General features: G+C 44.2%; 44 protein-coding genes, 1 pseudogene and 1 riboswitch (1 of these 46 cut by a window edge). Of the genes and pseudogenes, 23 read left to right on the top strand and 22 right to left on the bottom strand.

The features are described 5' to 3' along the window. Window positions 1–330: 330 nt before the first annotated feature. The gene (locus L2729_RS15900) at window positions 331–795 is read left to right on the top strand and encodes an RNA recognition motif domain-containing protein (RefSeq protein WP_248989145.1); all 465 of its coding nucleotides are present in this window, start codon (window positions 331–333) and stop codon (window positions 793–795) included. A 1-nt stretch (window position 796) separates the two neighbouring features. On the opposite strand, the gene murI is transcribed toward L2729_RS15900, so the two are convergent. Next, complete coding sequence (gene murI / locus L2729_RS15895) at window positions 797–1,603, bottom strand: glutamate racemase (protein WP_248989144.1); 807 nt, start codon at window positions 1,601–1,603, stop codon at window positions 797–799. A gap of 186 nt (window positions 1,604–1,789) precedes the next feature. Here murI and trmA point away from each other — a divergent pair, with 186 nt between their 5' ends. Then, window positions 1,790–2,887 (top strand): tRNA (uridine(54)-C5)-methyltransferase TrmA, encoded by a 1,098-nt coding sequence (gene trmA, locus L2729_RS15890; protein ID WP_248989143.1) that lies wholly within the window; start codon window positions 1,790–1,792, stop codon window positions 2,885–2,887. Between the two features lie 221 nt (window positions 2,888–3,108). On the opposite strand, the gene fabR is transcribed toward trmA, so the two are convergent. Continuing rightward, window positions 3,109–3,723 (bottom strand): HTH-type transcriptional repressor FabR, encoded by a 615-nt coding sequence (gene fabR, locus L2729_RS15885; protein ID WP_101091913.1) that lies wholly within the window; start codon window positions 3,721–3,723, stop codon window positions 3,109–3,111. 140 nt (window positions 3,724–3,863) lie between these two features. Here fabR and L2729_RS15880 point away from each other — a divergent pair, with 140 nt between their 5' ends. From L2729_RS15880 to mnmH, 3 genes are all read left to right on the top strand, one after another. Continuing rightward, the gene (locus L2729_RS15880) at window positions 3,864–4,970 is read left to right on the top strand and encodes an acyl-CoA desaturase (protein WP_248989142.1); all 1,107 of its coding nucleotides are present in this window, start codon (window positions 3,864–3,866) and stop codon (window positions 4,968–4,970) included. 164 nt (window positions 4,971–5,134) lie between these two features. Further along, window positions 5,135–6,172, top strand: a complete 1,038-nt coding sequence (selD, locus tag L2729_RS15875; RefSeq protein ID WP_248989141.1) for a selenide, water dikinase SelD — start codon at window positions 5,135–5,137, stop codon at window positions 6,170–6,172. Further along, window positions 6,172–7,269, top strand: a complete 1,098-nt coding sequence (gene mnmH, locus L2729_RS15870) for a tRNA 2-selenouridine(34) synthase MnmH (protein WP_248989140.1) — start codon at window positions 6,172–6,174, stop codon at window positions 7,267–7,269. Before selD ends, mnmH begins: the two co-directional genes overlap by 1 nt. A gap of 51 nt (window positions 7,270–7,320) precedes the next feature. Here the strand turns inward: mnmH and L2729_RS15865 are convergent, their stop codons facing one another. The 3 genes from L2729_RS15865 to nudE all read right to left on the bottom strand — a co-directional run bounded on the left by L2729_RS15865 (window position 7,321) and on the right by nudE (window position 10,497). Continuing rightward, a complete protein-coding gene (locus L2729_RS15865) occupies window positions 7,321–8,979 on the bottom strand; it encodes an MFS transporter (protein ID WP_248989139.1) in 1,659 nt (552 codons plus the stop codon). A 106-nt stretch (window positions 8,980–9,085) separates the two neighbouring features. Next, complete coding sequence (cysQ, locus tag L2729_RS15860; RefSeq protein ID WP_102039015.1) at window positions 9,086–9,901, bottom strand: 3'(2'),5'-bisphosphate nucleotidase CysQ; 816 nt, start codon at window positions 9,899–9,901, stop codon at window positions 9,086–9,088. Window positions 9,902–9,942: 41 nt separating this feature from the next. Continuing rightward, window positions 9,943–10,497 carry an ADP compounds hydrolase NudE gene (gene nudE / locus L2729_RS15855; RefSeq protein ID WP_248989138.1) on the bottom strand — a complete coding sequence of 185 codons (555 nt, stop codon included), beginning with the start codon at window positions 10,495–10,497 and terminating at the stop codon, window positions 9,943–9,945. A 98-nt stretch (window positions 10,498–10,595) separates the two neighbouring features. On the opposite strand from nudE, the gene yrfG reads away from it, so the two are divergent. Then, window positions 10,596–11,273: a GMP/IMP nucleotidase gene (yrfG, locus tag L2729_RS15850; RefSeq protein ID WP_248989137.1), complete on the top strand. Its 678-nt coding sequence runs from the start codon at window positions 10,596–10,598 to the stop codon at window positions 11,271–11,273. 64 nt (window positions 11,274–11,337) lie between these two features. Here the strand turns inward: yrfG and L2729_RS15845 are convergent, their stop codons facing one another. From L2729_RS15845 to gspC, 12 genes are all read right to left on the bottom strand, one after another. Beyond that, on the bottom strand, window positions 11,338–12,096 hold the full coding sequence (locus L2729_RS15845; RefSeq protein WP_248989136.1) for a type II secretion system protein N: 759 nt from the start codon (window positions 12,094–12,096) through the stop codon (window positions 11,338–11,340). A 9-nt stretch (window positions 12,097–12,105) separates the two neighbouring features. Continuing rightward, entirely contained in the window at window positions 12,106–12,582 is a 477-nt protein-coding gene (locus L2729_RS15840) for a type II secretion system protein M (protein ID WP_248989135.1), read from the bottom strand. A 1-nt stretch (window position 12,583) separates the two neighbouring features. After that, window positions 12,584–13,774 carry a type II secretion system protein GspL gene (gene gspL, locus L2729_RS15835; RefSeq protein ID WP_248989134.1) on the bottom strand — a complete coding sequence of 397 codons (1,191 nt, stop codon included), beginning with the start codon at window positions 13,772–13,774 and terminating at the stop codon, window positions 12,584–12,586. 44 nt (window positions 13,775–13,818) lie between these two features. Beyond that, window positions 13,819–14,799: a type II secretion system minor pseudopilin GspK gene (gene gspK, locus L2729_RS15830; RefSeq protein ID WP_248989133.1), complete on the bottom strand. Its 981-nt coding sequence runs from the start codon at window positions 14,797–14,799 to the stop codon at window positions 13,819–13,821. Between the two features lie 2 nt (window positions 14,800–14,801). After that, window positions 14,802–15,563: a type II secretion system minor pseudopilin GspJ gene (gene gspJ / locus L2729_RS15825; protein ID WP_248989132.1), complete on the bottom strand. Its 762-nt coding sequence runs from the start codon at window positions 15,561–15,563 to the stop codon at window positions 14,802–14,804. Further along, entirely contained in the window at window positions 15,544–15,915 is a 372-nt protein-coding gene (gene gspI, locus L2729_RS15820) for a type II secretion system minor pseudopilin GspI (protein ID WP_248989131.1), read from the bottom strand. Before gspI ends, gspJ begins: the two co-directional genes overlap by 20 nt. A 44-nt stretch (window positions 15,916–15,959) precedes the next feature. Then, a complete protein-coding gene (gene gspH, locus L2729_RS15815) occupies window positions 15,960–16,592 on the bottom strand; it encodes a type II secretion system minor pseudopilin GspH (RefSeq protein WP_248989130.1) in 633 nt (210 codons plus the stop codon). Next, window positions 16,555–16,989 (bottom strand): type II secretion system major pseudopilin GspG, encoded by a 435-nt coding sequence (gene gspG, locus L2729_RS15810; RefSeq protein WP_248989129.1) that lies wholly within the window; start codon window positions 16,987–16,989, stop codon window positions 16,555–16,557. Before gspG ends, gspH begins: the two co-directional genes overlap by 38 nt. Before the next feature lie 69 nt (window positions 16,990–17,058). Beyond that, window positions 17,059–18,282 (bottom strand): type II secretion system inner membrane protein GspF, encoded by a 1,224-nt coding sequence (gspF, locus tag L2729_RS15805; RefSeq protein WP_248989128.1) that lies wholly within the window; start codon window positions 18,280–18,282, stop codon window positions 17,059–17,061. 3 nt (window positions 18,283–18,285) lie between these two features. After that, window positions 18,286–19,857 carry a type II secretion system ATPase GspE gene (gspE, locus tag L2729_RS15800; RefSeq protein WP_248989127.1) on the bottom strand — a complete coding sequence of 524 codons (1,572 nt, stop codon included), beginning with the start codon at window positions 19,855–19,857 and terminating at the stop codon, window positions 18,286–18,288. Beyond that, complete coding sequence (gene gspD / locus L2729_RS15795) at window positions 19,850–22,042, bottom strand: type II secretion system secretin GspD (protein ID WP_248989126.1); 2,193 nt, start codon at window positions 22,040–22,042, stop codon at window positions 19,850–19,852. Before gspD ends, gspE begins: the two co-directional genes overlap by 8 nt. Window positions 22,043–22,126: 84 nt before the next feature. After that, complete coding sequence (gene gspC, locus L2729_RS15790) at window positions 22,127–23,044, bottom strand: type II secretion system protein GspC (RefSeq protein ID WP_248989125.1); 918 nt, start codon at window positions 23,042–23,044, stop codon at window positions 22,127–22,129. A gap of 270 nt (window positions 23,045–23,314) precedes the next feature. Here gspC and hslR point away from each other — a divergent pair, with 270 nt between their 5' ends. The 6 genes from hslR (at window position 23,315) to L2729_RS15760 (ending at window position 29,591) form a co-directional block, all read left to right on the top strand. Further along, on the top strand, window positions 23,315–23,713 hold the full coding sequence (gene hslR / locus L2729_RS15785) for a ribosome-associated heat shock protein Hsp15 (RefSeq protein WP_101091933.1): 399 nt from the start codon (window positions 23,315–23,317) through the stop codon (window positions 23,711–23,713). Window positions 23,714–23,728: 15 nt separating this feature from the next. Beyond that, window positions 23,729–24,589, top strand: a complete 861-nt coding sequence (hslO, locus tag L2729_RS15780; RefSeq protein ID WP_248989124.1) for an Hsp33 family molecular chaperone HslO — start codon at window positions 23,729–23,731, stop codon at window positions 24,587–24,589. 249 nt (window positions 24,590–24,838) lie between these two features. After that, entirely contained in the window at window positions 24,839–26,380 is a 1,542-nt protein-coding gene (locus L2729_RS15775) for a phosphoenolpyruvate carboxykinase (RefSeq protein WP_248989123.1), read from the top strand. Window positions 26,381–26,601: 221 nt separating this feature from the next. Then, a complete protein-coding gene (locus tag L2729_RS15770; RefSeq protein WP_248989122.1) occupies window positions 26,602–27,027 on the top strand; it encodes a hypothetical protein in 426 nt (141 codons plus the stop codon). Further along, window positions 27,024–27,233 (top strand): helix-turn-helix transcriptional regulator, encoded by a 210-nt coding sequence (locus tag L2729_RS15765; RefSeq protein ID WP_248989121.1) that lies wholly within the window; start codon window positions 27,024–27,026, stop codon window positions 27,231–27,233. Before L2729_RS15770 ends, L2729_RS15765 begins: the two co-directional genes overlap by 4 nt. A 495-nt stretch (window positions 27,234–27,728) precedes the next feature. Continuing rightward, complete coding sequence (locus L2729_RS15760; protein ID WP_248989120.1) at window positions 27,729–29,591, top strand: M14 family metallopeptidase; 1,863 nt, start codon at window positions 27,729–27,731, stop codon at window positions 29,589–29,591. A 111-nt stretch (window positions 29,592–29,702) separates the two neighbouring features. Here the strand turns inward: L2729_RS15760 and L2729_RS15755 are convergent, their stop codons facing one another. Further along, the gene (locus tag L2729_RS15755; RefSeq protein WP_248989119.1) at window positions 29,703–30,506 is read right to left on the bottom strand and encodes a class I SAM-dependent methyltransferase; all 804 of its coding nucleotides are present in this window, start codon (window positions 30,504–30,506) and stop codon (window positions 29,703–29,705) included. 248 nt (window positions 30,507–30,754) lie between these two features. On the opposite strand from L2729_RS15755, the gene L2729_RS15750 reads away from it, so the two are divergent. Both L2729_RS15750 and L2729_RS15745 read left to right on the top strand, forming a co-directional pair. After that, window positions 30,755–31,510 carry a DUF4097 domain-containing protein gene (locus tag L2729_RS15750; protein WP_248989118.1) on the top strand — a complete coding sequence of 252 codons (756 nt, stop codon included), beginning with the start codon at window positions 30,755–30,757 and terminating at the stop codon, window positions 31,508–31,510. Between the two features lie 1,989 nt (window positions 31,511–33,499). After that, complete coding sequence (locus L2729_RS15745) at window positions 33,500–33,934, top strand: hypothetical protein (protein WP_248989117.1); 435 nt, start codon at window positions 33,500–33,502, stop codon at window positions 33,932–33,934. Between the two features lie 50 nt (window positions 33,935–33,984). Here the strand turns inward: L2729_RS15745 and L2729_RS15740 are convergent. Then, window positions 33,985–34,233: pseudogene (locus tag L2729_RS15740) on the bottom strand (GIY-YIG nuclease family protein); the annotation flags it as partial. Window positions 34,234–34,244: 11 nt separating this feature from the next. After that, window positions 34,245–36,428: a S9 family peptidase gene (locus L2729_RS15735; protein WP_248989115.1), complete on the bottom strand. Its 2,184-nt coding sequence runs from the start codon at window positions 36,426–36,428 to the stop codon at window positions 34,245–34,247. A 139-nt stretch (window positions 36,429–36,567) separates the two neighbouring features. Beyond that, window positions 36,568–36,822: riboswitch (FMN riboswitch) on the top strand. 161 nt (window positions 36,823–36,983) lie between these two features. Between L2729_RS15735 and ribB the strand changes: the two genes are divergently transcribed. Both ribB and L2729_RS15725 read left to right on the top strand, forming a co-directional pair. Then, window positions 36,984–37,622: a 3,4-dihydroxy-2-butanone-4-phosphate synthase gene (ribB, locus tag L2729_RS15730; protein WP_248989114.1), complete on the top strand. Its 639-nt coding sequence runs from the start codon at window positions 36,984–36,986 to the stop codon at window positions 37,620–37,622. Between the two features lie 425 nt (window positions 37,623–38,047). Then, window positions 38,048–41,278, top strand: a complete 3,231-nt coding sequence (locus tag L2729_RS15725; RefSeq protein WP_248989113.1) for an EAL domain-containing protein — start codon at window positions 38,048–38,050, stop codon at window positions 41,276–41,278. Between the two features lie 73 nt (window positions 41,279–41,351). Here the strand turns inward: L2729_RS15725 and ftnA are convergent, their stop codons facing one another. Then, window positions 41,352–41,876 (bottom strand): non-heme ferritin, encoded by a 525-nt coding sequence (gene ftnA, locus L2729_RS15720; protein ID WP_248989112.1) that lies wholly within the window; start codon window positions 41,874–41,876, stop codon window positions 41,352–41,354. A 383-nt stretch (window positions 41,877–42,259) separates the two neighbouring features. On the opposite strand from ftnA, the gene moeA reads away from it, so the two are divergent. The 7 genes from moeA to L2729_RS15685 all read left to right on the top strand — a co-directional run bounded on the left by moeA (window position 42,260) and on the right by L2729_RS15685 (window position 52,182). After that, window positions 42,260–43,504: a molybdopterin molybdotransferase MoeA gene (gene moeA / locus L2729_RS15715; protein WP_248989111.1), complete on the top strand. Its 1,245-nt coding sequence runs from the start codon at window positions 42,260–42,262 to the stop codon at window positions 43,502–43,504. Window positions 43,505–43,517: 13 nt separating this feature from the next. Beyond that, window positions 43,518–44,297: a molybdopterin-synthase adenylyltransferase MoeB gene (gene moeB, locus L2729_RS15710; protein ID WP_101091945.1), complete on the top strand. Its 780-nt coding sequence runs from the start codon at window positions 43,518–43,520 to the stop codon at window positions 44,295–44,297. Between the two features lie 553 nt (window positions 44,298–44,850). Continuing rightward, window positions 44,851–46,098 carry an HlyD family secretion protein gene (locus tag L2729_RS15705; RefSeq protein ID WP_248989110.1) on the top strand — a complete coding sequence of 416 codons (1,248 nt, stop codon included), beginning with the start codon at window positions 44,851–44,853 and terminating at the stop codon, window positions 46,096–46,098. Then, window positions 46,098–48,254: a peptidase domain-containing ABC transporter gene (locus L2729_RS15700; RefSeq protein ID WP_248989109.1), complete on the top strand. Its 2,157-nt coding sequence runs from the start codon at window positions 46,098–46,100 to the stop codon at window positions 48,252–48,254. The genes L2729_RS15705 and L2729_RS15700 overlap by 1 nt, the downstream gene beginning before the upstream one ends. A gap of 223 nt (window positions 48,255–48,477) precedes the next feature. Further along, entirely contained in the window at window positions 48,478–48,636 is a 159-nt protein-coding gene (locus L2729_RS15695; RefSeq protein ID WP_248989108.1) for a hypothetical protein, read from the top strand. A gap of 1,833 nt (window positions 48,637–50,469) precedes the next feature. Further along, window positions 50,470–51,597 (top strand): GGDEF domain-containing protein, encoded by a 1,128-nt coding sequence (locus tag L2729_RS15690; RefSeq protein ID WP_346347764.1) that lies wholly within the window; start codon window positions 50,470–50,472, stop codon window positions 51,595–51,597. Window positions 51,598–51,747: 150 nt separating this feature from the next. Further along, complete coding sequence (locus tag L2729_RS15685) at window positions 51,748–52,182, top strand: DUF333 domain-containing protein (protein WP_248989106.1); 435 nt, start codon at window positions 51,748–51,750, stop codon at window positions 52,180–52,182. 40 nt (window positions 52,183–52,222) lie between these two features. Here the strand turns inward: L2729_RS15685 and L2729_RS15680 are convergent, their stop codons facing one another. After that, window positions 52,223–52,299, bottom strand: partial view of a hypothetical protein gene (locus tag L2729_RS15680; protein WP_248989105.1) — the 3' portion only. It continues 751 nt past the right edge of the window; only the last 77 of its 828 coding nucleotides appear in the window; its start codon lies beyond the right edge, outside the window; the stop codon is at window positions 52,223–52,225.

The following is a 52,299-nucleotide window of genomic DNA, read 5'->3' as shown; positions in this document are numbered from 1 at the left end:
AACTCTCTAACACCGCTGCAAGTCCCGTACTACCTAAGTAGTTGGCCTGCTGTGCCGTGTCAGTGGGTGCGAATTATAGGGAATTCCTCAGCAAGCGCAAGTGCTTTTTTACAAGAAAATGTTCGCTTGCCTAACTTTTCACCAAGATGTCTATTTGTGCGCATTTATCGCGCTTTTTACGACAATAAATCTGCCTATAAAGGAAGAGAATGTAGATAAAGTTCATTTTTTCAGCAACACACTAGTGTATTGGCTAATAATTCATTACCATAAGCAAGTTATTAACAGTTAGTTATCGATCCATTCATTTACACTTCAGAGATTATATATATGCAGAAGTCATTCTTTATCGTTTTAGCCGTTGCCATTATTGGTGCATTAGCTATTTTTCAGATCGCTCCAGATCTAAACGCTTCCATTGCTTTCTTTACTGGCGCTATCATCGCAAGCGTTATCTTTTCTATTCAATCTAAATCAGGAACGTCTGCTGTTGCCAGTAACGAACCTTACACTGGTCCTACTATGACCTTATATGTAGGTAACCTGCCATACCGTGTTCATGAAGGTGAAGTGAAAGCTTTATTTGGTGAGTATGGTCCGGTCAATTCAGTCCGCTTAGTACGCGATCGTAAAACAGGTCGCCGTAAAGGCTTCGGCTTTATCGAGATGTCTGAAGCTGGCGCAAAGAAAGCAATGTCTAAGTTAAACGAATACGATTTTCAAGAAAGAACATTGAAGGTTCGTGAGGCTAAGTCTCAAGATTCAGATGCTGATAAAGCAGAAAGCCAGGCATAGCCTAGCTAAGGTGTGTTGAGGAGTGTGGTTCTATTTTAGTGAACCCCTCTTCAACTAACCTTTCTCTCAACCCTACTGCAATATCATCCGTCGTATACACTGCACTGTAATTTACACACCTTTTGTCATCTGATATAACCGCCGTATTATCTCCCAGTAAATAAGCTACCCGATCCGCTACCGCCTTACCCGAATCAAGCAAAGTGATGTGATTGCCTAGTACTTGCCGTATCTCAGCTGCCAGTATAGGAAAGTGGGTACAACCTAGCACTAAGGTGTCGAGTGCCGATTCTCGGATAGGGGTGAGCAGCAAAGTAAGCTTGGCCATATCGATAGCGATTCCTGCTAGTTTTGCTTCAGCCAACATCACCAGTTCAGACGAACCAAATAGCTCGACTTGACAATCTTCAGCAAATGCCTCAATTAGCTCCTTTGTATAAGGCCGTTTAATCGTACCTGGAGTAGCAAGCAGCCCAATATGTCGCTGTATTGATATTTTTGCTGCGGGTTTAATTGCTGGTACCACGCCAACAATCGGAATCGATAACCGCTTTCTTAGTATAGGAAGCACTAGGGTGCTGGCTGAGTTACATGCAACCACCACTATAGCGGCATTAATTCGCTTAGCATGTTCGCAGATAAGTGAAACGCAGCCGATGATCAGTGGGGACTCTGCTAACTCGCCATAAGGTAGACGCGCATTATCAAATAAGTAGCAACAGTCCTTGTCAGGTATCAGTGTTCTGATCTCATCCAGAATCGATAAGCCACCAATTCCTGAGTCAAAAATGAGAATAGGTCCAGACAAATGCGTGCTCCACTATTTATGTAAATACGTTCATACCGCTGCGTGGTTACGGTAACTCCCAGCAGAATTGACTATTTTGCGTTAAAATTTTCCCACAAGCTAGGTCTAATAGGGAAGGGAAACTGGACATCCCAGCTATCTAGTATAATATTCCGCCCCTAATTTAATGCTCACGGTGATCAAAATATGAATTTAGCAGCAATGGACCCTTCAACCTATGATGTGCAACTCGAAGCAAAGCGCGTCAAGCTAAAGCAGCTATTTACCGATTTTGATACTCCAGAGCTTGAATCGTTTGGTTCTGAGCCTGCCCATTATCGCATGCGTGCTGAATTTAGAATGTGGCATGAAGGTGAAGACCTCTACTACTATATGTTCGATAAAGCACTTGATAGTAAAGTACGTTGCGATCAGTTCCTCCCAGCAAGTGAACTTATTAATAAAATGATGCCTGCTTTGGTTGCACTATTAAAGCCAAACACTATTTTGCGTCATCGCTTGTTCCAAATTGACTTTCTATCGACGTTAAGTGGTGAGATTCTAGTATCACTGCTGTATCACAAGCAGCTCGATAGCGAATGGGAAGAGCAAGCTAAAATTTTAAAGCAAACACTGAGTAGCCAGTTTAACGTCAACTTAATTGGCCGTGCTCGCAAGCAAAAGCTTATCTTTGATAAAGACTTCGTCATCGAATCACTTAACGTGGCTGGCGAACAGCTGCAATATCATCAAATTGAAAACAGCTTTACGCAACCGAACGGCAAAGTGTCAGTCAAAATGCTTGAATGGGCAATTGATGTTACTAAGAACAGTACCGGTGATCTACTCGAGCTTTATTGCGGCAACGGCAACTTTTCTATCGCGCTAGCACAAAATTTTGAACGAGTATTAGCAACAGAATTAGCTAAACCATCGGTTGAGTCAGCTCAATATAATATTAAAATTAACAAAGTAGATAATTTGCAGATCATTCGCATGTCTGCTGAAGACTTTACCGATGCAATGGCTAAAAAGCGCAGCTATCGACGTTTAGAAGGTATCGATCTCGACGGCTACAACTGTAATACCATTTTCGTTGACCCACCTCGTGCCGGGCTCGATGACAACACGGTTAAATTAGTCCAAGGCTATGAGCGTATCATTTACATCTCATGTAATCCCAATACACTATTAGACAATCTCAAAGAGTTAAGTAAAACGCATAAGATCACTCGATTTGCGTTATTTGATCAGTTCCCTTACACCGACCATATGGAGTCTGGTGTTTTTCTTGAGAAAAAGTAACCTCACCCTTTATTAAACAAAAACGGCATCCAAAAGGATGCCGTTTTGTTATTTATGCCAATATAATTAAATAAGTGAGCTCGTTATTAGCCTGAATAAATGGGCTTATACTGGCGTGAATTGCAATCACCAGTTGTTCTATTGATAAAGCTCACCGCGTCGTAAAACGCATTTTAGCCATAAAGAATGGCCCGATATTTAATCCGATTGGTATAAGTTAGCTACTTATGATCTCTTTTACTTTGTAAAGCATCTGCACCTTTAGCAATCATATGCAGTTGAATCACTAAGCGGTCAGCGAGTACCTTACGATCAGTACGTTTCATATCCAATGCTGCGGCGCCGGCATTAAACACCAAGGTAACCAAAGCTTCTGCCTGTGCATGAGCTAAATCTGGTGACCTATGAGCTGTAGCTTCCGTGTAATGTGCAAGTTCAGAGATAAAATGCTCTATTTCACGTGCTACTGCTGCTCTAAAGGGAGCTGAGGTGCCAGATCGTTCGTGCAATAGAATACGGAACACGTTTGGATTCGACTCCATCACTTCCATGAAAGTTTCAACTGAGATTCGAATGACACTCCCACCTGCCTCTGCACGTTGACGCCCTTTACGCATCATTTGTCGTAGTGTCAGTCCACCTTCATCTACCATGGTCAAGCCCAGTTCATTCATATCTTTGAAATGACGATAGAATGAGGTTGGAGCAATATTGGCCTCACGCGCAACTTCGCGCAAACTTAGGCTAGAAAAGCTACGTTCAGCGCTCAACTGATTAAACGCTGCATCGACCAGCGCCCGACGCGTCTTCTCTTTTTGTTGTGCTCTTATGCCCATGTTGCACCTACTCACAAAAATTATATTTCGAATAATAACGCTTTTTTACACAAAACGCAGCATCAACAAACTTGACCCAAGTTCTTATCCAAGTTAAATTAGCGTACAGCTGTACGCTCAACTAGAGATTATTAAAAATAATGAAAAAACCTCCTATTCTTTGGATGAATGTGAGTCTATTTACCATCACATTTGCCTCCGCTGTGTTATTCGTTCCTTGGTACGGTATTGCCCATGTCTTTGAAGCCATTGAATGGGTTGCCTTTGTCGTACTGGCCTTTGCTAGTGGCCTGTCGATCACTGGTGGCTACCATAGACTCTGGTCTCATCGCACTTACAAAGCACATGCTTCAGTGCGCTTCCTATATGCTCTTGGTGGAGCTTTAGCGCTACAAAACAGTGCGCTGCATTGGTCATCAGATCATCGAGTTCACCACAAGCATGTCGATAACAACGACAAAGACCCTTATTCCGCTAAAATGGGATTTTGGTATAGCCATATCGGCTGGATGCTACGAGAATATCAATCTCAGCGTTACCACGATTACAAGAATGTGCGTGACCTACAGAATGATAAAATTGTGATGTGGCAGCATAAATACTACCTACCCTTACTGATTATTATGAATTTTGGCCTACCCATTTTGCTCGGTTGGTTAAATGGCGACATCCTCGGCATGTTGCTACTTGCAGGCCTGCTGCGCTTAGTGGTTGTGCATCACTGCACTTTCTTTATCAATTCGCTTGCCCATATTTGGGGTTCACAGCCGTATACCGATAAAAATACCGCGCGTGATAACGGTTTCATCGCCTTATTAACCTACGGCGAGGGTTACCATAACTACCATCATATTTTTGAGAACGACTATCGCAACGGTATTCACTGGTGGCAGTATGACCCGACCAAGTGGTTAATTGACGGTTTAGCCCTAGTGGGTCTGACTCATAGTCGCCGTGTGGTGCCACAAGAGCGTATTGAGAGCGCTCGCTTACAGATGCAGTTAAAACGCACTCAAAATAAAGTGGCTCATCTACCCAATAGCGACGAAATAGTCGAAAAGCTACAAGCTGAATATGAAACATTGAAAGCACATTTAGTTGAATATTACGACGCTAAAAAAATATTACTCGAAGCCAAACGTAAACAACTTGCAGATAGAGACCTTATGACGCGAGTCAAAGAGTTAAAACTTCGATTCAAGCAACAGCAGAAAAGTTGGCACAGTCTGACGGCCAGTTTCAGCTAACGTAATTAACGCCACTCAATAGAGTGGCTTTTTTTTATCTACATTGCGGTCTTGTCAGTAAGATAGCGCTTAAGCATCAACTTACCTCATGACTTCATTGAAGTCATAAGGTGATGGGTCTATGATGATCGGCTAATTAGCTTCTTTTAGGGCGTTTTAAGCTCATGTCAGATCAACAAATCAAACTTACCGAATACAGCCACGGCGCTGGTTGCGGCTGCAAAATTTCTCCGAAAGTGCTTGGCACTATACTCGCAACTCAGCTGCCAGTATTTCACGACCCTAAGTTGCTTGTGGGCAACCAAACGCGAGATGATGCCGCGGTTTACAAACTGAACGATACCACTGGTATTATCAGCACCACCGACTTCTTTATGCCGATTGTTGATGACCCATTTACATTCGGACGCATTGCCGCGACCAATGCAATAAGCGATATCTATGCAATGGGCGGTACCCCTATGATGGCGATAGCTATTCTGGGCTGGCCAGTGAATAAATTACCCGCAGAAGTGGCGCAACAAGTGGTTGATGGTGGCAGACAAGCCTGTGCAGATGCGGGCATCATGCTTGCCGGTGGCCACAGTATTGATTCGCCTGAGCCTATTTTTGGTTTGGCCGTAACCGGACAAATTCCGCTTGAAGAGCTAAAACAGAACAGTACAGCAAAAGTTGGTGACAAACTTTATCTGACTAAACCACTCGGTATCGGTATTTTAACCACTGCGCAAAAACAGAAAAAGCTCGCTGATGCTGATCTCAATACTGCAGCAGAGGCAATGTGCCAACTCAACGTCTTGGGCCCTGATATCGCAAAGATCCCACAGGTAAATGCACTGACAGATGTCACTGGATTTGGCTTAGCAGGACATCTTTTGGAGATGTGCCATGGTGCAGAACTGGGGGCGAAAATTGATATTAGCTTGTTACCCTTGCTCCCCAATGCACGGCACTATTTAGAAATGGGCTGCATTCCTGGAGGCACTCACAGAAACTTCGACAGTTATGCTGAGCACTTACCTCCATTAACGGACGAGCAAAAAGCAATTATCTGCGATCCCCAAACAAGTGGTGGTTTACTGATCTCTGTTTCGGCTGACGGTGAAGCGACGCTACAAAAATTGCTTACCGATAACGGCGTAGCACCTATCTGTATCGGCCAACTCGTCGAGAAAGCTGCGACCACAGTGGAGCTTATCTAATGCCACTCAACATTGTGAGCGCAACTGAGTACAGACGAATACTCGTCAGTGATCACCCTATAATGGATGTGCGAGCACCTGTTGAATTTGACAAAGGTGCCTTTCTTGGCAGCACTAATCATCCGTTAATGGAAGATGAAGAGCGCAAGCTTGTCGGCACCTGTTACAAGGCGAAAGGCCAAGAAGCGGCTATAGCACTTGGGCACTCACTTGTGGGCGGAGAGATTAAACAGCAAAGAGTTGATACTTGGCTGCGTTTTTTCAGCGAAAATCCTAATGCTTATCTGTACTGCTTTCGTGGCGGGTTGCGCTCTCAATTAACCCAGCAATGGTTAAAAGAGGCTGGCATTGACGTCCCCTTTATTGAAGGGGGCTACAAAGCGATGCGTCAATTTTTGATTGAAACTATCGATAACGCACCGAGCCAAAAGCCAATGTTAATCCTAAGTGGGATCACCGGCAGCGGTAAGACTGACTTTTTATTAGCCCGCAATGATGCGGTCGATCTAGAAGGTATTGCGCATCATCGTGGTTCAAGCTTTGGCCGTTACCATGAACCTCAACCAACGCAGATTAACTTTGAAAACGCACTCGCTGTGGCACTCCTAAAACATCAAGACAGCGACGCCAAACACTTGCTACTTGAAGATGAAAGTTTTCTCATTGGCCGCTCTGCATTACCGAAACCTTTCTATAACGGGATGCAAGCAGCAAATGTCGTTGTGCTAGAGGAGCCATTAGAAGCCAGACTGACACGCTTGCTCAACGAGTATGTGCACAAAATGCATAGCGGATATATTGAACGTTTAGGTGAAGAAGCTGGCTTTACTGCCTTTGCTGAGTATCTTGCTGCGAGTATCACTGGCATACAGAAACGCCTTGGTGGCAAACAACATGATGAGTTCCAAGCGATTATCACTAACGCGCTAAATATTCAACGGAGTCGCGGTGATACCCAAGCCCATTTAGAATGGATTGAACTGCTTCTTAGCATATACTACGACCCTATGTACAAATATCAAATAGATAAGAAGGCTGAGCGGATTTTGTTTAAAGGTACCCACGCCGAAGTCCATCAATGGTTAGATGCGATCTAATCATCAACATAGCGTCAATCGATTATCTTGCATCCTCTGCAAGTAATCGATTTATCGCTTCGAAAAACTCACCTCTACCAGCCCTCTTAGTCCATCCGTTTGCTGATGCTCGATACTGCACTTGAGCCTGTTGGCATGAGCTGTTGAGTGCTGGGTGTTGGCTCCCGCAAGACAGACCAATACCGAGTTAGTGGAGGCTGAGTCATCCCACCGCCGCTGGTTAACTATATACCCCACTAAGCCTTTTTGACTCACCTCTAACGGGTCCGTAATAAAATACACGGGTCGATTAAACAGACCGTCAATGACCAGTAATGCTCGCCAATTTATCGAGGATAACTCGATGACCAACGGCGCGGTGTAGTCCTGCAACAATGGTTCAAATTCGACTTTATTGACCACTTTCACGCGATTCAATACTCGACGCATCCCATAACTCAATGTGCTCACCACCAATTCAGGCCAGCGTCCTAATAACAGTAAAAGCACTAATACATTGCCACAAGCGAGCAGTAAAAATAGCTGTTCTATCTGCCACTGCAATCCATTTAATATCGATATGGCGAAAATAGCCGATGCCACCATAAAGAGCGCATTAATGATGTTATTACTGGCGATAGCTTGTGCACACTCACTTTCATCAGCACGAGACTGAATAAAGGTATATAACGGCACGATAAACAAGCCACCACCCACCCCTATCATTGAGAGATCAAACATCAAACGATAGTGACTAGCATCAGCGACAAAGGCACTGATATCAAACACGGGATCTGACGCTAACACCACTGGTAACGCCATCGTCAGATCAATACCAAAGTAGCCGAGTAAAATAAGGCCGATGGGAGCCACACCTAACTCAACCTGTTTGAATGACAAGCGCTCACACACAAAAGACCCCACACCGATCCCCACTGAAAATAGTAACAGTAGCAAGGAAACCACAGTCGGATCGGCATTAAGCGTGATCCTCGCAAAGTTGGGGATCTGGGTTAAGTAGGTTGCACCCACAAACCAAAACCAACTAATCGCCAAGATGGCTAACCAGATATCCGGCGTTTTTCTGGCCTTTATAATACTCACGACAGTAGCTGAGACAATCGAAAATTTGGGTTTTATGCTATTGAGTGTCGGGATATTAGGGATCATCCAACTGGCAAGCATACCGATCATCGACAGTATAAATACACTGCCAGCTGCCCAGTATGTTGCGTGCTCACTCGCAACAATCAGCCCTGCGGATAATGTGCCGATTAATATGGCTAAAAACGTTCCCATTTCAACCCAAGCGTTGCCCGATACCAGTTCATTCTCTTTCAAGACGCGTGGTAATAATGAGTATTTAACAGGACCAAAGTATGCCGATTGCGTTCCCATTAAAAACAGTAATAGCAGCATAACAACATAGCTATGGGAAATGATTGCGAACACTGCCGCCGACATAATCAAAAATTCAAGGGCCTTAAGGCGACGAATAAGTATCGCTTTATCAACACTATCGGCAATTTGGCCCGCATGCGCAGAAAAGAGTAAAAAAGGCAGAATGAACAGACCTGCGGCAAGGTTAACAAATAGATGAACATCTATAGGTAAAGCCTCGACTTGCGAGTAACTCACCATCAGTAACAACACATTTTTAAAGACATTGTCATTTAATGCCCCTAGGCATTGCGTCATGAAATAGGGCAAAAAGCGGCGACTAAATAGCATGATTTTCCTTTTGAAATGACTGACGAGACTTACAACTACACGACAATGACAAAATAAGTCCAATAAAAAAGCCATCACACTGTGATGGCTTTAATCTGCTGAACACTTAACTTTCAGCGGTAAGGATCTCGTCCCAGGCTAAATTCGGCGAACCAACGACAATGAAATTTGGATTCTCTAAACTTTCTCGCTCGTTATAGCTCAGCGGTTGCAGTGCAAGGTCCATAATCTGCCCGCCAGCCTCTTCAACAATAATCTGCGCGGCGCCAGTGTCCCATTCACCAGTGGGGCCTATGCGCACATAGCTATCGGCGCGACCTTCTGCCACTAAACAGCTTTTCAATGCCGCTCCACCGAGAACGACGAGTTCACAGTGCTTATTCTGATTAAACAGCTTAATCACCGACTGTGGATCTTGACGCCGACTGACCGCCAATCGCAATGGACTATTATCATCTTTGCCAATCTGACGACTACTGATGCGTAGATCATTACCTTTAACACGCTTATAAGCGCCTAATCCAGCAATCGCGTAATAACACACCTCAGTCATAGGCACATAAACAACACCCACGATAGGACGGTTATGCTCGACCAATGCGATGATGACCGAGAAGTCCCCACTACCTGCGATAAACTCGCCAGTACCATCAAGCGGGTCAACTAACCAATACCGTTGCCAGTCACTGCGCTGTGCGAAAGGGATATCAGCAGCTTCTTCCGATAATACTGGAATATCGGGGGTTAACTCATTCAACGCTTTGGTAATAATATTATGCGCTGCGATATCAGCCGAGGTAACAGGGGTGTTATCTGACTTTATCTCGCGATCATAATCACCTTTTTGGTAAATATCGCGGATTCTCTTACCCGCCACGGTGGCGATTTCAATGACTTGATCGATGTAACTCTCTGGCTTCATAACGACTCCAACAGCCTCACTACCCGAATATGTTTGTTGAACTACTTAAGTTGTAGATGCTTTTGCGCTAAAAATAAAGCACTTACACTACGTGACTCTGAAAAATCCTGCTCTTGTAATAAACTCAGCCATTGGTCAAGTGGCCACTTGACCAACTCTATCGGCTCAGGTTCATCCCCTTCCAGCTTACTCTGGTAAAGCTCTTCAGCCAGAAATATCTGCATTTTACTCGCAAAATATCCTGGTGCTAAGCTTAATTCCATCAAATGAGTCAGTTTTTTTGATCCAAAACCAATCTCTTCCTGTAACTCTCGGTTGGCAGCCTCTGCAGCGTTCTCACCCGGATCAATCAATCCTTTCGGAAAACCGAGCTCGTAACTGTGCGTGCCCGCCGCGTACTCTCGACCTAACAGTAGCTGCTTTTGATCAAGTACGGGCACAACCATTACCGCGCCACGGTTATTGCCTTTCATCCGCTCATATTGGCGTTCGACTTGATTCGAAAACCTTAAATGCACTTGTTCAATTTGAAATAATCGACTCTTGGCGACCACTTCAGCATGCAATATTTCCGGTTTAACATTCTTTTTAGTCATACACATCCCAGTGTTGATGCAGATAAATTAGCGAAATCAGTTACAATCTTACTATTCTATCCTCATTCCACAACCTGAATTTTTAGGATCAGCAAACTATGTTCCCATGGCGTGAAATTGATACCGTTCTACTCGATATGGATGGCACCCTGCTCGACCTTCATTTCGATAACCATTTTTGGCTAAATTTGATCCCCAAAGCGCTCAGTGAACAACGCAATATCACAGAGAAAACAGCAATGGAGTGGGTTGAGCAGAGTTACCAGAATGTAGAGGGGACCCTCGATTGGTACTGCTTAGACTATTGGGAACGGCAGATGGGGTTAGATATAATGACCTTGCATAAAACGCTCGTGGATAAGATCCAGCTACGCCAAGACAGCTTGCCGTTTTTATATGCGTTAAAGCAAGCAGATAAGCGCCGCATCCTGGTGACAAATGCCCACCCGAAAGGCTTAGCCCTAAAACTGCAGCATACAGACTTAGCACTTGGGCTCGATGAGATGATCTCTAGCCATGAAACCGGTTACCCAAAAGAGCATCCGTTATTCTGGCAGCAACTTTTTCAGCACTTTAACTTAGACCCAGCTCGCTGCTTATTCATTGATGATAACGAAGCGATTCTAGCAGCCGCGAAACTGGCAGGGGTGGGCTATCAATTAGGTGTCGCCAACCCCGATAGTCAGAAGCCAGTTAAACCCTTTAACGATTTTCCTGCGATAGCAGATTATCGTCACCTGCTAGACGAATTACTCGCCAGCGACAGCCTGATTTAAAGCGAGCTTGTCGATCTAAAAAGGGCACTATAAAGTGCCCTTTTTTAATAACAGTTAATAATGCCTAGATCGGCAACCGGCCTTGATAAGTAATAGGGTAATAGCCTTGGCTGTCTTTTTTACCTAAAAAGCCCAGCGCTTTTTTCAAATCATCCGGTTGAGTATTCACTTCACGAATTTTGGCATTTACCTGCATCATCTTATTGTCCGCCAATACGATGGTGCCATCTAAACCCAATCCGTTTAGCTTTTCATCAGTGGCTAATTGCACGTTACCATCGAGACAACTTAAGCCTAAAGCAATGTCACCGAGTGGGTAATTACCAAACTGATTGGTGACTTGTACCTTATTTAAAAATAGCTTACCGACTAGCTGCTCACACCAAGGTAATCCCTGCTCAAAGGTATTCACTAACGCACTAATATCACCATTGATTTTGGTCTTAAACGGTAAACGAGTCTTGCCAAGCAAGAAGTCACTTGGTGCGTCAAAACGCAAACCACTGACATCGAGTCCGCCAAATGAATAAGCCACAACGCCTTTACCATTAACTGCACTGCTGCGCGTACCGATACTTATATCAGCCTTAACCGTTCCGGTTAATAATGAAGCAATACTTAAATCCCATTGCACCTGTTCAACTTGACGTTTTTGCACGCTAAGCATATCAATCCTGCCAGACCAAATAGTACCCGACACACCATTGAGAACGATATTGGCTGGGATAGGGGCCAATTTAACGGCCATACTTGCAGGAAACAAAACCAGCAGGAACACCAAATAGATGAAAAAACCGAGCGCTATTTTTTTAACTAATTTCACAACAACATCCTACTTGGATAACTGAATTCGGCGAACATTTACAAAACCAGGCGTATCAGATTCTGCCAAATCGAGGCTCTCTAACGACAAGCCTTGATTTTGAACCAACTCATAAAGGTAGCTAAGCAAGGTTTCGAACGGAACTTCATCCATCCATACTTGGATTTTATTCCCTTGCGGCTGCATACGTGTAATGGTCAAACCAAAACTACCTGCGGTTTGGTTAACTGCTGCACTTAAGCTGCCTTTAAAAGCACTACCTTGGCTTGTCTGTTTCAAGCCGGCGATACGGTTAGCGGTCTTCTTTACATAATTTAGCGTACTAAGTTGCCCTTCAAGATTGAGCTGCGCATCATTTTCAGCGTTAGCTATCGGAGTCCAAATACCCCAATACAAAATACCAATCAATAACACGACACCACAAACACTGACCATCTGCTTTTCACGCAGAACCAGTCCAGCCCACCATACTTTAATGTTATCCATCTTATTTGCTCCTGATGGTTAAGGTGCTAGTGACTTCTGATTCACCGCTATTCATTGCGCCACCATCGAGCTTATATGAGCGAGAGATTATCTCTTTAAACTTTTCAATCTGATCGTAGCTCTTGGCCTTAACCTGCATGCGGATCTCGCTACGACTACTGTCAAAGCGCAATGAGGTGGGTTTTAAGTCCGTGACTTGAGCAAAGGCGACTTTTGTACCTTCTAGCATCGCAAAAAATTCACTACCACTGCCGCCGCCCTGCATCTTGCGAACATAGCTTTCCATTTGAGCCCGTAAATTAACGACTCGAGAACTGCCCGGAACCACTTGCTTATAAATCTGTTCACTTTGTAACTTTACGGCATCAGCTTTGGCATTCATCTGATGAATGTTGAGCCCTTTGTTTACCAGAGCCAACACCACAACCACGGCAAATACAACGGCGGTATTGCGCCATAAACTCAAATGCTTGCCATATTCGCGTTTAGGCTGATAAACACCTGACAGTAAATTCATTGGTGCATTCAGTATGCCCCGAGCCAATACCAGCATCGGGAGGTCGAGTGGCTGCTCTTTAATATCAACACCCGTCAACGTTAATTCGGTATAGCCTGCGACAGTGGTGGTGTTTACGCTATCAGCTAACAATTGTGGTAAAGCCACATCTAACCAGTCTTTATTAAGGCTAACACCACTGCTTTCACCTGTTCTAAGCAGTATATCTTGCCCAAAAGTAATGGCTGCCCAGTCACACTCAGCCAGCGGCAGTGCCAAACAATCAGGGACGATACACTTGGCTTTTAGCCCAGCTTCAGCTAGCCATTCAATCCAATTTTGCATCTGTTCGTGTGCCACGACAGCAATGCTGAGTGCGTCACCTTGGCGTGGGCCTACGACAAAATGAAGCTCATCAACATCTTGAGCTAAATTTTCTTCCAGCATAAAAGGTAGCGCTTTAATCGCTTGGCGCTGACCCTTTTCTGGCAGGTCCACTGCAGTCAATGTAATGCTAGAGGCCGGGACTAAAACGTCTACCGCACGGTTACCCGCTCTTTCAGTCAGAGTTGATAGCGCACTGGCATCACTCAGTTCACCAGAACCTATAATTTCTTGCTCCTGTTCAGACCAAACGAGCCACGAACATGGTTGCTCAAATGATTGCCCTAAACGGATGAATAATCTTTCACTCACTGATCTGTCTCCACGAGTCTCTTTAACTCATTAAAGGACTGTTGTTATTTTTGTCCGCCAAACTGCCGGGATAACACTTCTAGCGTTTTGCTATCGCCTTTGAGCACACTTTCAAGCCTAAAGACGGCGTTATCAACCTTGGCTCCCGCTTGCAGTAGGAAATAGCTACTGGTCACCCCAAAACTTGATTTAAGTTGTGCATCACTGGCTAGACTAGCGATAGAGGAGTTTTCCCAAAACTCGTCTATTTTTTCGTAGCCATCACCAGGGCGTTGGTTAATGATGCTTTCCGCTTCACCCACCGAAATTTTATTATCGAGCATGCCAGCAATCAGTGCCGCTTGCTCAACAGGGACCGTATTAACATTTAACACCATAGTGCTATTGCCCGGTACTGCACAGACATACGGCGCTATTTTCAGATAGATATCTTGGGTAAACCCCATCACCGCACGCAGTTCACTCTTATGGCTCAGCAAGGTATTAGCAGCACGATAAGGGACATTACGCGCCTCATAGTCTGCATCTTCTGCACCGTAAGGTCCTGCAGTCGTATCCTCATCGATATAATCTTTTAAGGTTTGCGCTAAGCGCTCGGCCGCAAAGTCATCCATACCCAGTGCCACTAGTAAGCCTTTAAATTGCACCGCGGGCAAAGGTAATTTTGGTTGACCATTTTCTACTGTCTTAGTCGTCTGTGATAATGCATTCAGGTTAAAGCATGACTGCATATCACTTATTTTACCGGCGATCTCCCCATTCTCTGCTGGAAAAATCACATCGGCTTGCGCCCAGTACTGTTGCATATGCACAGTATCAGAGTCTTCTAAATCTTGTTTTAAGACCTTCTTCGCGATCTCTTCAGCCGAGATGGCATACCAAAAAGCTTGATCGTATTGCGCCAAATTAATGGTGCGTCTAACAGATATCTGGTTTCTAGAGGTGATCTTGGTCGCCACTATTGCCACTATTGCTACAATCAATAACACGACAATGAGGGCGACTCCACGCTGCTTAGTCCGCATCGTTAAGTTCCTTTACCGTTATTGCCCGAACCATTACCCGTGTCATCTTCGTCTTCGTCTTCGTCTTCGTCTTCGTCTTCGTCGTTATTGTTGTTATTGTTGTTATTACTATTATTGCCGCCGTTATCATTGCTCGAGTTACTGCCCGCGGGGGCCCCTAACGGCAATAGAAACTTACGCTGAACTTTGCCCAAATCTTCAAATTCAATTTCCATGGCTATCGCCTTGGGTAATTTGGTGGCGTCGGTTTTTCGTTCCCATTTATCGTCGCTAAAGAAAGCATACTCAACAGAAATAACCTTTTCCATTATCACCGTTTTTATCGGTTCAGCACCAATTTCAGGCTCTGGATAGGGGTAATACCAACGCTGTAACTGTCCCTCTATCACTACGTAGGCTACCGACTGCAGGCTACCTCGAGGTAATAGCCCGTCAGGGTTTAACCAACCTAAACGGAAAAATACTAGCGACTCAGATTCTGAGTCGAGCATGTTGTCACCAGTTTGAAATACCGTAGTACCGCGACCGCCGTCAAGCAGCCTAGGCGTGCGAGCCACCATTTGGTTTAGATCGCGCTCAATGATCCCAAAGCCTTGTTGCATCGCTTTTAACTTGCCAGCGAACTCACGCGTAACCGTGTCGTTTTGTAGCACTGTGTGCAGTACCGTATTGGCTGCCAGCCCTAACAAAGCAAAAATCGAAATAGCGATCAACATCTCAAGCAGCGTAAAGCCACGATTAGATTTAGTCAGACTTGAGGACATAACTGCTCACCTCGGCAATGACACGACCAAAGCGCTCATCGTCGCTGATGGTTATTCGTATCATTCTAAAATTATCATCCGTTGTCTTAACAACCTCTTTGCGCCAATACCAATCTTTACTCGCTAACTGCTCTTGGCCATCTTTACGACCAATATCAGGAAACTTAGACTCTAAGCGGGCTTCAACCATTTGGTTATGCGCGACCCACTGTGCCATGGTGCGCTCTTCCAATATCGGCATATTAGCCATCTGCTCGCCTAAGCTTTTGGTAATCGATACCGCGGCAATAGAAAAAACCGCTAGCGCCACAATCACTTCAAGTAAGGTCATACCGCGTTGCTTAATAAACATAAGCACTCACGCTGTTGCTCGCGCTTGAAAACGCAGGAAAATAACTAGATATCATCTTCATGGTCCAATTTTAATCTACCCAGCACGTCGCCGAACACAACCACTTCAATCTCTTTATTCATTTCATTTCTGGTGACGAAAGACAGTTCAAATGCACTCATTTCACCACTCGGGAATAGCAGGATTTGCGGTTCCGGATATTTCTTTTTGTCGTCCGCCGATGGTTCAATTAAAGGCTCATCGAACCAACTGTCTTGTTCTTCATCTTCTTGCACTAGCGGCAAACCATCTAGCACAAGGTGCAACTCAAATCCAGGTTCCATCTGCCTTGCAGATAACAGCCTGTCTTGTTCTAAGGGCTTCCATTTACCGTCGTCGTAGTCGTAATAGACATATTCATAACTGTCTTTTTCGACAACAATACCAATGAATTGACCACTAAGTACCGTTTCATCTAACACCATCTCAGCTGACATCATAAATTGCACAGCCAGACGTTCGAGCGCTTTCTCTTGGCTTGCGCCGCCCATACTTAAGGTAACAGCCGAAGCGGCTAATCCCATCAGTAACACCACGAGCAACACCTCCATTAAGGTGAAGCCCGCTTGGCGTGCTCGAACAATTCGTGACAATGTCATCTTATTGTAAGTTCTGCAGGTTCCAGTTACCGATATCATCTTCTGTACCCGCCTGGCCATCAGGCCCGACACTGAAAATATCTAACTTACCATTTTCACCTGGGCTTAAAAGCAGGTAATCATTGCGCCATGGATCTTGTGGTAAACGCTTAACATAACCATCTTCGCGGTAGTTACGTGGCTCTGGCGACATCGTTGGCTTCTGCACTAATGCTTCTAAGCCCTGCTCTGTCGTTGGATAGATACTATTGTCTAACCGATACATATCTAATGCATTTTCTAGCGCAACAATGTCTGAAACCGCTTTTTGTTGGTCAGCTTTATCTTTATTACCCATTAAGTTAGGCACAACCATTGAGGCTAAAATACCTAAAATAACAATAACGACCATCACTTCTAAAAGCGTAAAACCTTTTTGTTTACTACGAGTTTGCATTAAAAACTTCCTTTAACTGAATGACTTAAATATCTCGCTATATGGCAATGCCAACATCGAAACTATTCGTTAACCACTGATCAGATTATTCAGCGCTAAAATAGGCTGAAGAATCGCTAACACAATAAATAACACCACGGCGGCCATGCTCACAACCAACATAGGTTCAAACACACCCAGTGCAATCGTGACATTTGACTCAAACTCCCGATCTTGGTTATCCGCAGCTCGCTCCAACATCTGCTCGAGTTGACCACTTTTTTCACCAGAGCTAATCATATAGAGCATCATTGGCGGAAAAAGTTTAGTATTTGCTAAAGCAGCACCCAAACTTGTGCCCTCGCGCACACGCGATGTGGCCTCTTCAACGGCAGCTTTAACTCTTACATTAATCAATACATCACTCGCAATGCGCATAGCATCAAGCAATGGCACCGAACTCGCAGCGAGGATGCTCAAAGTACGAGCAAAACGAGCGGTGTTTAAACTTTTACTGACCTTACTGACCACAGGCACACGCAATAACAGCGTATCGTATTTCATTCTATTGGCTGGTACCACGAGTAAGCGCTTCAATAACACAAACAGTCCGATAAGCAGCCCAAGAACAACCAGTCCATAGTCTCGAATAAAATCAGAAGAGCTGATGAGTAACTCGGTAGTCCAAGGTAATGCTTGGCCCATGTGCTCAAACTGACCAACCACCTCTGGCACTACGGCTGCAAGCAAAATAGCAATCACACCCACTGCAACACACGTTAGGACGACAGGATAGATCATCGCTTGAGTCATTTTGCTTTTCAGTTGCTGGCGACGCTCGGTATAGTCTGCAAGACGATTCAATACCACTTCTAAATGACCAGACTTTTCACCTGATGCCACCATAGCGCGATAGAGTTCGTCAAAAATGTGGGGGAACTCCGCCATCGAGTCGGCTAAGCTATAACCTTCAACAACACGTGAACGAACCGCCATAATCATACTGGCGAGGCGATCTTTTTCGCATTGTTGACCGACGGCTTTAAGGGCCTCTTCAATCGGTAAGCCCGCCGCGACTAACGTTGCAATCTGGCGAGTGATCAACGCCAGTTCCGACACCGATATTCCGCGCTGAAAAAAGCTCACACCTGCGGATTTGGTTTTACTCTCTTTTTCTACCACTGGAGTTATTTCCAGCGGCATTAAACGCAGCTCTCTGAGCTGGCCTCGGGCATGCCTTGCGGTGTCTGCTTCAACAACACCTTTTTGTTGCTTGCCGGCTTTATCTAATGCTTTGTATTCAAATGCTGGCACTGATTATTCCTCGCGAGTGACACGCAGCACTTCTTCAAGGGTGGTTTTCCCTGCAAGCACTTTACTCATACCGTCATGACGAATACTCGGCACGGTTTTGCGAATATGTTTCTCTATCGCTAGCTCTCCGCGACCGGTATGGATCAATTCACGCACATGATCATCGACAATGAGCAGCTCATGGATACCGGTACGACCACGGTAGCCATTATGGCCACAGATCTGACAGCCTTTAGCACGGTAGATTGAACGTGGGTCATCAAATGCAATACCCAGTAGCTCTCTTTCACGCTCGTCAGGTACATGCTCTTCCTTACAGTGCTTACATAAGGTTCTGATCAATCGCTGTGCGAGTACGCCCAACAAACTCGACGAAACAAGGAAGGGTTCAACACCCATATCTTGTAAACGCGTAATAGAACCAGATGCAGTATTCGTATGCAGTGTTGATAGCACCATGTGGCCGGTTAACGAAGCTTGTACAGCAATTTGCGCCGTTTCAAGATCTCGAATTTCACCAATCATGACCACATCAGGATCTTGACGCAAAATAGCGCGCAGACCACGAGCAAAAGTCATATCAACCTTGGTGTTTACTTGCGTTTGACCAATACCCTCTAACTCATACTCGATAGGATCTTCGACGGTTAGAATATTGGTATCAACTGAATTGAGTTCGGTTAAGCCGGCATACAAGGTGGTACTTTTACCAGAACCTGTGGGCCCAGTGACCAAGATAATACCGTGGGGCCTGCGGATTAACTCATCGAATTTGACACGGACAGCTTCTGTCATTCCCAGCTGGACCAGATCTAAATTGCCAGCATTTTTATCGAGTAGACGCAGTACCACACGTTCGCCATGGCTTGATGGCATAGTCGATACACGTACATCAACGGCTCGACCAGCGATACGCAATGAAATACGACCATCTTGCGGGACGCGTTTTTCTGCAATATCTAATCGCGCCATTACTTTAATACGTGACACTAACAGTGACGATAGTTTGCGGTTAGGCTTTAGGACTTCTTTTAAGATACCGTCAACGCGGAAACGCACAACAAGTTGCTTTTCATAGGTTTCGATATGAATATCGGATGCTTCTTCTTTAATCGCTTCAGACAAGAGCGCGTTGATCAGTTTAATGATTGGCGCATCATCGTCACCCTCAAGCAAATCCTCTGTTTGAGGTAGCTCTTCTGCGATGGTAAACAAGTCCATCTCGTTACCAATATCTTCCATCATTTGCTGCGCTTCTGATGAGTTGGCTTGATACGCTTGGGTTAAGCGTGTTTCAAACGCTATATCCTCTAGCTTGACCAGTGGTAACGACTTGCCACTATAACGACGAGCCTCCAGCAGCGCCGATAACGGGGTGCCGCTGGTATGGTAAAGCGATAAAATGCCATGTTCATCTTTATCTAATGCAGCGTTGAATCGATGCGCAAATGCAAAGGGTAACCGCTCTTTGCTCGTCGAGTGGAAGACTTCGTCAGCTTCTGCTTCAGACACTAGCCCAAGCTCATTCGATACTTGTGCTAGTTCATCATCTCCTTGGATCTTATTATCACTCATCAGCTGAATCTTTATCAATATCAGTTGCGGCTTCTGCCTTTGCGGCCTCAGCTGCATCTTCAGCCGCTTGCGCTTTTTCTGCGTCAGTATTTTTATTCTCAGAAATACTCTTTAAAGCGGCATCTGTTTGGCGCATCTTAGTATCTAGCCCTTTACCCTCTTTATAGCGGTTCAGCACTTCGTTCACTTCTGCGGGCAGATATGCCTCTTGATTCCATTCTTCCAGAATTGGCACATTAGTATCTGGCATCAAGTTAACACCACGTTCTTGTTGCTCAAGTTGCAGTGCTCGGAAATAGTTGTACTTGCGACCTGCGATACCTTGCATGGTAATGCCATCTCGAATAATCGTCGGCTTAATAAACACCATTAAATTGGTCTTTTTCTTGCCGCTAGAAGATGACTTAAACAGATAACCAATAATCGGAAGATCGCCCAAGAAAGGGACTTTCTGCACCGACTCCTGCACTTCTTCTTTAATTAAACCACCCAGCACCACTATCTGGCCTGAATCTGCCATGACAGTCGTGGTTAAACGGCGAGTGGCAAAAGTAATATCGACACCGGTTTTACCATTAATACCAGAGACTTCCTGCTCAATGGTTAGCTTAACCGCGTTACCTTCGTTGACCTGAGGAAGCACTTTTAGCTTAACGCCAACCTCTTTACGTTCAACGGTTTGAAATGGGTTACTGTTACCATTACTTGAATTCTGACTACCAGTAAGAATCGGTACTTCATCGCCCACAATGAATGAGGCTTCTTGGTTATCCAATGTGGTAATAGAAGGCGTTGCGAGTACGTTTGATTTAGTATCGCTTGATACCGCTTGAATAAGCGCGCCAAAATCACCCATTGCCACACCCCAAGCCATACCATTCACTTTGCCTAGTGCTTGCGCTAGTAAGGTGATATCACCACGAGTATCAGGGTTGTCCGTACAGGTTAAGTTATCACCAGAACCAGTACATGTTTGCGATGCTTTCTCTGGTTGTGCTTGCCAAACACCGGCGCCAACTTCGCCAATAGTCGGGCCTAAGTTGTTAAACTGTGTTCCACCACCTGCAGCCGTTGCCCACTGCACGCCGAAACCAACATCATCACCTTCGCCAACTTCAACAATAATGGCTTCAACCAGCACCTGTGCACGACGAATATCTAACTGATTAATCACGCTTTCAATCGTGCGCATTTGATCTGGTTCAGCGCTAATAACCAACGCATTGGTATCGTTATGCGCCATAATATTGATTTCGTTACGGCGCTTCTTAGTACCTTGAGCTGCGCCACCTTTGTCGTCCACCAGTTGTTCAGCGAAACCGGTTAACACTTCAACTAAATCCTCAGCTTTGGCGTAATGTAAATAACGTACCTTAGTATTGCCCGTGCTCGCTTGCTCAGCATCTAATTGTCTAATTAACTTAACAACACGCTGGCGGCTCTTCTCGTCACCACTGACCAGAACGCCGTTGGTACGTTCATCAGCCACAACTTTAGGCGCTTGGCCTGGCATTTTGGCTTGATTAGCCGTTGAACGATAAAGAGTATCGACGATACGGACAATTTCACCCGCTGAAGCAAATTCAAGTTTGACCACTTCAACAGCGGTGTCGCCCTGTTTATCAACGCGGCGCACAATTTCAACTAACTTATTGACCACGGCAGCACGGCCCGAGATCATCAATACGTTTGATGGATCGTAGTTCACGACGTTACCGCCACCGGCATTGTCATTTAACTGACGTAGCAATGGCGCTAACTGCTTAGCTTCGGTGTTATAAAGCGCAACGATACGAGTGACCATCTCGTCACCCATTCCAGGCGCATTATCATCAGCAACTCGAATCGACGCTGTTTTAGCATCTTTATCCTTGATGACCTTAATGATGTTGTTATCCATTTCGACAACAGCGTAACCGTAGACTTGAAGTACATTGAGGAAAAATTGATAGTATTGGTCGTCATCTAAAAGGTCATAACTTCGAACATTAATTTTGCCGCGAACGGTAGGATCGACAATAATAGTGCGATTCAAGTTCTTACCAACAATGTTGATGAACTCTTGAATATCAGTGCCCTTAAAGTTAGCCGCATATTGTTCAGACCAAGCAAGTTGTGGTGCGAGTAATGATGCCCCCATGACTATGCCAGCGATTAGTCTGCGTCTAATCCTTTTATTATTCATTGTAATACGTCCCCTAAAACCTTTAATTGCGGCAAGCTCAATTATTTATTGCAGCAGCCTTTATTTTTATTGGTTGCTGCTCTTTTATTGCGGCAAGCTAAACATAATTTCGATCAGTTGACCTTCACGCTCAACCATTAAGGCAATTTCAGTCATTTCTGGTAGTTGCCCCATTACTTCCAATGCTTGACCCATGTTGGTCAAGTCGTAACCATTAAGCGATTTTGCCAAATCATTGGGCTTAAAACCCGCCTCAATAAATAGCTTTCTGTCTTTACCTGGATTGAGTCGGTAGCCCGCAAGCTCTCCGCCACTTTTAACGGGTGAGATTGCTAAGTAATCGGTGATTTTACTGGGATCAGCCAAGATTTGTTCACGTGACTGACTTAACTCACGGGCCACTTCACGGTTTTGACGTTGATCTATTTTTCTACTTTTAGGTAAGCTCTTGGCTTTTTGCAGCTGCTGATTAGCATTGCTATTGGTGTTGTATTCAAGTCCATCTAACATCAAGGTTTCGTATCTGCCACTGTTAGTGATAATAATACGATCGGCATAGACCTCTTTTAATGACGCTGATGTGCCTTTAATTTTGTCGCCCAAGCCATAGGTATCTTGGCTACCACCTGACGCAATCACCGCTAAACCTTTTTGCTCAGTTGTTGATGCAACCACGCCAGTCAATTGAATTGACAGCGATGTTTTGGGTGCGTCAGTAATAATCTCTTCTGCTGGAGCAACTTTAGGTTTGGCAGAAGTACCGTCAGTACGCCCAAATAACCCTAAATCGTGCAAGCCTGAGATGTTAACCGTCCCCGACGCTGTCGAAGAGGCAGGTGTCGGCGTCCAGCGAGAAACAGCTGAATTTTCAGGAACTAACTTCCATGTGATCTGCGCTAATAGAAACAGCATTAGCACAACACCGATACTAAATATCGCGGAGCTAACAGGTTTTTGAGGCACAGTAGCCGCTTTAGTTAAAAACTTATCTAATAAATCCATATTTATGTGGACCCTCTGCACAGGTCTCTGTTCTGATTATGATAATTTAGCCAATCCTGACTCATGCTAACCTACACTGCACCCCGCAACAAGCCCATAACAGCAGCAATGTTGGCGATAATAGGCCAAACATGCTAACTTTACGCGCCTTAAAAGGGTGTGAAGCACGCCACTATTATACGAGTCGGGACACACTCATTTGTATCTTAATACTCAGCTTGTGAACTTACCCCTACTTTAACAAAGGTTAATCTACCACTGGAGTCGCTCATGAACGACAACGAGCAACAAGCAGAAAAAGTCAGGCTAGATAAATGGCTCTGGGCCGCACGCTTCTATAAGACTCGCGCCATCGCAAAAGAGATGATTAATGGTGGTAAAGTACACTACAACGGCCAACGTACAAAATCGAGTAAATATGCCGAGGTAGGGGCCACTATTAGATTAAGGCAAGGGTATGACGAAAAAGAGATCGTCATCATAAAAATGTCCGAACATCGCCAAAAAGGGTTAATCGCGCAAACCCTTTATGAAGAAACTCCGCAAAGCATAGCTAAACGTGAGACATATGCCGAGCAAAGACGTTTAAATATACTTCATAATCCCGCTCCTGAGCAGAAGCCGGATAAGAAGCAGCGTCGTCAAATCATGCGCTTTAAAGAAAGCTAAAATTGGAATACCGAAATGACTAAAGACAATTTATATCGCTACCTATTTGAAAACGCCAGCGTGCGTGGTGAATTGGTACAACTAGAAAAGAGCTACCAAGAAGTGATTGCAGCGCATGACTACCCATTGGCAATTCAACATTTGTTGGGTGAACTGATGGCTGCAACATCACTGGTAACAGCCACATTAAAATTCAGCGGCGATATTAGCATTCAATTGCAAGGTGATGGCCCGGTATCATTAGCCGTCATTAATGGTAATAACCTACAGCAGCTGCGTGGCGTTTCTCGCTGGACTGGAGACATTGCCAAGGATGCTCCACTGCAAGCTCTGTTTGGCAAAGGACACATGGTTATCACCTTAACGCCTAATGACGGCGAGCGTTACCAAGGTGTGGTCGCACTCGACAAGGAAACATTGGGCGAGTGTTTAGAAGCTTATTTTGAACAATCTGAGCAGCTACCGACTAAAATAAAACTGTTTGCGAACACTAAACAAGCGGCCGGTATATTCCTGCAAGTGTTACCTACTGACGGCGAGCATAATGACGATTTCGAACATTTATCAGTGTTAACTGAAACCGTTAAGCAAGAGGAGCTATTTGAGCTTGAAGCAGAGGATGTATTGCATCGTTTGTACCATGAAGAAGAGGTCCTTTTATTCGACCCTGTTGCGGTTACGTTTAGCTGTACCTGTTCAAAAGAGCGTAGTGCTCAAGCGATTCGCACCGTCGCTAAAGAAGAGATTGATTCTATTATTGCAGAGGAAGGTAAAATCGAGATGGGCTGTGAGTACTGCAATAGTAAGTATGTATTTGACAGCATTGATGTCGAAGCCATTTATGCTAATGCCCTCAGCAGCAATGTCACTCAGTAAATCTCCCAACAAAGCGTAAGTTAATTAACTTACTCGATTAAAGGCGCTCATTGAGCGCCTTTTTTATGATTAAAATCTGCCCTCCTAACATGAATATCGGGCACCATTATGTAGCGGCAGTCACTTTTTAAGCTTTTTTTTGAACTAGTGCACATATTCAATTGCGCATACGTTACAATCGCCTCAGACAAAATAGCTGGCGCCATAGACCGGCAAACTTAAACGACCCTACAGATGGAGACCTTACACATGGCGGATGGATCTAACCGCGAGTACCTTAACCTCTCTACAGGCCAATTAGTCGAGCTTGCGTTAGCACGCGGCGAAGGTGAGTTGACTGCAAACGGTGCTTTAGTTGCAAAAACCGGCGAACGTTCTGGTCGTTCACCCAATGACCGCTTTATCGTGAAAGAGTCTAGCTCAGAAGCTGATATTGAATGGGGCCCCGTCAACAAGCCATTTGAAGCTGACGCTTTTACCGCCCTTTGGGATCGTGTTGAAGCATACTTAGCGGATAAAGACACTTTCGTATCGAACTTAGAAGTCGGTGCAAGCAAAGAGCATTACCAGCCCGTTACTGTAACAACTGAATATGCATGGCACCAACTATTCGCCCGTAATCTTTTCATCATTCCAGAAGAGTTTAATGCGGCAGATAAGCCAACTTGGCAGATAATCAATGCACCAGGTTTTGAGTGTGTACCAGAGCGTGACGGTACTCATTCCGACGCGACGGTCATCTTAAATTTCGCAGAACGCAAAGTGTTACTTGCTGGCCTTAAATATGCTGGCGAAATGAAAAAGTCGATGTTCTCGGTACAAAACTTTCTACTTCCAGCGAAAGGTGTATTACCAATGCACTGCTCAGCTAACGTGGGTACTGACGGCGACACCACACTGTTCTTCGGTCTATCAGGAACGGGTAAAACAACCCTTTCAGCGGATCCTAAACGTTTCCTCATCGGTGATGATGAACACGGTTGGGCACCTGGTGGCGTATTTAACATCGAAGGCGGTTGCTACGCAAAGTGTATCGATCTCAGCGAGAAGAACGAGCCTGTGATCTGGGATGCTATACGTTTCGGTACCGTACTTGAAAACGTCGTCACCGATGAGAACCGTGTGCCTGATTACACCAACTCTTCACTGACAGAAAATACCCGTGCAGCCTATCCACTTGAGCACATCGCGCAACGTAAAGAGGAGAACTGCGGTGCAGAACCTCATGCCGTTGTATTCCTAACATGCGACGTTTCGGGTGTATTACCACCGGTTTCTAAGCTCACCAAAGAGCAAGCCGCATATCACTTCTTGTCGGGTTATACCGCGAAAGTGGGTTCCACTGAGATGGGTTCAACAGCCGCCATTCAGTCAACGTTCTCAACTTGCTTCGGCGCACCCTTCTTCCCACGCCCAGCAGGAGTATATGCTGAGCTATTAATGAAGCGTATCGAATCATTTGGTAGCCAAGTGTACCTCGTTAATACCGGTTGGACGGGTGGTCCACACGGGATTGGTAAGCGTTTTGATATCCCAACGACTCGCGCCATTGTCGATGCGATAGTCAGCGGTGAGCTAAAAGATGTTGAAACTGAGTACCTTGAAAAGCTAAACCTACATGTACCAGTGTCGGTCACAGGTGTAGACAGTAACTTATTAAACCCAATCAACACTTGGGAAGATAAGCAACAGTACGCAGAGTTTGCACAGCACCTAGCTGAAAGCTTCAAAGCTAACTTTGAAAAATACCAAGTCGTTGATTCAATCAAGAATGCAGGACCAAACGCTTAACGATTTTTTATCGAGTTAAAGGCGTTTGTAAAACCCAGTTTAGCTTAGCTAATCTGGGTTTTTTTATGCCTGTAAGTTACCGTTACTTTAGATTACAGAGCGGTCTAAAAAGTAAAGCCTTGCGAACTATAAGTAAAGCAGGCTTGACTTTGATGTCGAATGGGCCTAACTTTAAGTCAAGCTTACTTTACATCGTAGTAAAAACAAAAGGAACTGTACCTATGAACAAACTATTAGAAGCAATCTGCGTCAAAGGGTTGCCCAAACGCGATATTAAAAATGCCAATCTGGTTAACTTATTAGCACTGCTGTGGGCGCTTACTCTTTTGATTAGCACTTATCTTGCCGAAGAAGGAATGCTAGATAGTCCAGTCAGCATCGCTATTGCCTTTGGGATACACTCTATTATCGGCATCGCCATGCTGCTGTCTTATAAACGCTTTCTAATCCAGCTAGATGAAATGGAACGTAAAGTGCAACTAGGTGCTCTAGCATTGGCTGTCGGCGTGGCCATCATTAGTTTTTCGAGCTATTCCATTTTAGAAACAGCAACGGCGGTACCGCCTTTACAAACCTCTTATCTCATTGCACTTATGGCCTTAGCCTATATGGTTGGCATTATTAAAGGAAGGTTGGCCTACCGATGAAGAATCGTCTCAAAGTACTTAGGGCTGAACGAGATTGGACTCAAGCTGATCTCGCCGACAAACTCGAAGTTTCACGCCAAACCATCAATGCGATAGAAAAAGGCAAGTACGATCCCAGTTTACCGCTGGCCTTCAAAGTTGCCCGTTTATTTGAGATGCCAATTGAAGCAATTTTTGAAGATGAAACTGAAGTGGAAGTGAGTTAGGCCACTTTTGGAAGGACATCCCAGTATTAACTTGTCCTTTTACATCAGACTTTCAGTGGTTCCAATGGCCTGCAGTCAGTGCAGACGCAACTGAGGCTCGATGTAATTATTGATAAAAGAATGAGTCGTTAAGCTCAACGAAAACATCTGACTTCCAAGGATGGATTATGTCGGGAATAAAATTGGCCCTGTTTTCGACGCCCTCAGCCACATCTTCACTAGGTTAGAAAAGTACAACCATTCGACTATCGAATACTCAACAGAAAACGACAAAACTCATTGTTCCCCTTCAAACTAACGGTTAACAACCATTCCCCATCAAAGTAGCCGAAGTACGCTAAAGACTTCTTATAAACAAAAGTCCGTAATGCCGCAGCATAACTCGACCAATCAGCATAATTAGACACAGTTATCCTATTGCACTCATTCGCATTTTGATGAAATATAACAGGCTTATAATAATTCTAAATTGATCTAATAGATGGATATCCTATCATGCGCCTAACAGCCTTCCGGACTAGGAAAGTCGCCCTTACTGGCCTTATTGCTCTTGCGACAAGTGCCACCAGCTTATGCACTGTTGCAGCTGAACACGACACCACGCCTCAACTGGCGACAACTTACGTTAATGACGCCATTTTACCGCCTAATATTGAATGGCATGGAAAAAGCGAATCGCTGTTAGCGGCACCTGACAGTGAATGGGCGACACCTTTTGAAAAGAATGGCCTTAAAACCAGTCCAAGTTACGACGAAACATTTGCCTGGTTAGATAAGCTCATTGCCCAAAGCGATATGCTTAAAAAAGTCAGTATAGGTAAGAGCCCACAAGGGCGTGATATTTGGATGATTGTCGCGTCCAAAGAGGGCGCAGAAGACGCCGTCACGTTATTGAAGAACAATAAACCTAGTGTGTTAGTACAGGCGGGGATCCACTCAGGCGAGATCGACGGTAAAGACGCTGGCATGATGTTACTACGAGATATCATCTTCGGCGGCAAAGCATCGCTGCTCGACAATGCTAACCTGTTGTTTGTGCCTATTTTCAGCGTCGATGCCCACGAACGCTCAACAGAATATAATCGCGTCAATCAGAGAGGTCCATTAAACATGGGTTGGCGTACTACCGCCAATAATCTCAACCTTAATCGTGACTACGCTAAAGCTGATACTCTCGAAATGCAGCATATGCTGCGGGCTATCAATATCTGGCAACCTGAACTGTATATTGACATACACGTTACCGATGGTATCGACTATCAGTACGACGTTACCTTTGGCTATAACTTAGCCCAAGGTCAGAGCCCTGCAAGCTATAAATGGTTAGAGAACAGTTACCGCCCAGCAATTGAAGCAGCGCTTGTTAATGAAGGTCATACCCCTGGGCCCCTAGTGTTCGCACTAGATAATACTGACATCACTAAAGGAATGTCTTTGTGGAACGCCAGTCCGCGTTTTTCTAATGGCTACGGCGATGCACGCCACCTGCCGACCATCTTGATAGAGAACCACAGCTTAAAGCCGTTTAAGCAGCGAGTACTTGGCACCTATGTCATGCTCGAAGCCACACTGAAAACCATTGGCGATGAATCAACTAAGCTAAAGACTGCTATTCAGCAAGATAAGTATCGCTACTCGCCACGACTCACCTTAACTTGGAAACAAGAACAGCAGAAACAGACTTGGGACTTTAAAGGCATCGGCTACTCAATGGAGCAAAGCGCCATTAGTGGTAACGATATTGTGCGTTGGAATGGTGAGCCCAAGCTATACGAGAACCTACCAGTGATTGGGGGGACTAAAGCGGATATCAAAGTTAATCGACCCACGGCATATTTTGTGCCGCCTCAATGGACAGACGTGATTGAGCGATTGAGTATTCATGGTATCCGCATGACCACTCTCACGAAACCAAGCAAACAAAAGCTGCAGCAATATCAATTTGCAGATGCTAAGTTTGGCACTGCTGATTACGAAGGCCACCAGCGCGTCGAAGCCAAGGTCACTAGCAACAAGATCACCACAACGTTACCCGTCGGTACTGTCCGTATCGATACCGAGCAACCTTTGGGTGACTTAGCCATACTGCTGCTTGAACCACAATCGCCTGATTCACTTTTTCAATGGGGTTTCTTTAACCCAATTTTCACTCGCACCGAATATATTGAAAACTACGCGGTTGAACCACTGGCGGCCAAAATGCTTAAACAAGACCCTGCATTGCAAGCTGAGTTTAATGAAGCATTAAAAGACAGTGAATTTGCAGCGGATCCTAAGGCTCGACTGCGTTGGTTCTATGAGCGCAGCCCATATTTTGACAGCGAGTATTTGAAGTACCCAGTGCTGCGCAGCAACTAACGTGCAGAACTCACTGAGTAACACTCAGATTAAACCTAACTTGGCGTAGGTTTAATCTGGCTTAATTAAAAACAGCGCCATAAGGCGCTGTTTTAGTTATGGCTATTCAGCTCAAGCTTTCTTAAAGCCCGATATAGCATAGGTCAGCGGTAAACGCTGGCCTTGTTGCTCTACATAAAAACGCTCACATTGTGTGTTACCTGCCGGCAACTCGACTTCAACGGTCTCTTTAGTTAGCCCCTCAAAACAGTCATAAGGGCTGAACGGAAACTCATTGAATGACTCTATTTCAATGCCTGCACCAATCAACGCATTAATCACATCTGATAAAGAGTGCGGCCAACTGACAAAAGTATCCGTTTCATCCGTCGCGTTCTCGGTGTAGGTCGTTTCATCTTCGATATCGGGTTCATCTTGATGAAAATAGCTATAGCCTTCAAAGACAGCCTGAGCAGGGTGAAACTCCACCATATAGAACTGACCACCCGCCTTGAGCTTACTCGCAATGGTCTGTGCCCACTTGTCTAAATCGGGTAACCACACGATTGCGCCGTAAGAGGTAAACACTATGTCGAATTGCCCCGCGACCTGCTCCCCCACTTTATATACGTCGGTACAAACAAAATCGGCATTCAGTCCAGCTTGTGTTGCCAGTAAATTGGCTTGCTCAATCGCCGCAATAGACAAATCCACACCCGTGACCTTGGCCCCGAGTCTCGCCCACGATAACGTGTCTAAGCCAAAATGGCATTGCAGGTGTAATAGGCTTTTTCCGGCAACATTCAACGCCGCTAGCTCTATCTCTTGTAAAGAGCTGTTACCCTTTAAAAAGCCAGCAACATCGTAGAAGTCTGATGTGACGTGCGTTTGTACGCGGCGATCCCAACCTTGTTGGTTTACTGATAAATAATCCATGTTCATACTTCCATTTAGTTAATTTGACTCTTTGCTATCAACGCCTTGAGTAAAATCACCAATAATGTCGACTTTGGCCAACTTGATGAGAAAATTCACCACTGCAGATCAAGGTAACAATAAAACATCATAATTAAAACAAATAGATAACCACTTGGCACGTTATCTGCAAACATTAAAAGCAATAGCAGTATGACTAAATATTGGTCACTAAAATAAAAAACAAAAAATAACAAGGACATCGTCTAATGAAACTACTCTCTAGCCTTTTTGCCGCAGCGATTACGCTAACCCTCTCTGGTTGCATCATCAATGTGAATGGCGCGAGTGCCGGCCCTATGGATCACCAGAAAAAAACAATTAAGATTGAAGCCGCGGGCATCGACACTCTTGTTGCCGATACGGGCGCTGGAGACTTGAAGATCCAAGGCATTGAAGGACTCACTCAGATCACCGTCATTGCCGACATATACACCTATGGCGATATCAACGCTGATCTATCTTTAGAGAAAAACGGTAGTAGCGCTAAACTTATCGCCGAGTTTGACAGCAATATCAACTTCAGCCGCTCTCCCTATATTGATTTAACCATTCAAGTACCCGCCAATATGATACTCAAGCTTGAAGATGGCTCTGGTGATATTGAAATCAAAGATGTCTCGGCAAATATCGACCTTGAAGATGGCTCAGGTGATCTTTGGATTCAAGGCGGACATAACCTCAGCATCATCGACGGCTCTGGCTCAGTATCGATTAGCAACACGACAGGTAAGCTCACCCTAGAAGATGGTTCTGGGTCTATCAACGTAAAAGGGATCGGTGGCGATACCAACATTAATGATGGTTCTGGAGACATGACGGTCACCAACATCAATGGCCACGTCGTTATTGACGATGGTTCTGGTGATATCGAAGTAGACAACACCAAAGGACTTAGCATTGTCGATTCAGGTAGCGGCGACCTCAGCGTCGACAATATCAACGGCTCTGTGAGCATGAACTAACTCGGCATAGAGTCGAATAAGTCATCCAGATAAGCGATTCAAATTCGCTTTTATAACTAACTCTTAAAATTTGATCTAAAATTAACTCTTAAATGAGTAATCCTTCCCGGCGCAGGTGCTGTTGTCGATTAATGTGCTTACCGGTCAGTTATGCTGACCGAAAGCACACTAGAGTACAGCAGCGCCCTGCCCACCCTTTCAGGATCTCAGCTGGATTATCAGCTGAGTTTGATAATTCCCCTCAGCTTTATCGTTACTCCGTAATACGAAGTTAACTTCAATACCTGTGGTTCCAATGGCTTGCGGCCTGCGGCCAGCGCATGTGCAGAGACTCGCTGCGAGTACATCTGACCTCCAGGGATGGAGGGAATGCCAAATTATGTATGGAACAAAATTAGCCCTGTAAGCTCGGCTATGACATCCATATCATAGATGGTCACGGCCTTATCTACACTGGGCTATAAAAGCGCAGGCTCTTGGCATTTGAGTTATCTAATTTGAAAGCACCAAACACTTCCAGCCAACTCAGGATTCATTGAATACACCTCTTCCCCATCGAAGTAGCCGATTTTTAATTTATCTTGAACCACAGACGCCTACTAGTAACATTTGTGGTTCCAATGGCCTGCGGCCAGCGCATGTGCAGACGCTACTGAGGCTCGCCGCAAGTTCGTCCCTGAAGGATCAACGAAAACATCCCTGTTTTCGAAGGCCTCAGCCGCATCTACACTGGGTTATAAAAGTGCAAGTCTTCAGCATTTGTGCTTTTTAATTAACAAATACAAAAGCAACCGTTCCGCAAAACTAACAGAAAACACCCATTCCCCATCGGAGTTGCCGAAGTACGTTGAAGAAATAGCCGTAATGCCCACACGGTCTTTCTCGTGCATCCATGCACTTCAAGACATTCAGACATCCTGCCTATCAGATGAGGGCATGGCTTTCGCGGGACAGGCCGTTCCTTGCCATCTGACCCATATGGATATGGGAAATGTCTATATGATGTCGGGAACATCATTGACCATGCCATCACGGCATTCGTAAATCCATATACATCAGATGTCCCATCGGAAGCGTTAGGCTATTTCGAATAAGAACAAGGAAGACAACTTCGTCTGGGGCGGCACGGGAGATCCAAAAGGGGATTGCTGTTGATCCCCTTTTGGCCGGGTGTGGGATGGAATCCCACGACCTTTATCAAACGAAGTTTGATTATCTCCGCCTCTGGTGTGGGCGAAGTGCCACGACGTGGGTCAAGCGCAGCTTGATAGATTTGTGGTTCCAATGGCCTACGACCAGCGCATGTGCAAATTCTTGGCATTTGAGTTATCTAATTTGAAAGCACCAAACACTCAAACGAACTCTAAATTCATATATACCGTAACACTGTATTTATATACAGATATAACTAGATTCGCATCAAATGGTCACTCAATACGCGCAAAAAGATATTTACTTGAACTCCATAAAAGAACTTATCCATTTACAGTAATACCTTAGCGGTGGTAGTTTGTACAAAAAGACACCTAATTTAGTTGCAGATAACGTTATCGAACGACTAATGAACAAGCTGCTAATTGTCTCAAGGATGGAGTCATATATGGTCTACTTTTTCACAGCTATTTCTTTATTAGCTATCTACTTTTCGGCCAGAACATCTTCTATGCCCTACAGAAGTTATTTACTCGAAAAAAAACAAGTCTACTGAATTACTGCGGTGGCTTGGTTGGTACCGTTTATAGGTCCGATTCTGATTAGCGCCCTTCTAAAACCTGAACTGACTAGTGGAATTGGATATTTTGGTTTAATCCGCAAGGGCAACCCAATGTTTTTCCTTCAGAGATTACTAGCCAAGTGGGAGCGTCAGTAGATGATGGCGACCATTAACAAGCTAATAAATCCAGATTCAACAAGCTGTAATGCCATTTTTTATAAAACCTGCCCGCTAGCACTTCCTATAGCAGGGCATTAGCCATTCGGAGATTAGCATTGAAGATTGAACAAAGTCGTAGCCAGTATATTTTTAATCTAATTTATACACAGTCAATAAACTTAGCTGTTGGTATTTTTGTAATCAGTGCAATATCTATGTTTAGTCAAGATGAACCTAGCTTCGATGTTATTTATGTTGTAGCTGGAGCTCCCGCCATATTTGCATTGTGGCTTTCAGTGTTCAACTCAGGTGAATCTAAGATTGTTGAAAACGGTATAATTATCAATCAAGAAGGCTTTACGTATGTCCGCTTTAATGAACGAAATACTATTAAATGGTCTCAATATGATGGTTATACAATCACAGGTAGTTGGCTCAGAATTATATCGATAAAAAGAAAGGCAGGCTCTAATATTGCCTTTAGTTACTATACTTTTTCATCTAACCAACGTAGAAAAGTTTTTGATTATCTGAGCCAAATACATTACTAACAAGGGTTTAAAGTGTAAACCAAAGTATTTCACATGACCTCAAAAATAGGCTATCCCTCTATCAATGCCAGTTTCTTAACCCTTGGCCACTTCTTTAACACTATCTCTCGCCTAAGTGCTTCCGACCGAGTACCGACCGTCTCGCTATAAGCCAAGCTCAACGGGCCTTTACCACGCAGAAACTTGGCAGACTTAGCACTGTTACTCTGATGCTCTTTAAAGCGCCGTGCTACATCTGTAGTGACGCCTGTGTATAGGTGGCCGTTGGCACAGCGCACCATATACAAGAACCAGACTGACTCGTTTGCCACTACTTAGCAGTTTCCTTATTCAGACTCTTATCTAAGCCATTATCTAAGCCGAGCAATCCAATGAAGAACGCATACTCTTGTGCTTTGTCTTCATACTGGCGATAACGACCACTCTTACCGCCATGTCCCGCTTCCATATCGGTATCAAACAGCAGTACATTGTCGTCAGTCTTCATATCACGCAGCTTCGCAACCCACTTGGCAGGTTCGAAATACTGCACCTGTGAGTCATGTAAGCCCGTCGTCACCAATAAGTGGGGGTAGGCTTGTGGTGTTACATTGTCATACGGTGCGTAACTCAGCATGTAATCGAAGTAGGTTTTCTCGTTCGGATTGCCCCATTCGTCATACTCGTTGGTCGTTAGCGGAATAGATTCATCCAGCATAGTGGTGACCACATCAACAAACGGCACGTGAGCGGCAACCGCAAAATAGCTTTGTGGTGCTTGGTTTATCACTCCGCCCATTAACAAGCCACCGGCACTGCCCCCCGCCGCTACGACTTTGTTTTTATCGGCATAACCTTCTGCAGTTAATGCTTGGGTAACATCGACAAAATCATTGAAGCTATTTTGCTTGTTGAGCATACGACCATCGTCATACCAACTACGGCCAAGCATCTCCGAACCTCGAACATGCGCGATTGAATACACAAAGCCGCGATCGAGCAAGCTTAAAATCGAAGAGCTAAAGTCGGGTTCAACCGTATAGCCGTATGAGCCATAGCCATACTGGTACAGTGGGTTAGTCGCGTCCTTGTTGAACATGTCTTTTCGGTAGACCAAGGTGACGGGGACTTCTTTACCGTCTCTGGCTGTAATAAAGACACGCTCTGCTTGGTAAAGCTCTGCATCAAAGCCACCAAGCACTTGTTCTTGCTTAAGCAGTTGGCGCTGATTCGGTTCGGTGAGGTCATACTCATAGACAGATTCAGGCGTGGTTGGGCTAGAGTAATACACTCGAAGTTTATCACTCAGTTGGTTGGCATTCACATCAAAGCCGACAACATAGGCAGGGTCGTTGAATTTAAGCTCAAAGCCCGCAGTGATATCAAAGTTTTGGTTTTTTACTGGGTACACATGGATCCGACTGATACCACGCTCACGTGTTTGCACCACCATGTATTGCTTTAACAGTAAAACGTCTTCAATTCTTGATTGCTCATCGTGCCCAATCACATCTTGCCACGCTTGTTTGTCAGCAGCTTGATCAACCGCCACTTTCATTAATCTAAAGTTACTCGCCTGCCAGTTGGTTAAGATGTAATAGCTATCACCCAATTTAGAGACTGAGTACTCATGCCCCTCTTCGCGAGGCAGTACCGGCTTAAACTCGCCTAAGGCTGCATTGGCATTGATCATTAACACTTCACTGGTAACGGTACTTTCAGCGTACAAAGCAATCGAGGTTTCATCGAGTGATTTGCCTAGGCCAATGTAGAATGTGTCGTCTTTCTCTTCATACACCAATACATCTTCAGTTTGAGCCGTCCCCAGCTTATGACGGAACACTTGATATCCGAGCAAGGTTTGTGGATCTTTAGCGATATAGAATAGATGCTGATTGTCATTCGCCCATACCACGTCCCCGTCAGTGCCTTCGAGCTTATCTTTGATTAGCTCACCACTGTTAAGATCTTTAAAATAGAGGGTGTAAATTCGGCGACTTAGCAGATCTTCAGCAAACACCAATGTGGTTTCATCTGGGCTGACCGACACCCCGCCTAAACCATAAAAATCATGACCCTTAGCGCGCTCATTGACATCGAGTAACACCCACTCTTCACTGCTTGCCAACTCGACTTTTCTGGCAACAACTGGGTATTCAAAGCCTGCTTTGTAATAGCGGTAATACCAATGGTTATGCCAAAAATAAGGCACGCTCGACTCATCTTTATCGAGTCTGCCAATCAGCTCTTCAAATAACTGTTTTTTGAGTGCGTCGTAAGGCTTAAATTGCGCCGCGGTATATTTATTTTCAGCATTAAGGTGAGCAATGATTTTGGGGTCTTTACGCTCATCGTCACGCATCCAGTAATAGTCATCGACACGAGTTTCACCATGCAGCTCCATGATATGCGGAACTTTGTCAGCTTTAGGTGGTTCGATTTGTGGTTTTGCGGTCATATTAGTACATCCGAGTAGCATTACGGTGCTTAGTGTAAGAGCGAAAATCAATTTCATGTGGCACATCCTTATGGGCAAAAGTATCGCGGCGAGACAATTCATCACCATGGCCACATTTCTGTATTCGCCAGCTTGTCATTTTAATCAAATTGACGCAACATGGCGGCGCTTATCTAATCAACAAACATAAGATAAGCATAATTCTCAGGGCGGGGTGTAACTCCCCACCGGCGGTAAGTTATTAACTGATGACCGATTTCATTGAATGAAGTGGGCCATTACGACATAAAAGCCCGCGAGCGCCTACCGATACGACAAGAGGTCCACAGGTAGGGTCAGCAGATCTGGTAAACACGCCTTATTGAGGTTGCACCTACTCCAGAGCCGACGGTAATGAATACTACAGCGCACTATGTCGCTATGTACTAAGTCCGGATGAAAGAGAATATAAGAATACGCTAGTCACCCACAGTGCTTTTACGCATTGCGATGAATACGCACAGCTCTTATTAAGCATATGCCTTTGTCATTTTTATATGACCAAAGTCACATGTCATTTTCTGTACGCCCTGATTCTGGCAACCCAATGTAGTTTATTAAAGGATGTTAACCATGAATCAGTCTTTACTCGCGCCTTATGGCAATGCTATCGAACGTGTCAATGCAGCACTTATCGCCCTCCAACAAGGAAAAGGCGTTTTGGTTGTTGATGATGAAGATAGAGAAAATGAAGGCGACCTTATCTATGCAGCAGAAACGCTAACCAATGAGCAGATGGCTCTCTTAATTCGTGAATGCAGCGGCATTGTGTGCCTTTGTCTTACCGATGAGCGCATTGCGCAACTTAAGCTGCCCCCCATGGTCGCTAACAACAACAGCCAATACGGTACGGCCTTTACGGTCAGCATAGAAGCCAAAATGGGTGTCACCACTGGCGTATCGGCAGCAGATCGAGTCACCACGGTAAAAGCCGCTATCGCTGATGGCGCAAAACCTGATGATCTTGCCCACCCAGGGCATGTCTACCCGCTACGTGCTCGACCTGGTGGCGTATTAGAGCGCCGTGGCCATACCGAAGGCACCGTTGATTTAATGAAACTTGCTGGATTGAAACCTTTTGGCGTGCTGTGTGAAGTAACTTTGCCCGACGGCACGATGGCGCGTTTACCTGAGATCATCAGTTTTGGTCAGCAGCATGATATGCCCGTACTGACGATTGAAGACATTGTGGCTTTCCGTAACTCGCAGTAATGCCGTTAAATACCCCTTAAATTAGCAGCTCGAACTCCTTGTTCCACGCTCTAATTATACCAGTAGACCGCATTTTTATGCGGTCTACTTCTTTGCGTAGAACTATTCCCCTCAGAGATAAAATCGCTTAAGCAAAAGCATTTTTTAGCCAAGCTAACGATAAGATAATTTAGCAACAACGCATTTATTAGCATTTCAGGTAATTGACACTGTCAAAAAAAAATCAATTAGAAGAAAATTTTAGTCACTGCATTGACACTAACAACTAAATTCGTGACCTAGATTAGACTTTGGTGAATTAACTGAGACACCACAATCTTGATATGGTTATTATTTGGCGCGATTTTTAATCTCATATTTTTATTTTTAATGATTAAAACAACAATGTTGATAATTAGAGTATTACGCGAAAGGGTTGTCGCCGAATGTTAAACCTATTGAGTCGCTTAAGCTTTAAACAAAAGCTATTCTTATTTGCCTCACTGCCAATGTTTATATTGGTGGTGTTTGCTGTGCTGCATTCCTTATCGCTATTTAAGCAATATCAAAGTGCCTCCGCGAATGCGTTAACCACCCAGGTCACACTCCGCGTCGAGAACGTCATTTTCGAGCTGCAAAAAGAGCGCGGTTTATCAGCTGGCTACTTAAGCAGTGGCGGCGAACAATTTGCCACTGAGCTACAGCAGCAGTGGCAAACCACAGATCAAGCATTACAAAATTTAGCGCAAAACAGCTCACTTAAGAACGTAATGCAAACCAGCCAAGACGACTATCCGTTATTGATTGCACTACAGGAGCGAATTGACCGCAGCAGTGCCGAACGCAAACGCCTGGCACAGTATCGTCGCCAAGTGCTCAATCTCGACAATAGTCAGTACTTTAATTATTACTCGCAACTAAATCAAAAACTGATCAATTTTGTCTCGCAACTGCGCTTGAAAAGTGAAGATTCCTATCTGGTAATGATTCAAGCCGATCTTGTAAACACCTTAAAAATCCAAGAACTAGCAGGGCAAGAGCGCGGTTTAGTCAACCAGCTGCTTGCGGCGCCAACGATGAACCTTGACTCATACGGTGCCATTTTAAGTATCAGCAACCAGCTTAATAATTCCGTTAATAACGCTAGATTGTTAATGACAAAAGATAATCGCACTAAGTTGAATGCATTTTTGAATAGCCCTGAACAGCAAGAGATACAAGCGTTACGACAGACACTACTACAACAAGTTGGCCTCATCAAACATGCACGCATCATTAGTGACCTCATGGGCCATCAGGGCTTAATGCATGACTTCTATCGCTCAGTCACATCGGCACAGCAGACGGATAACATGAGTTTTGAGCAGCACTATGCTGAGCTCGGAATTGCCCTTACAGAGATTAAGCACAAGCAAAACTTAACTGAGCATCAACTGCAGCTCATTGTCGCTCTTGAACGCACTGTTAATAGTTACTCCCAGCACCTACAGCAGATTAAAAGTACGCAACAGACGTTCCTGAGCACCACAAAAATCGTGGATGAATACACGGCAATGCATCAAGCGTTGCAGCAATTGCAAAACCAAACCCCGTTGATTAGCAGCGCACATTGGTGGTCAATGGCCAGCGCGGGGATCGAGTTGTTGCATCAAATGAACATTCAACTGACAGAGAAAATTGCCCGTCAAAGCGATATCGAAAAACAACAAATTTTGTACTCTCTGTATATTAATCTGCTCACTGGCATATTGTTTTTCTATATTATATTTATCTTAGGTAAATACATCGGCAATAGCCTGATCAATTCAATCACCGTCATAGTACGTGATGTTGAAAAGATGGCAAAAGACCCAAATCTACAGCTGAAAATTGAGATTAAAGGTAACGATGAATTAGCACAAATATCCACCGCACTTAACCAAATGCTAAGCGAGCGCACGCTGGCCCAAATCTCATTACAACAAGCATCTGCGGTATTTGAACACTCTGCCGAAGGCATCATGGTGACCGATGCCGACAATCGTATCGAGTTGGTCAACCCCGCTTTTACCAAAATCACCGGTTATAACCTTGAAGACGTTAAAGGGCATAAGCCGAGTATTTTAAGCTCCAACCATCATCATCCACAATTTTATCGTCAACTGTGGCAATCACTGGCTGACACTAATCATTGGGAAGGCGAGATCTGGAATAAGCGCAAAGATGGCAACGTTTATCCAGAGTATCTGTCGATCACTGCAGTAAAAAATGCCCAAGGTGATATTTGCCAGCACATAGGCTTATTCCTGGATGTGAGTAACCATAAGCAGTATGAACAAGACTTGTGGTACAAAACTAATTACGATTCACTGACTAAGCTGCCTAATCGCCATCTGTTTTCATCACGATTAGAGCACGCCATTGATACCGCGAGCCAATATCAATCTCAGATTGCCGTTTTCTTAATCGATTTAGATCGTTTCAAATTCATTAATGAACTGCATGGTCATGCCGCTGGTAACAAAATTCTCAAGCAATCAGCCATGCGCCTTGAAGCAGTGCTGGGGCCAAAAGATTCTATTGCCCGTATCGGTGGCGATGAATTTGCCATTATCTCACCGCAACATAATACAACCGAAACCGCTGAGCATCTGGCGCAGAAGCTAACAGAGGTATTAGGGCAACCGATAAAGCTCGATGCGATTGAAAGCAATATATCCGCCAGCATCGGGGTTTCATTCTACCCAGAAGATGGCCAAGACATAGAGACGCTACTGAGAAACTCCGAAACTGCGATGTACCAAGCCAAGCGAGATGGTCGAGCACATTTCCAGTACTTCTCACCAGAGATGAACGTGGAGATGTTAGCGCGGATGCGACTCGAGCAACGGCTACGAAAAGCGGTAAAACAGTCTGAGTTTTATTTGGAATACCAACCCGTTGTTGATATGCAGCACGGCACAGTTGCCAGTGTTGAAGCGTTGATCCGCTGGCGAGATCCTGAGTTTGGCATTATCTCACCCACGCTCTTTATTCCCATCGCGGAAGAGACAGGGCTGATTGAATCTTTAGGGGAGTGGGTTTTAAATCAAGCGCTTACCGACTTGGCTCTGTGGCATTCACAAGGTCATATGCTTAAAGTCGCCATTAACGTGTCTGGCCGCCAATGCATTAACTCTAATGGTCGCAGTTTTTATCAGATACTCAAGCAAGCGTTAGCACACCATGGCATAGCGCCGCATTATTTGCATGTAGAGATAACAGAAAGCATGCTCATCGAAGACAAGCCTTATAGCTTACAGATCCTTAACTCTATCAGGCAGCTTGGTATCGATATCTACCTCGATGACTTTGGCACTGGCTATTCGGCATTAAGCTACCTTAACCAATTCCCTATTTCAGTGATCAAAATTGATAAGAGTTTCATCGACAACGCAACGGTTAACCAGTCTGATGCCAAACTCGTTAAAGCCATTGTGATGATGGGGCAAAGCTTAGAAATGCCCCTTGTGGCCGAAGGAATCGAAACCGAAGAACAATGGGATTTTTTACAAGCGCTCGGCTGCGACTATGCCCAAGGCTACTTAATGTCTAAACCATTATCCAGTGAAAAACTGCTCACCTTTCTTGAAAATGAAACCGCCATTAACCGTATCATTAACCGCAAAGCGCTTGGTTATGTCGTTAATGAAGTTTAACCATTTGGCTGTGATAAATTAAGCCCATAAAAAAAGAGCAGCCTAGCTGCTCTTTTTTATGTACTAGCCGCTATTAAACGGTGCTAGTCATCACGCTAGCAGACTCTTCAACCGCCATTTGTGCTAAATCTTTATCGACGAAGAACAAGGCTTTGCCGTCTTCACCCACCAAACGAATTTTATCTACGATTGATTTGAATAGTTTCTCTTCTTCATGCTGCTCTGAAACATACCACTGCAAGAAGTTAAAGGTAGAGTAATCTTGATTAGAAAATGCTGCGTGAGCAAGCTCGTTAATCTTTTTAGTGATCAATTGCTCGTGCTCATAGGTGTATTCGAATAACGCAAGCAAAGAAGGGAAGTCAGCCTGTGGCGCTTCAATCGTCCCTAACAGTGGCATGCCACCTGTTTCACTGACATAAGTGAACAAACGGTGCATATGCCCCATCTCTTCATCAGCATGGGTGCGCATAAATTTAGCCGCGCCTTCAAAACCTTTGTCTTCACACCATGCACTCATCTGTAAGTACAGGTTAGAGGAGAAAAACTCCATGTTGATCTGGTCGTTTAATTGGTCAATCATCTTCTGGGCCAACATCTTAATTCCTCTGACTATTCTGTTTATGGCCGCTATTGTTATCAAGCTAGCGTAGAAATGCAATGAAATTTACTTAAGTTACTGTTTAATAAATAATAATGGTTTTCATTCACATAAAGTTGCGATTGCTAATGTTACGACTGTATGATTAAAAAACTCAAAAGAATCAGCCCTTAGCCTGAGCTGACACAAAGATAAAGTAATCGATGTAAGCGATAATCGAACGTGGATTTATTTGCCCAGTGGTAAGAAAAATAATCATAAAGCTGCAATCAGCTGTTAAAACTGCCAAGCAGATCATAGTCATCTACAATCACCATGGCATAATGCGCTATATTCGTTTTTACTTAACGTACTCTTTATTAAGCCTCAAGGATAGATAGATGCAGACTCATGCAGACCCGTGTTCTCAACCTAGCCTAATGCATCCCACGCTGGCTATCGTAAAATTACTAGAGCAAGTGCAGCCTGTCACCGATTCAGAAGTCGTGTTACTGACACAAGCCTTAGGACGCGTCCTAGCTGAAGACCTAGCTTCTCATGTCGACTTACCTCCTTTCGACAACTCAGCAATGGACGGCTATGCCTTTAATTTTGATGATCTTGACCCTGCTAAGCCATTAACGCTTATTGGCGACTCTTTTGCGGGTCACCCATTTACAGGCCAATGCGTTAAAGGCGGCTGCATTCGCATTATGACGGGAGCACCGGTTCCGGCTGGCTATGACACCGTTCAAATGCAAGAAAAAGTGACTGCTGACGGTACAAACATCAGCATTGAAGCGCCAAAGAAAAAAGGGGCAAACGTCCGCTATCGCGCTGAAGAGCTCACGATTGGCACCAAAGTACTTAAAGTTGGCACCCTTATCGGGGCAGCGGAGATGGGAGTACTGGCAACGATAGGCGCGAGTCAGTTACGTGTATTTCGCCCACTCAAAGTCGCTTTCTTCTCAACGGGTGACGAATTGCGCCCCGTCGGCAGTGAGCTTGGCCCTGGCCAGATTTACGACTCAAATCGATACAGTATTCAAGGCCTACTCAGCCGCGCTAACGTTGAGTGGATAGATCTCGGCGTCATTGAAGATGACAAAGAAGCAATTCGCCAAGCCTTTAAAACAGCTTCAGTAAGTGCCGATATGGTACTGACATCAGGCGGTGTTTCGGTCGGTGACGCAGACTATACCAAGCAAATTCTTGACGAAGAGGGTGAGATTACCTTTTGGAAGCTCGCCATTAAGCCTGGCAAACCGTTTGCTTTCGGTCACTTAGGTGATGCTGTTTTCTGTGGACTGCCAGGCAACCCAGTTTCCTCTATGGTGACGTTTTACAAGCTTGTTTGGCCACTACTGCAAAAAATGCAGGGTCTCCCCCAAGTTAAACCTGTCACATTCAAGGCCACGCTAACCCAAGATATTCGCAAGTTCCCAGGCAGAATGGAATTCCAACGGGCGGTACTGAGCTATAACGAAGAAGGTGAAGCACAAGTCGCCGTCACTGGTGGACAAGGCTCAGGCATGTTGACTTCAATGACGTTAGCCAACTGCTTTATCATCTTAGAGCAAGATTGTGATGGCGTAGCCGCAGGTGAACGAGTGACGGTTGAGCCCTTCAATAGCGTACTAGCGTAAGAGACAAATACTAATGCCAAGTCAACACACCGTCACGGACGAGATATTAACTGACGCAGAAATATTGCGTTATAGCCGTCAAATATCCATTAAATCGATGGACTTTGAAGGACAGGAAAAGCTCAAACAAGCCAAAGTATTGATTATCGGTGCCGGCGGTTTGGGCTGTGCAGCCAGCCAGTACTTGGCTGTAGCGGGTGCAGGCTTAATCACACTAGTCGACTTTGATACGGTTGAAGTCTCTAACTTGCAGCGCCAAGTATTGCATCAAGATGCTAATGTGGGACAAGCCAAAGTTGACTCTGCCAAAGAGACGTTAACGAGCTTAAATCCACATATTCAAATTGATACTATCAATGCCGTGTTAGATGACCATGAGATTGAAGCGCTCGTTAAGCAGCACTCCATCGTGATGGATTGTACTGATAATGTGGCAGTGAGGGAGCAGCTTAATCAAAGCTGTTTTTCCCATAAGGTGCCCTTAGTATCTGCCGCCGCGATTAGAATGGAAGGCATGGTCACGGTATTTGATTACCAAGCCAGCACGCCTTGTTATCACTGCTTTAGTCAGCTATTTGGTGAGCAACAGCTTAGCTGTGTTGAGTCGGGCATTCTTGCCCCAGTGGTCGGCATGATAGGTTGTTTACAAGCCGTAGAAGCGATAAAAGTGATCGCCAATATGGGACGCACCTTAGCGGGACGAATTTTGATGATCGATGCCATGACCATGGAGTTTCGTGAAATGAAGTTACCCAAACAGCCAAACTGCCCAATCTGCTCCACCGGTAGCTAATTCTTAGCTGACATAATGAGAGATATTCGCTAACGGCGGATATCTCGCTTTTCTCTTGCTCAACCCCCGACAACTATATTGCTACAGTAAACCGTTGTGTACTTCGCACCAAAGGAAAAACTCTAACTTAGATCCTTTATCTAATACTGAGTAAAAATAAGAAAACATGCCATGATTAACACTGGAAATGCTTATTTTATAACAAGAATAGAGCGTCAACCTATGGAATAGTTTACTTGCCTAAATCTAATAGCCTTACATTAATTTAGGCTGTTATACAAGGCCGCTAATATTGAAAAACATCTCTCACCATGCGGCACGGCGATGACCATTCCCCTCATAGAATCCAAGTATAAATAGCAAGGATTTTACGTAAGACAATAGTATTAATACTGACCAGCATGGGTACAATTAAATTGCGATGACAATTGAGATGCTATTATATAGCTATCAGATTGATAATCTGGATTTACGTATCTAACATTTATTTATGTAAATAAAAATCACTCTTTACCAAAGGATTTGGTATACACATTGAGAATATGGAAGTTGTATGTCAGCATTATTTCGTCAACAAGCTGTTGAGGCACAAAAGCAAAAGTTACACGGGGATGTGTCATTGGCACAGCCTATTTCAATCTATTTAACTGCATTCATTTTGCTCTGTATTATTACTGCACTCGCTCTATTCCTTTCTTGTTCTCATTATGCTCGTAAAGAAACAGTTCGTGGTTATTTAGTTCCGGACAAAGGCCTAATCAAAACATTTGCCAACCGTAGCGGTAATGTCGAAATATTACATGTGTCTGAAGGTGATATTGTTAAAAAGGGCTCCCCTTTAGCGACGATAGTATTACGACGCAGCATGCTCTCTGGTGAAGAATTAAGTGAGTCACTGATTGAAGAATTAACACTGCAACTTACCCTGCTTCAAACTGAGCAGAGCGTTAATCATGCCATGGAAGTAAAAGAAACCTCGCGCTTAAAAATTGCCATGACTGACAGTCGCTCATCGCTGGCGGTATTAACTAAGCTCGAAGAGCTGTTAGTTGAAAAGTTAGCACTACAGATGGCGCAACAAGTTCAGCACAATAAGCTATATAAAGATGGCTTCTTATCGACGTTAGATTATCAATCCCAGCAAGAGAAATTCATTGCTGTTCGGCAAGAAATAGAAAGTTTAGCCTCCAACAAGATACAAACTCAAAGCCAACTTAATGCTTCGTCAGCAGAGCTGGATGTATTACCGAGCCAATATGCACTTAAAGATGGCGACTTATCCAGGCGACGCTCAGAGCTCAAGCGCCAAATTGCTGAAACCGAAAATAATTATCGTTATGTTATTCGAGCAACAGAAGCGGGTACCGTTGCCTCTATACAAGTCGTAGAGGGAGAGTTTGTTGTTAACAGTCGTCCATTAATGAGTTTAATTCCACAAGGGGCGCAATTGGTGGCGGAGCTATTACTGCCGACGCGCAGTGCTGGCTTTGTAAAGTCCGGAGATGAGGCCCGATTACGTTTCGACGCCTTCCCTTATCAGCGCTTTGGCTTTCTTGAGAGTCACGTTTCACGCATTGATAAAGCCTTATTACTTGATGGTGAAGCTAGAGTGCCTATCACTTTATCTGAGCCTGTTTATCGCATTAGAACCCAACTATCAAAACAAGATATGCTGGCCTATGGTGATAAGTTCCCATTGAAAAGCGGCATGCTACTTGAGGCTGATATCGTACTCGATAGACGCAGTTTGCTTGACTGGCTACTCGACCCTATCTACAGCTTGCAAGGGAGAGTGGGATAATGCTCGACACGTCATTAAACCAACCTAGCAACCCTGTTGAACTGCTGGAGTTTTCAGGCAATAAACGGGTGCCACTTATCCTGCAGGCTGAAATGGCCGAGTGCGGCTTAGCGTGTGTCGCCATGATTGCCAGTTTTCATGGTCATAAGCTGGATATGGCAGCATTAAGGAAACGCTATAGTGCTGACCTTAAGGGGATGAACTTACAGCAGCTTATTGGCCTAAGTGACAGTATGGGACTTGCGAGCCGTGCGCTGCGATGTCCGATTGAAGAGGTGGGTAAGTTAGCTCTGCCCTGTGTGCTGCATTGGGACATGAATCACTTTGTAGTGCTTACGGGTGTCACAAAATCAGGGGTGAGTATTAATGACCCTGGGCTAGGTAAGAGAAAGCTATCCCTTAAAGAGTTTGCCGAGCACTTTACGGGGATAGCACTGGAACTGACCCCAACAAAGGGCTTTGAGCAGCAAGATGAGCGCCAGCAAATGCGTTTATCCCAACTCTGGAGCAAGATGACTGGGTTAGGTAAAACCTTAACCTCTTTGTTCGTACTGTCCATATTACTTCAAGTTTTTGCACTTGTGACGCCCTATTACATGCAGTGGGTAGTAGATGAGGTACTGATTAGTCAGGACAAACCACTGCTAATCGTGCTCGCGTTAGGCTTTGGCTTGCTTGCCATTATTAATGTCATTACTACCAGTGTACGTAGCTGGTTAGTGCTTAGGGTATCGAGCCTACTCAATATGCAGATGGGCGTTAATCTACTGCGTCACTTGCTTAGACTGCCCATGAGCTATTTTGAAAAACGCCACATTGGCGATTTAGTGTCACGCTTTGGCTCCCTAGCTCAAGTACGTGAAAGGCTCACTACTGGACTTGTTGAAACGGTAGTTGATGGCGTTATGTCAATTGCCGTATTGGTGATGATGCTCTTATACAGCATCAAGCTGACATTGGTGGTGGTCGCAGCCATTTTGATTTATGCCTTGCTGCGGTTAGCCCTCTATCGTCCTTTACATCGTGCGACTGAAGAGTCCATTCAGGCTAGCGCAAAAGAGCAGACTAACTTTCTTGAAAATATCCGCGGTATTCAGACTATCAAGCTATTTACCTGTGAGCCACAAAGGCAAAGCATTTGGCAAAACCGTTATAGCGAAGTTATCAATGCAGACATTCGACTCGGTAAACTAAAAATCAGTTTTGAAGCGGTGAATAAACTGCTATTTGGCCTTGAGAACATCATTGTTATCTATCTTGCGGCAACAATTGTCATGTCTGGCGACTTAACCATCGGTATGGTACTGGCATTTATCGCTTATAAAAATCTATTGACGGAGCGTTTCGCGAGTTTAATCGAACAACTTATTCTGTTTCGTATGCTGCGCCTGCATCTGGACCGAATTTCAGACATTGCATTGCATGAGCAAGAAGCCAATCGCGAAAGCGTTATGCCGCTTAACAAGGTGACCGGACAATTGACCCTTGAGCACGTCAGTTATTGTTATGGCGATAACGAGCTGAATATTATCGACGATGCGTGCCTAACGATTAATGCACATGAGTCGGTCGCAATAGTGGGAGAGTCGGGCTGTGGTAAAACAACCTTAGTCAAACTGATGCTCGGGTTACTCACCCCCACTCAAGGCCGCATATTGCTCGATGGGCAAGATATTACTCAAATCGGTCTGACTCAATATCGACAACAGATTGCGGCAGTCATGCAGGACGATACCTTGCTATCCGGTTCCATCGCCGACAACTTAACCTTCTTTGAGCCTGAGCCCAATTATTTACGCATGCAGCAATGTGCGCAAATGGCCGCCATTGACAGTGATATCAGTAAAATGACCATGGGCTACAACACGCTTGTGGGGGATATGGGCAGTCAGTTCTCAGGCGGACAGCTTCAACGCTTATTACTGGCAAGAGCGCTATACCAGCAGCCTAGTTTACTGTTTATGGATGAAGCCACCAGTCATCTTGATATCGACAATGAAGCAAAAATCAGTGAGCAGATAAAGCACCTTGAAATGACACGCATCATCATTGCCCACAGACCTGAAACCATCAAACAAGCACAGCGGCTATTAGTCATGCACCAAGGCAAAGTCTACACGCCTGAAGAGCTGCATCAATTAACAGGAACGGAATAAAAAAGATGATGCGAGAGTAAAAAGGTGCCTCGGAAAAGAAATTTAAACGGTGGAGTATTGAGTTCAAAGTAACGATAATATTTCATTGGTTAAAAACAAGGATGTGACAACTTTAAACGGACGCCACATCCTTGGTCAATCGCTTAAGGCTGGGATAGTCGAATAGACGCTCCAAGCACTTAGGCAAACATAACGTTAAACAGTGTAATTTAAGGAAGATATTATGCAAGAACTAACAATGAACGAGATTGAACAAGTAAATGGTGGTGGAGCAATAGGAATTATAGGCTGGGGAATTCTCGCTACAGCCACAATTATCACTGGCGGGGGCGCTCTTGCTGTTGCTGGTTGTGTTTTTGGAATGTTTCAATCTTATGAGTAACTTTGGGGGGATTCAGTTATGAAATGGAGAATTGGCTACCTAGTCATTTTCGTCGCATTTCAAATTGATTATTTTGTACGATTAAAGCAGATTACTTTGTTTAATACTCTTCTTTTGATCGTAGCTGTTGTTTTTAGCTTAGTTTATTTAAAAAAAGAAATCTTTGATAAAAATAACGGCAATAAAAAATAACCAAGTTATAAGATGAATTCCTGTGATGTTGCATGAATCAATAAGTTCGATTCATGTAACGTCATTAATTCAAATAAAAGAATTTGATAGTCAGGAGTGACTTAAGCTCTGAATGAACCAGTAACCAATAATCCCCACCGATTACTAAGCTGTACTCGCGGGGCTATTGCAAAAACAGATGATATTGGTGAATATGCAACTTTACTTTCTAGAGTCGTCGGATCATGAGCACTGATGAATAACGATAATAAGAAACATGGCCAAGTAGACCCAAAAGGTCCTACACTAAAATACAACAATGAGATCCAGGATGTTTATTAAGAAATTACTTCTATAACTTAACGTTAAGCTTTAGGCATAAAATTATACTCTCTTCCTAATAAGTATTAATCATTAATTATCAGAATGAAAAGTAAGAGAAATAATCTATTGGTTATCGCCACTACATTAGCTCTGAGGAATTGACTAAAGAGTTATTTGCAAGCGATAACGCAATCATTGGGGGATAGGGAATGGCTTACATTGGGTACTTGATGCCTCTATAAATGAGGATGAATGTAAAATTTATCGGGATAATAGAGTTGAAGTGTTGGCTGTAGTGCGGCATGTCGCTTTGAATTCACTCCGCGCAGAGACAATGAGGAAAGCCAGTATCAAGCGGAAAAATATCAGCGATGAATACTTCATACCTTGAGAAGGTGTTAATTGCTGGAGTTTATAAGCGGGGCAAAAATGAACGTTCTCATTCTGGCAGAGGTACGAATCACACGACTTGTGACATATAAATTATTTACTATTACAACAATTATCTTTTTTGTCAGGAAAAAGATATGACACTACGATATTTATGTACATAATTACAATGTAGCATATGTCGAAAAACAACGACATAATTAGTGGAAATGATTTAATAAGGCACTTAAGGAATTTATGGAATTGATACTTCAACTATTATCTCTCTTAATTAAGCTTTTCTTCTTTATTAGCGTCATTCAGTTTTTTTTAGGAAAAGAAAGTTTATTAGAGAAAGTTATATTAATTTTCTCTAAACACTAAATAACCAATACAAATCAGTTGTATGCCAAGTTTGAGTGATGTCAACGCTTAGCCTCTATCAGCTCCTTTTTATAACAGGGCGGTCATGAGTGTGCATCATTTTAATAACGGCCTTTGTAAACGATCAGAAACTCTGCCGCGGAAAACCCCATACCACAATAAATGGTCTAAACCATGCTACCCCTACCCTCAACTGAAGAGCCCATAGGTACTGAGTACCACTATCTCTAAAATAAAATTATGCTATTGATTATTAATAACTGAAGATATAATTTCCGTTGTGGATTTTCGCTAAATGAAATGCCGAGTTCTGCCGAACGAAGCTCGGAAGGAACATGTTTTAAAGGTTTTTAATTTTTATATTAATCACGGGCTTTATCTTATGCTAAAAGTGTCGACTTACTTAGGCTATAGATTGTTGTTTTTTACTCATGCTATGACTCGATGTAAACGACTGAGCTAATTATTTGGTTCTGTTTTTCCTGAGTTCAGTGTTTAACTAAGTTTATGTTGGGGTTTGTTTTGTCTGCCTTTTACCACCGATGTCGCTATTTCTTTCTTCCACTTTTATACACTGCCCTTATTTTGAGCATAATTAAGCTCTTTCTGCCAAACTTACAAACATGGCAAGCAGTGATTGAGCAACTGCCTAACTGGCTACTTCCTGCAGTCGCTATCATTGCGCTGCAATTCAACCGCAGTCGATTAGCCTATTTAGCCATCTTGTTGTTGGCATATTACTTTTGTATCACCACTGCTCGGTTGGCAATAACAGATCTTAATCAATACTCAGATCAGCTACTGCTTGCAGGTGCTCTCACCATCACTTGGTTCGCGTTTATTAAAGACAGAGGGCTTCTATCTCCCCATAGTGTAGTGAGAATCCTTGGGGTAATCGTTAGCTTAGCGATCGCTTTCGGTTGGAGCTGGGTTAACACTAAATTCAAGATAGCACTCGATAGTTATCTTCCCAGTATGATTACCATGGAGATTCGAATACTAACGCCTTTGTATATTTGTGTATTACTGGTTTTTATTCGGGGAATTTGGCAGTCTAATTTGGTCAATACTTCGATCTTAATTACATTAGTGTTATGGGCAATACATTTTATTTATCCTAGCTTGCTCCCCATCTCCATTTCAATGACAGCATTGGCCATTATTTATATTTTGACGGTACTGACAGATTCCTATTTTCTCGCTTATCGTGATGAGCTAACAGGGCTCGCTTCACGCCGTGCCCTTTATAATGCAGTGCTTTCCTTAGGTCGTAAATACAGCGTGGCCATGCTAGATATAGATCATTTTAAGAAGTTTAATGATACCTATGGCCATGATGTTGGTGATCAGGTTCTGAAGCTCGTTTCCAGTAAAATTAACCAAGTAAATGGCAGTGGTAAAGCCTTCCGTTATGGCGGTGAGGAGTTCACCATCATCTTTCCCCGTAAAGATGTAGCATCCGTTATCATCTTTCTCGAAGAGGTGCGCGAGGCCATAGAAGACTACGATATAGTGCTACGCAATGATAAACGTAAGCAGCAAACCAAAGCTAAACGTAGTAGCACTCAAAGTGACAGGAAAACAGTCAATGTCACCATCTCGATAGGCGTTGCAGAACATAAAAATGGCGAAACTTTTGAGCAAACCCTGAAACGATCTGATGTGGCCTTGTACAGTGCGAAGAAAAAAGGACGTAATCAAGTTTGTGCTTAATCCGTCACAGAGATAAATGAAAGTAGTGAATCAAAAGTCGATTTGTTAACTATTCTTTCTATCGTCGAGCCTCAACTAACCCTTTTGCGTATTCGGTGCGTTAGTACTTATAGCGATACTTATCAGCCAACACACAGCGGAGAACGCAACATGAGAAAAATAACCTTACTTAGCCTTGTAACCATCACAACATTATTTCTCCTAGGCTGTGATGCCCAGAAAGCAGAACAAGCGACAGCAGGTTCTATCAGCTTGGCAAACCCGGCATCTACTTACTGTGTCGCTCAAGGCGGTACCCTCTCGATTGAATCTGAAGAAGATGCGCAAGTTGGTTATTGCACTTTGCCCAGTGGTGAGAAAGTGGATGAGTGGCAGCTGTATAAGCGTGATCACAAAGAGAGTCATGAGGATATTGAAGTGACCGAGATGCTACAAACTCCGAATCCAGCAGCAGAATACTGCTTAAAGCTGGGCGGTACTTCAGATCTTTCCACTGGTAGTTGTGTTTTGCCAAATGGCGAAAAAATGGATCAATGGCAACTGTTTCGCCGAGATCACCTGCTTATCCAACCACAAAACGAATAGCCCAGCAGCAAGCCCACGAATAAGACAAACTCGCTCTAATTCAATCGACCGAACGGGCCGTTGCCATCAGTAAGCCCTTCTCGACCCAAATTGATACATCTACCCCCCTTACGACTT

It is taken from the genome of Shewanella gelidimarina (assembly GCF_023283945.1).
GTDB lineage: Bacteria > Pseudomonadota > Gammaproteobacteria > Enterobacterales > Shewanellaceae > Shewanella > Shewanella gelidimarina.
This window is presented reverse-complemented; position numbering and strand designations above follow the sequence as displayed.

Excerpts from the sequence above, each read along its gene's own strand:
- L2729_RS15900 (WP_248989145.1), top strand. The coding sequence starts at position 331 with ATGCAGAAGTCATTCTTTATCGTTTTAGCCGTTGCCATTATTGGTGCA.
- trmA (WP_248989143.1), top strand. The coding sequence starts at position 1,790 with ATGAATTTAGCAGCAATGGACCCTTCAACCTATGATGTGCAACTCGAA.
- fabR (WP_101091913.1), bottom strand. The coding sequence starts at position 3,723 with ATGGGCATAAGAGCACAACAAAAAGAGAAGACGCGTCGGGCGCTGGTC.
- L2729_RS15880 (WP_248989142.1), top strand. The coding sequence starts at position 3,864 with ATGAAAAAACCTCCTATTCTTTGGATGAATGTGAGTCTATTTACCATC.
- selD (WP_248989141.1), top strand. The coding sequence starts at position 5,135 with ATGTCAGATCAACAAATCAAACTTACCGAATACAGCCACGGCGCTGGT.
- mnmH (WP_248989140.1), top strand. The coding sequence starts at position 6,172 with ATGCCACTCAACATTGTGAGCGCAACTGAGTACAGACGAATACTCGTC.
- L2729_RS15865 (WP_248989139.1), bottom strand. The coding sequence starts at position 8,979 with ATGCTATTTAGTCGCCGCTTTTTGCCCTATTTCATGACGCAATGCCTA.
- cysQ (WP_102039015.1), bottom strand. The coding sequence starts at position 9,901 with ATGAAGCCAGAGAGTTACATCGATCAAGTCATTGAAATCGCCACCGTG.
- nudE (WP_248989138.1), bottom strand. The coding sequence starts at position 10,497 with ATGACTAAAAAGAATGTTAAACCGGAAATATTGCATGCTGAAGTGGTC.
- yrfG (WP_248989137.1), top strand. The coding sequence starts at position 10,596 with ATGTTCCCATGGCGTGAAATTGATACCGTTCTACTCGATATGGATGGC.
- L2729_RS15840 (WP_248989135.1), bottom strand. The coding sequence starts at position 12,582 with ATGGATAACATTAAAGTATGGTGGGCTGGACTGGTTCTGCGTGAAAAG.
- gspK (WP_248989133.1), bottom strand. The coding sequence starts at position 14,799 with ATGCGGACTAAGCAGCGTGGAGTCGCCCTCATTGTCGTGTTATTGATT.
- gspJ (WP_248989132.1), bottom strand. The coding sequence starts at position 15,563 with ATGTCCTCAAGTCTGACTAAATCTAATCGTGGCTTTACGCTGCTTGAG.
- gspI (WP_248989131.1), bottom strand. The coding sequence starts at position 15,915 with ATGTTTATTAAGCAACGCGGTATGACCTTACTTGAAGTGATTGTGGCG.
- gspH (WP_248989130.1), bottom strand. The coding sequence starts at position 16,592 with ATGATATCGGTAACTGGAACCTGCAGAACTTACAATAAGATGACATTG.
- gspG (WP_248989129.1), bottom strand. The coding sequence starts at position 16,989 with ATGCAAACTCGTAGTAAACAAAAAGGTTTTACGCTTTTAGAAGTGATG.
- gspE (WP_248989127.1), bottom strand. The coding sequence starts at position 19,857 with ATGAGTGATAATAAGATCCAAGGAGATGATGAACTAGCACAAGTATCG.
- gspD (WP_248989126.1), bottom strand. The coding sequence starts at position 22,042 with ATGAATAATAAAAGGATTAGACGCAGACTAATCGCTGGCATAGTCATG.
- gspC (WP_248989125.1), bottom strand. The coding sequence starts at position 23,044 with ATGGATTTATTAGATAAGTTTTTAACTAAAGCGGCTACTGTGCCTCAA.
- hslR (WP_101091933.1), top strand. The coding sequence starts at position 23,315 with ATGAACGACAACGAGCAACAAGCAGAAAAAGTCAGGCTAGATAAATGG.
- hslO (WP_248989124.1), top strand. The coding sequence starts at position 23,729 with ATGACTAAAGACAATTTATATCGCTACCTATTTGAAAACGCCAGCGTG.
- L2729_RS15775 (WP_248989123.1), top strand. The coding sequence starts at position 24,839 with ATGGCGGATGGATCTAACCGCGAGTACCTTAACCTCTCTACAGGCCAA.
- L2729_RS15770 (WP_248989122.1), top strand. The coding sequence starts at position 26,602 with ATGAACAAACTATTAGAAGCAATCTGCGTCAAAGGGTTGCCCAAACGC.
- L2729_RS15765 (WP_248989121.1), top strand. The coding sequence starts at position 27,024 with ATGAAGAATCGTCTCAAAGTACTTAGGGCTGAACGAGATTGGACTCAA.
- L2729_RS15760 (WP_248989120.1), top strand. The coding sequence starts at position 27,729 with ATGCGCCTAACAGCCTTCCGGACTAGGAAAGTCGCCCTTACTGGCCTT.
- L2729_RS15755 (WP_248989119.1), bottom strand. The coding sequence starts at position 30,506 with ATGGATTATTTATCAGTAAACCAACAAGGTTGGGATCGCCGCGTACAA.
- L2729_RS15750 (WP_248989118.1), top strand. The coding sequence starts at position 30,755 with ATGAAACTACTCTCTAGCCTTTTTGCCGCAGCGATTACGCTAACCCTC.
- L2729_RS15735 (WP_248989115.1), bottom strand. The coding sequence starts at position 36,428 with ATGAAATTGATTTTCGCTCTTACACTAAGCACCGTAATGCTACTCGGA.
- ribB (WP_248989114.1), top strand. The coding sequence starts at position 36,984 with ATGAATCAGTCTTTACTCGCGCCTTATGGCAATGCTATCGAACGTGTC.
- L2729_RS15725 (WP_248989113.1), top strand. The coding sequence starts at position 38,048 with ATGTTAAACCTATTGAGTCGCTTAAGCTTTAAACAAAAGCTATTCTTA.
- ftnA (WP_248989112.1), bottom strand. The coding sequence starts at position 41,876 with ATGTTGGCCCAGAAGATGATTGACCAATTAAACGACCAGATCAACATG.
- moeA (WP_248989111.1), top strand. The coding sequence starts at position 42,260 with ATGCAGACTCATGCAGACCCGTGTTCTCAACCTAGCCTAATGCATCCC.
- moeB (WP_101091945.1), top strand. The coding sequence starts at position 43,518 with ATGCCAAGTCAACACACCGTCACGGACGAGATATTAACTGACGCAGAA.
- L2729_RS15705 (WP_248989110.1), top strand. The coding sequence starts at position 44,851 with ATGTCAGCATTATTTCGTCAACAAGCTGTTGAGGCACAAAAGCAAAAG.
- L2729_RS15700 (WP_248989109.1), top strand. The coding sequence starts at position 46,098 with ATGCTCGACACGTCATTAAACCAACCTAGCAACCCTGTTGAACTGCTG.
- L2729_RS15695 (WP_248989108.1), top strand. The coding sequence starts at position 48,478 with ATGCAAGAACTAACAATGAACGAGATTGAACAAGTAAATGGTGGTGGA.
- L2729_RS15685 (WP_248989106.1), top strand. The coding sequence starts at position 51,748 with ATGAGAAAAATAACCTTACTTAGCCTTGTAACCATCACAACATTATTT.